The 53,759-nt window shown below is 64.8% G+C and carries 61 protein-coding genes and 1 riboswitch; of the genes, 31 read left to right on the top strand and 30 right to left on the bottom strand.

What is annotated here, in order from left to right:
* Window positions 1-135: 135 nt before the first annotated feature.
* Window positions 136-705 (bottom strand): hypothetical protein, encoded by a 570-nt coding sequence (locus XI08_RS41415; protein WP_271578853.1) that lies wholly within the window; start codon window positions 703-705, stop codon window positions 136-138.
* 181 nt (window positions 706-886) lie between these two features.
* On the opposite strand from XI08_RS41415, the gene XI08_RS41410 reads away from it, so the two are divergent.
* Entirely contained in the window at window positions 887-1,657 is a 771-nt protein-coding gene (locus tag XI08_RS41410) for a response regulator (RefSeq protein ID WP_027547933.1), read from the top strand.
* 13 nt (window positions 1,658-1,670) lie between these two features.
* Entirely contained in the window at window positions 1,671-2,996 is a 1,326-nt protein-coding gene (locus tag XI08_RS41405) for an ATP-binding protein (RefSeq protein WP_271578852.1), read from the top strand.
* Window positions 2,997-3,004: 8 nt separating this feature from the next.
* Here XI08_RS41405 and XI08_RS46495 read toward each other — a convergent pair whose 3' ends face one another.
* Window positions 3,005-3,280: a pentapeptide repeat-containing protein gene (locus tag XI08_RS46495; RefSeq protein ID WP_442869917.1), complete on the bottom strand. Its 276-nt coding sequence runs from the start codon at window positions 3,278-3,280 to the stop codon at window positions 3,005-3,007.
* Window positions 3,281-3,590: 310 nt separating this feature from the next.
* Between XI08_RS46495 and XI08_RS41395 the strand changes: the two genes are divergently transcribed.
* The 6 genes from XI08_RS41395 (at window position 3,591) to thiC (ending at window position 9,345) form a co-directional block, all read left to right on the top strand.
* Window positions 3,591-4,127 (top strand): lytic transglycosylase domain-containing protein, encoded by a 537-nt coding sequence (locus XI08_RS41395; protein WP_271578851.1) that lies wholly within the window; start codon window positions 3,591-3,593, stop codon window positions 4,125-4,127.
* 156 nt (window positions 4,128-4,283) lie between these two features.
* Window positions 4,284-4,411: riboswitch (TPP riboswitch) on the top strand.
* Window positions 4,400-5,410 carry an FAD-dependent oxidoreductase gene (locus tag XI08_RS41390; protein ID WP_271578850.1) on the top strand — a complete coding sequence of 337 codons (1,011 nt, stop codon included), beginning with the start codon at window positions 4,400-4,402 and terminating at the stop codon, window positions 5,408-5,410. It overlaps the preceding riboswitch by 12 nt.
* A complete protein-coding gene (gene thiS / locus XI08_RS41385) occupies window positions 5,401-5,598 on the top strand; it encodes a sulfur carrier protein ThiS (RefSeq protein WP_027547929.1) in 198 nt (65 codons plus the stop codon). The genes XI08_RS41390 and thiS overlap by 10 nt, the downstream gene beginning before the upstream one ends.
* 175 nt (window positions 5,599-5,773) lie before the next feature.
* On the top strand, window positions 5,774-6,556 hold the full coding sequence (locus XI08_RS41380; protein ID WP_271578849.1) for a thiazole synthase: 783 nt from the start codon (window positions 5,774-5,776) through the stop codon (window positions 6,554-6,556).
* Complete coding sequence (locus tag XI08_RS41375; protein WP_271578848.1) at window positions 6,543-7,151, top strand: thiamine phosphate synthase; 609 nt, start codon at window positions 6,543-6,545, stop codon at window positions 7,149-7,151. The genes XI08_RS41380 and XI08_RS41375 overlap by 14 nt, the downstream gene beginning before the upstream one ends.
* 295 nt (window positions 7,152-7,446) lie before the next feature.
* Window positions 7,447-9,345 carry a phosphomethylpyrimidine synthase ThiC gene (gene thiC, locus XI08_RS41370; RefSeq protein WP_271578847.1) on the top strand — a complete coding sequence of 633 codons (1,899 nt, stop codon included), beginning with the start codon at window positions 7,447-7,449 and terminating at the stop codon, window positions 9,343-9,345.
* A 200-nt stretch (window positions 9,346-9,545) separates the two neighbouring features.
* Here the strand turns inward: thiC and XI08_RS41365 are convergent, their stop codons facing one another.
* Both XI08_RS41365 and XI08_RS41360 read right to left on the bottom strand, forming a co-directional pair.
* Window positions 9,546-10,091, bottom strand: a complete 546-nt coding sequence (locus XI08_RS41365; protein WP_271578846.1) for an HD domain-containing protein — start codon at window positions 10,089-10,091, stop codon at window positions 9,546-9,548.
* A gap of 10 nt (window positions 10,092-10,101) precedes the next feature.
* On the bottom strand, window positions 10,102-10,326 hold the full coding sequence (locus tag XI08_RS41360; protein WP_271578845.1) for a DUF6429 family protein: 225 nt from the start codon (window positions 10,324-10,326) through the stop codon (window positions 10,102-10,104).
* Between the two features lie 244 nt (window positions 10,327-10,570).
* Between XI08_RS41360 and XI08_RS41355 the strand changes: the two genes are divergently transcribed.
* The gene (locus tag XI08_RS41355; RefSeq protein WP_442869914.1) at window positions 10,571-11,080 is read left to right on the top strand and encodes a mismatch-specific DNA-glycosylase; all 510 of its coding nucleotides are present in this window, start codon (window positions 10,571-10,573) and stop codon (window positions 11,078-11,080) included.
* A gap of 205 nt (window positions 11,081-11,285) precedes the next feature.
* Here the strand turns inward: XI08_RS41355 and XI08_RS41350 are convergent, their stop codons facing one another.
* Together XI08_RS41350 and XI08_RS41345 are read right to left on the bottom strand one after the other, a co-directional pair.
* Window positions 11,286-12,014: an SDR family oxidoreductase gene (locus XI08_RS41350; protein WP_271578844.1), complete on the bottom strand. Its 729-nt coding sequence runs from the start codon at window positions 12,012-12,014 to the stop codon at window positions 11,286-11,288.
* A 367-nt stretch (window positions 12,015-12,381) separates the two neighbouring features.
* Window positions 12,382-12,819, bottom strand: a complete 438-nt coding sequence (locus XI08_RS41345) for a VOC family protein (protein WP_271578843.1) — start codon at window positions 12,817-12,819, stop codon at window positions 12,382-12,384.
* Window positions 12,820-13,254: 435 nt separating this feature from the next.
* Between XI08_RS41345 and XI08_RS41340 the strand changes: the two genes are divergently transcribed.
* Both XI08_RS41340 and XI08_RS41335 read left to right on the top strand, forming a co-directional pair.
* On the top strand, window positions 13,255-13,893 hold the full coding sequence (locus tag XI08_RS41340) for a glutathione S-transferase family protein (RefSeq protein WP_271578879.1): 639 nt from the start codon (window positions 13,255-13,257) through the stop codon (window positions 13,891-13,893).
* A 208-nt stretch (window positions 13,894-14,101) separates the two neighbouring features.
* A complete protein-coding gene (locus XI08_RS41335) occupies window positions 14,102-14,797 on the top strand; it encodes a glutathione S-transferase family protein (protein WP_271578842.1) in 696 nt (231 codons plus the stop codon).
* A 94-nt stretch (window positions 14,798-14,891) separates the two neighbouring features.
* On the opposite strand, the gene XI08_RS41330 is transcribed toward XI08_RS41335, so the two are convergent.
* Window positions 14,892-15,326 carry a hypothetical protein gene (locus XI08_RS41330; protein ID WP_027547918.1) on the bottom strand — a complete coding sequence of 145 codons (435 nt, stop codon included), beginning with the start codon at window positions 15,324-15,326 and terminating at the stop codon, window positions 14,892-14,894.
* 478 nt (window positions 15,327-15,804) lie between these two features.
* Between XI08_RS41330 and XI08_RS41325 the strand changes: the two genes are divergently transcribed.
* From XI08_RS41325 to XI08_RS41310, 4 genes are all read left to right on the top strand, one after another.
* Window positions 15,805-16,188 (top strand): RidA family protein, encoded by a 384-nt coding sequence (locus XI08_RS41325; protein ID WP_271578841.1) that lies wholly within the window; start codon window positions 15,805-15,807, stop codon window positions 16,186-16,188.
* 143 nt (window positions 16,189-16,331) lie between these two features.
* Window positions 16,332-16,592 carry a hypothetical protein gene (locus tag XI08_RS41320; protein WP_027547916.1) on the top strand — a complete coding sequence of 87 codons (261 nt, stop codon included), beginning with the start codon at window positions 16,332-16,334 and terminating at the stop codon, window positions 16,590-16,592.
* Window positions 16,593-16,832: 240 nt separating this feature from the next.
* Complete coding sequence (locus XI08_RS41315) at window positions 16,833-17,084, top strand: hypothetical protein (RefSeq protein WP_271578840.1); 252 nt, start codon at window positions 16,833-16,835, stop codon at window positions 17,082-17,084.
* A gap of 106 nt (window positions 17,085-17,190) precedes the next feature.
* Window positions 17,191-17,829, top strand: a complete 639-nt coding sequence (locus tag XI08_RS41310; protein ID WP_271578839.1) for a hypothetical protein — start codon at window positions 17,191-17,193, stop codon at window positions 17,827-17,829.
* Window positions 17,830-17,835: 6 nt separating this feature from the next.
* On the opposite strand, the gene XI08_RS41305 is transcribed toward XI08_RS41310, so the two are convergent.
* Window positions 17,836-18,321: a J domain-containing protein gene (locus tag XI08_RS41305; RefSeq protein ID WP_271578838.1), complete on the bottom strand. Its 486-nt coding sequence runs from the start codon at window positions 18,319-18,321 to the stop codon at window positions 17,836-17,838.
* 111 nt (window positions 18,322-18,432) lie between these two features.
* Between XI08_RS41305 and XI08_RS41300 the strand changes: the two genes are divergently transcribed.
* Window positions 18,433-19,200 carry an SDR family NAD(P)-dependent oxidoreductase gene (locus XI08_RS41300; RefSeq protein ID WP_271578837.1) on the top strand — a complete coding sequence of 256 codons (768 nt, stop codon included), beginning with the start codon at window positions 18,433-18,435 and terminating at the stop codon, window positions 19,198-19,200.
* A 358-nt stretch (window positions 19,201-19,558) separates the two neighbouring features.
* The gene (locus XI08_RS41295; RefSeq protein WP_027547911.1) at window positions 19,559-19,804 is read left to right on the top strand and encodes a helix-turn-helix domain-containing protein; all 246 of its coding nucleotides are present in this window, start codon (window positions 19,559-19,561) and stop codon (window positions 19,802-19,804) included.
* 21 nt (window positions 19,805-19,825) lie between these two features.
* On the opposite strand, the gene XI08_RS41290 is transcribed toward XI08_RS41295, so the two are convergent.
* On the bottom strand, window positions 19,826-20,107 hold the full coding sequence (locus tag XI08_RS41290) for a hypothetical protein (protein WP_271578836.1): 282 nt from the start codon (window positions 20,105-20,107) through the stop codon (window positions 19,826-19,828).
* A 158-nt stretch (window positions 20,108-20,265) separates the two neighbouring features.
* Between XI08_RS41290 and XI08_RS41285 the strand changes: the two genes are divergently transcribed.
* Window positions 20,266-20,784, top strand: a complete 519-nt coding sequence (locus XI08_RS41285; protein WP_271578835.1) for a collagen-like protein — start codon at window positions 20,266-20,268, stop codon at window positions 20,782-20,784.
* 20 nt (window positions 20,785-20,804) lie between these two features.
* On the opposite strand, the gene XI08_RS41280 is transcribed toward XI08_RS41285, so the two are convergent.
* Together XI08_RS41280 and XI08_RS41275 are read right to left on the bottom strand one after the other, a co-directional pair.
* Window positions 20,805-21,026 (bottom strand): hypothetical protein, encoded by a 222-nt coding sequence (locus XI08_RS41280; protein ID WP_027547909.1) that lies wholly within the window; start codon window positions 21,024-21,026, stop codon window positions 20,805-20,807.
* A 96-nt stretch (window positions 21,027-21,122) separates the two neighbouring features.
* Window positions 21,123-21,389 carry a DUF2277 domain-containing protein gene (locus XI08_RS41275; protein WP_027547908.1) on the bottom strand — a complete coding sequence of 89 codons (267 nt, stop codon included), beginning with the start codon at window positions 21,387-21,389 and terminating at the stop codon, window positions 21,123-21,125.
* 125 nt (window positions 21,390-21,514) lie between these two features.
* On the opposite strand from XI08_RS41275, the gene XI08_RS41270 reads away from it, so the two are divergent.
* The 3 genes from XI08_RS41270 to XI08_RS41260 all read left to right on the top strand — a co-directional run bounded on the left by XI08_RS41270 (window position 21,515) and on the right by XI08_RS41260 (window position 23,783).
* Window positions 21,515-22,576, top strand: coding sequence for an alpha/beta fold hydrolase (locus XI08_RS41270; RefSeq protein ID WP_271578834.1), 1,062 nt, complete (start codon window positions 21,515-21,517; stop codon window positions 22,574-22,576).
* Window positions 22,577-22,749: 173 nt separating this feature from the next.
* Window positions 22,750-23,103 (top strand): hypothetical protein, encoded by a 354-nt coding sequence (locus XI08_RS41265; RefSeq protein ID WP_027547906.1) that lies wholly within the window; start codon window positions 22,750-22,752, stop codon window positions 23,101-23,103.
* Window positions 23,104-23,180: 77 nt separating this feature from the next.
* Window positions 23,181-23,783 carry a pyridoxamine 5'-phosphate oxidase family protein gene (locus XI08_RS41260; RefSeq protein ID WP_271578833.1) on the top strand — a complete coding sequence of 201 codons (603 nt, stop codon included), beginning with the start codon at window positions 23,181-23,183 and terminating at the stop codon, window positions 23,781-23,783.
* Between the two features lie 174 nt (window positions 23,784-23,957).
* Here XI08_RS41260 and bfr read toward each other — a convergent pair whose 3' ends face one another.
* The 3 genes from bfr to XI08_RS41245 all read right to left on the bottom strand — a co-directional run bounded on the left by bfr (window position 23,958) and on the right by XI08_RS41245 (window position 25,322).
* Window positions 23,958-24,446, bottom strand: a complete 489-nt coding sequence (bfr, locus tag XI08_RS41255) for a bacterioferritin (protein WP_011089420.1) — start codon at window positions 24,444-24,446, stop codon at window positions 23,958-23,960.
* Between the two features lie 133 nt (window positions 24,447-24,579).
* Complete coding sequence (locus tag XI08_RS41250) at window positions 24,580-24,852, bottom strand: (2Fe-2S)-binding protein (RefSeq protein WP_014492873.1); 273 nt, start codon at window positions 24,850-24,852, stop codon at window positions 24,580-24,582.
* 161 nt (window positions 24,853-25,013) lie between these two features.
* On the bottom strand, window positions 25,014-25,322 hold the full coding sequence (locus XI08_RS41245) for a hypothetical protein (protein WP_442869916.1): 309 nt from the start codon (window positions 25,320-25,322) through the stop codon (window positions 25,014-25,016).
* Between the two features lie 135 nt (window positions 25,323-25,457).
* On the opposite strand from XI08_RS41245, the gene XI08_RS41240 reads away from it, so the two are divergent.
* A complete protein-coding gene (locus XI08_RS41240; protein WP_271578831.1) occupies window positions 25,458-25,793 on the top strand; it encodes a hypothetical protein in 336 nt (111 codons plus the stop codon).
* Between the two features lie 208 nt (window positions 25,794-26,001).
* Entirely contained in the window at window positions 26,002-26,280 is a 279-nt protein-coding gene (locus tag XI08_RS41235) for a hypothetical protein (RefSeq protein WP_027548307.1), read from the top strand.
* Between the two features lie 80 nt (window positions 26,281-26,360).
* Here XI08_RS41235 and XI08_RS41230 read toward each other — a convergent pair whose 3' ends face one another.
* Both XI08_RS41230 and ettA read right to left on the bottom strand, forming a co-directional pair.
* Window positions 26,361-27,587, bottom strand: coding sequence for a lytic murein transglycosylase (locus XI08_RS41230; RefSeq protein ID WP_271578830.1), 1,227 nt, complete (start codon window positions 27,585-27,587; stop codon window positions 26,361-26,363).
* Between the two features lie 7 nt (window positions 27,588-27,594).
* A complete protein-coding gene (gene ettA, locus XI08_RS41225) occupies window positions 27,595-29,244 on the bottom strand; it encodes an energy-dependent translational throttle protein EttA (RefSeq protein WP_271578829.1) in 1,650 nt (549 codons plus the stop codon).
* Window positions 29,245-29,479: 235 nt separating this feature from the next.
* On the opposite strand from ettA, the gene XI08_RS41220 reads away from it, so the two are divergent.
* Together XI08_RS41220 and XI08_RS41215 are read left to right on the top strand one after the other, a co-directional pair.
* Window positions 29,480-29,695, top strand: coding sequence for a hypothetical protein (locus XI08_RS41220; RefSeq protein ID WP_027548310.1), 216 nt, complete (start codon window positions 29,480-29,482; stop codon window positions 29,693-29,695).
* Between the two features lie 134 nt (window positions 29,696-29,829).
* Window positions 29,830-30,792 (top strand): D-2-hydroxyacid dehydrogenase family protein, encoded by a 963-nt coding sequence (locus XI08_RS41215; protein ID WP_271578828.1) that lies wholly within the window; start codon window positions 29,830-29,832, stop codon window positions 30,790-30,792.
* A 59-nt stretch (window positions 30,793-30,851) separates the two neighbouring features.
* On the opposite strand, the gene XI08_RS41210 is transcribed toward XI08_RS41215, so the two are convergent.
* On the bottom strand, window positions 30,852-32,048 hold the full coding sequence (locus tag XI08_RS41210; protein ID WP_049823928.1) for a L,D-transpeptidase: 1,197 nt from the start codon (window positions 32,046-32,048) through the stop codon (window positions 30,852-30,854).
* A gap of 367 nt (window positions 32,049-32,415) precedes the next feature.
* On the opposite strand from XI08_RS41210, the gene XI08_RS41205 reads away from it, so the two are divergent.
* A complete protein-coding gene (locus XI08_RS41205) occupies window positions 32,416-33,183 on the top strand; it encodes a hypothetical protein (protein WP_271578878.1) in 768 nt (255 codons plus the stop codon).
* Window positions 33,184-33,185: 2 nt separating this feature from the next.
* On the opposite strand, the gene sseA is transcribed toward XI08_RS41205, so the two are convergent.
* The 3 genes from sseA to XI08_RS41190 form a co-directional block, all read right to left on the bottom strand.
* Entirely contained in the window at window positions 33,186-34,043 is an 858-nt protein-coding gene (sseA, locus tag XI08_RS41200; protein WP_271578827.1) for a 3-mercaptopyruvate sulfurtransferase, read from the bottom strand.
* 140 nt (window positions 34,044-34,183) lie between these two features.
* A complete protein-coding gene (locus XI08_RS41195; protein WP_271578826.1) occupies window positions 34,184-34,597 on the bottom strand; it encodes a rhodanese-like domain-containing protein in 414 nt (137 codons plus the stop codon).
* 132 nt (window positions 34,598-34,729) lie between these two features.
* Window positions 34,730-35,905: a vWA domain-containing protein gene (locus XI08_RS41190; protein WP_027548316.1), complete on the bottom strand. Its 1,176-nt coding sequence runs from the start codon at window positions 35,903-35,905 to the stop codon at window positions 34,730-34,732.
* Window positions 35,906-36,028: 123 nt separating this feature from the next.
* Between XI08_RS41190 and XI08_RS41185 the strand changes: the two genes are divergently transcribed.
* Window positions 36,029-36,274, top strand: coding sequence for a GlsB/YeaQ/YmgE family stress response membrane protein (locus tag XI08_RS41185; RefSeq protein WP_027548317.1), 246 nt, complete (start codon window positions 36,029-36,031; stop codon window positions 36,272-36,274).
* Window positions 36,275-36,367: 93 nt separating this feature from the next.
* A complete protein-coding gene (locus XI08_RS41180; protein ID WP_028152332.1) occupies window positions 36,368-37,210 on the top strand; it encodes an AAA family ATPase in 843 nt (280 codons plus the stop codon).
* Between the two features lie 1,130 nt (window positions 37,211-38,340).
* Here XI08_RS41180 and XI08_RS41175 read toward each other — a convergent pair.
* From XI08_RS41175 to XI08_RS41155, 5 genes are all read right to left on the bottom strand, one after another.
* The gene (locus XI08_RS41175) at window positions 38,341-39,111 is read right to left on the bottom strand and encodes an outer membrane protein (protein ID WP_271578825.1); all 771 of its coding nucleotides are present in this window, start codon (window positions 39,109-39,111) and stop codon (window positions 38,341-38,343) included.
* Between the two features lie 300 nt (window positions 39,112-39,411).
* A complete protein-coding gene (locus tag XI08_RS41170; RefSeq protein WP_271578824.1) occupies window positions 39,412-41,058 on the bottom strand; it encodes a GMC family oxidoreductase in 1,647 nt (548 codons plus the stop codon).
* A 14-nt stretch (window positions 41,059-41,072) separates the two neighbouring features.
* Window positions 41,073-41,666, bottom strand: coding sequence for a GNAT family N-acetyltransferase (locus XI08_RS41165; RefSeq protein ID WP_271578877.1), 594 nt, complete (start codon window positions 41,664-41,666; stop codon window positions 41,073-41,075).
* A 118-nt stretch (window positions 41,667-41,784) separates the two neighbouring features.
* On the bottom strand, window positions 41,785-42,711 hold the full coding sequence (locus XI08_RS41160; RefSeq protein WP_271578823.1) for an SMP-30/gluconolactonase/LRE family protein: 927 nt from the start codon (window positions 42,709-42,711) through the stop codon (window positions 41,785-41,787).
* A gap of 137 nt (window positions 42,712-42,848) precedes the next feature.
* Window positions 42,849-43,682, bottom strand: coding sequence for an AraC family transcriptional regulator (locus XI08_RS41155; RefSeq protein ID WP_271578822.1), 834 nt, complete (start codon window positions 43,680-43,682; stop codon window positions 42,849-42,851).
* Window positions 43,683-43,865: 183 nt separating this feature from the next.
* Between XI08_RS41155 and XI08_RS41150 the strand changes: the two genes are divergently transcribed.
* A complete protein-coding gene (locus XI08_RS41150) occupies window positions 43,866-44,969 on the top strand; it encodes a mandelate racemase/muconate lactonizing enzyme family protein (RefSeq protein ID WP_271578821.1) in 1,104 nt (367 codons plus the stop codon).
* A gap of 9 nt (window positions 44,970-44,978) precedes the next feature.
* Here XI08_RS41150 and XI08_RS41145 read toward each other — a convergent pair whose 3' ends face one another.
* The gene (locus XI08_RS41145) at window positions 44,979-45,335 is read right to left on the bottom strand and encodes a hypothetical protein (protein ID WP_271578820.1); all 357 of its coding nucleotides are present in this window, start codon (window positions 45,333-45,335) and stop codon (window positions 44,979-44,981) included.
* 184 nt (window positions 45,336-45,519) lie between these two features.
* On the opposite strand from XI08_RS41145, the gene XI08_RS41140 reads away from it, so the two are divergent.
* Entirely contained in the window at window positions 45,520-45,744 is a 225-nt protein-coding gene (locus tag XI08_RS41140; protein ID WP_027547310.1) for a hypothetical protein, read from the top strand.
* A gap of 280 nt (window positions 45,745-46,024) precedes the next feature.
* Here the strand turns inward: XI08_RS41140 and XI08_RS41135 are convergent, their stop codons facing one another.
* Window positions 46,025-46,681 carry a glutathione S-transferase family protein gene (locus tag XI08_RS41135; protein WP_271578819.1) on the bottom strand — a complete coding sequence of 219 codons (657 nt, stop codon included), beginning with the start codon at window positions 46,679-46,681 and terminating at the stop codon, window positions 46,025-46,027.
* A gap of 181 nt (window positions 46,682-46,862) precedes the next feature.
* Between XI08_RS41135 and XI08_RS41130 the strand changes: the two genes are divergently transcribed.
* Entirely contained in the window at window positions 46,863-48,086 is a 1,224-nt protein-coding gene (locus XI08_RS41130) for a polyhydroxyalkanoate depolymerase (RefSeq protein WP_271578818.1), read from the top strand.
* 31 nt (window positions 48,087-48,117) lie between these two features.
* Here the strand turns inward: XI08_RS41130 and XI08_RS41125 are convergent, their stop codons facing one another.
* From XI08_RS41125 to XI08_RS41115, 3 genes are all read right to left on the bottom strand, one after another.
* The gene (locus XI08_RS41125; protein WP_271578817.1) at window positions 48,118-50,022 is read right to left on the bottom strand and encodes a diguanylate cyclase domain-containing protein; all 1,905 of its coding nucleotides are present in this window, start codon (window positions 50,020-50,022) and stop codon (window positions 48,118-48,120) included.
* A 169-nt stretch (window positions 50,023-50,191) separates the two neighbouring features.
* Complete coding sequence (locus tag XI08_RS41120; RefSeq protein WP_271578816.1) at window positions 50,192-52,384, bottom strand: glycosyltransferase; 2,193 nt, start codon at window positions 52,382-52,384, stop codon at window positions 50,192-50,194.
* 12 nt (window positions 52,385-52,396) lie between these two features.
* Window positions 52,397-53,677: an HlyD family efflux transporter periplasmic adaptor subunit gene (locus tag XI08_RS41115; RefSeq protein WP_271578815.1), complete on the bottom strand. Its 1,281-nt coding sequence runs from the start codon at window positions 53,675-53,677 to the stop codon at window positions 52,397-52,399.
* Window positions 53,678-53,759 lie beyond the last annotated feature (82 nt).

The following is a 53,759-nucleotide window of genomic DNA, read 5'->3' as shown; positions in this document are numbered from 1 at the left end:
CCGTGGCGCTGCGTTGCAGTGAAAGTTCCTAAGTCACGCAGGAACGTTTCCGGATGCACAGTTCCCCGCCGACGATCATGCGCCCTGGGAGAAGCACGAGCGTGGCGGGGACTGCGCCGACCTGCGTCGCTCAGGTCAGCTCTTGTAATCGATCAGGAGCGCGGAGAAGTCCGAGTTGCCGGACGAGCTGCCGTTGGCACCGTACGACGACGCCGACGATTGCGACTGCTGAAGCGCCTGGAGGAACTGCTGGAGAATCTCCGCCGTCGTCGAATCGCTCGACGTGCTGCTGGTGGAATCCATGGAGGACGAATCCGAAGAGCTGTCGTCCGGCGGCGGACCGGGCGGCGGCCCGCCTGCACCACCGGCTCCGCCCGCGCCACCGGGACCGCTGGCGAAGGCGGACTGAAACACGCCCTTGAGCTGTTCGGCCTGCTCCGAGGTCAGCGTCCCGTTCGACACCTCGCTGGAGATGAGGTCGTCGATCTTCGACTGCATGTCGTCCTTGGAGGGACGCGTGCCGCTCGCATGGCCGCTCGAGCGGCTCTGCTGGAGCGCCGTGTCGATGTCGGTCAGCGCGGTCGAGAGCGCGGACTGGTCCGACGACGAGATCGTGCCGGCGGAAACTTCCGATTGCAATTCCTGCTGCAGCCGCTGTAGCGGCGACTGATGGGTACCGGCGGAGGCCGCCGAAATCGAGGTCATGTTGGCTCCGTGGATCTTGCGGGGTTTCTTGCCTGACCGCGCCACGGTATGGTTAACGGCCTTAACGAGACCTTGCCGCGCCACTGCCCGGGTGTGTCACGGTATTGCGGCGGGACCCGCAGAAACAATCTGAAACAAAAATCTTCGCCTTTTGGCCCGAATCTTGGACAAACAAACGCGCATGGCCATTTCCAATCCCAACATCCTGGTCGTCGAGGACGACCGCGAAACGCGGACGTTGATTGCGAAGTACCTGCGCAACAACGCCTGCAACGTCACCGCCGTGCGCGATGGCCGCGAGATGTCGCGCGCCATGACCGATCATCGCGTCGACCTCATCATCCTCGACGTCATGCTGCCGGGCGAGGACGGCCTCAGCCTCTGCCGCAAGGTGCGCTCGGAGGCGCAGACGCCGATCATCATGCTGACCGCGCGCGGCGAGGACGTCGATCGCATCGTCGGCCTCGAGATGGGCGCGGACGACTATCTGCCAAAGCCCTTCAACCCGCGCGAGCTGCTCGCCCGCATCAACGCGGTGTTGCGCCGCCAGGCCGCAGCCCAGGCGGCGAGCTCGATCGAAGGCGCGAGCACGCTCGCCTTCGAAGGCTGGCGCATCGACCTGCGCCTGCGCGAGCTGCGCAATCCGGAAGGCGCGCGCGTCGCGGTGACCAGCGCCGAGTTCGATCTGCTGAGGACGTTCTGCGAGCGGCCCGGCCGCGTGCTGTCGCGCGACAGCCTGCTCGACCTCACGCAGGGCCGCAACACCGGCTCGTTCGAACGCTCCATCGACGTGCTGGTCAGCCGCATCCGCCGCAAGATCGAGCCCAATCCGCAGGATCCGACCATCATCAAGACAGTGCGCTCCGGCGGCTATCTGTTCACGCCAAGAACTGAAGCGGCGAGAACTGAAGCAGCAAGCACTGAAGCGGTCGCGGCCTCCCTGGGCAACTGAGGGGGCGCCGACCATGAAGCCGCTCGGGTTCTTCCACCTCAAGGGTATCGGCGGGCAGATCGCCGCGCTGGTGCTGGCTTCCACCGTCGCGCTCCATCTCGTCGTCACCGCCGCCTTCCTGATCAGCCGGCCGGATCGCCCGGACACGCCGCCGGACGGCGCCCATCAATTGACCGATGCCGCGCTGCTGCTCGGCTCGGCCGAGGCCGGCGAGCGGCCGCGCCTCGTCGCCGACCTCGCGCGCGCCTTCCCCAAGCTCGGCATCGAGATGCACGCGCCCGGCACGGCGGCCATTGTCAAGGAGAGCGACGGCCAGCACCTGCGCGGAATGCGCCGTCATCTCGGACGCGGCTACAAGGTGGTGCAGCTCGCCGCCGACGACACCGCGCACCGCGTCGGCGTCGAATTGCCCGACGGCAGCGTGATCGCCGGCCGTGTCGATGGCGGCCCGCGGCCCTGGTTTTGGGGCGCACCGTGGCTGACGGCGCTGATGACCACCTTCATCTGCGTCACCGTGCTCGGCCTGTGGGCGGCGCGCGCGCTGGCCGCGCCGCTGTCGTCCTTCGCCGAGGCCGCCGAGAATTTCAGCCTGGACGGCGAAGCTGATCCGCTGCCCGAGCGCGGCCCGGAGGAGATCCGCTCGGTAGCGCGCGCGCTCAACCGCATGCATGAGCGGATCGCGCGGCTGATGTCGGATCGCACCAGGATGCTGGCGGCGATCAGCCACGATCTGCGCACGCCGATCACGCGGCTGCGCCTGCGCGCCGAGTTCATCGAGGACGAGGTCAACCGCAAGCGCATGCTGATGGATCTCGACCAGATGCGCTCGATGCTGGAATCCGTGCTGTCGCTATTGCGCAACGACCGCAACATCGAGGCGGTGACGCTGGTCGACATCGCCAGCACGCTCCAGCTCATTGCCGACCAGTTCGGCGACATGGGCCATGTCGTTCGCTATGACGGCCCCGCTTCGGCAACCGCGGCCGCGCGTCCCGACGATCTGCATCGCGGCGTCACCAATCTAGTCGAGAACGCCGTGCGCTACGGCGCCGAGGTCACGATCCGCCTCGACATATCGGGCACCAGGCTCGTCATCGACGTCGAGGACGACGGCCCCGGCATTTCGGATGCACGCAAGCAGGAGATGCTGGAGCCGTTCGCGCGCGGCGACGATGCGCGCACCATGGACGAGTCCACCGGCTTCGGCCTCGGCCTGTCGATCGCGCACGCGATCGCGATCGCCCATGGCGGGACGCTGTCGCTGCACGACCGCGAGCCGCACGGGCTGATCGTGCGGATGGAGTTGCCGGTCTGGCAGGAGCCGCGGCTCGCGGCGTAGATCGCAGCCTAAGCCGCGAGCGGCGGATGCTCGACAGCCGCTTCGTCGAAGATCGCCACCGCCTCGAAGTGATAGTTGCAGGCGCGGCAGGTCCAGAGATAGGAGATGCGCCCCTCGCCCGGCTCGATCCAGTCGGGCCGCGGGATCGGCGTGCCGCATTGGGCACAGGGATTCTGTCTGGGGATGTCGCCGAAATGTGCCTTGGCCGAGTCCGCGCTGACAAAGTCCGCGTTGACAAAGTCCGCGTTGACAAAGTCCGCGTTGACAAAGTCCGCGTTGGCCATGTTGGTTTTTGTCATGGCACCTCTCCCGATTTGCAGCGTTTTCATGCTCGCTTTCGCGTCTGCGCGCGAATAGACAGGCTCGCTGTCGCGAGCTGAGGTTTTCCACCTGAGCAACCCCTACGGCAGCATTGCGTCGTAACAGCGGCTCGGCGCCGCAAAATCGCCAACGGCGGCGTTTGGTCACATCATCGCCGTGTTCCGGAGTCCTAAAGCATGATCAGGAAAAGTGCACCGCGGTTTTCCGAACAGATCATGCTCAAACAATAATTGCGGCCGGGCGCAGGCCGTTCAGGGACGTCAGGAATATCTGATGAAAATCTTACGCGTCGCCGCGCTCATCGTGGCCGGACTGGTGTCGCCGCAGGCCGCATTCGCGGGCCAAGCCGAGTATGCCGAGATGGTCGCGGCCCATGCCCGCGCCAATGGCGTGCCGGAAGCGCTGGTGCATCGCGTCATCATGCGCGAAAGCCGCTATCAGCCCGGCCTCGTCGGCCGAGGCGGCACCATCGGCCTGATGCAGATCAAGCTCGCGACCGCCCGCGGGGTCGGCTACACCGGCGATGCCGCCGGCCTGCGCGATCCCAACACCAACCTCACCTACGCGGTCAAATACCTCGCCGGCGCCTATCGTGCCGCCAATGGCGACCACGCCCGAGCCGTGCGTTATTTCGCGGGCGGCTATTACTACGTTGCAAAGCGGCAGCGCCAGGAGGCCGTGCAGGTCGCCAACACGAGCGACACTTGGTTGGAGCCGAACGGCAATCCGCAGCCGATGTTCGGCACCACGCCGCACCGGAAGATCGCCCAGCGCGTCCGCAACGCGCGGGCGCAGGTTCCCAACCACTAGCCACCGTCATTCCGGGGCGATGCGAAGCATCGAACCCGGAATCTCGAGATTCCCCGGTGCGCAATTGCGCACCTGAGGTTCGGTCCTGCGGACCGCCCCGGAATGACTGCCCTGTGGCTAACGCGTTGACCACCCCGCCCCACTGGCATACATTGGCTTCGTTCCGAGGGGTGCTCCGAGGAGGAGCTGAGATACCGCTAAATGGGCAAATCCGCCCAGGACCGCGGTGACCCTTTGAACCTGATCCGGGTCATGCCGGCGAAGGGACAGGGATGTTACAGACGACCAAGCGAGCGGATTCCGCGGTATCCATCATCGGGGCAGGCATTGCGGGCGCCTGGCAGGCGCTTTTGTTCGCGCAGGCCGGCCACGCCGTGACGCTACACGAGCGCGGTGACGCGGCGATGACCGATTCCACCAGCCATTGGGCCGGCGGGATGCTGGCGCCCTGGTGCGAGGCGGAGGTCGCCGAACCCATCATCTCCAGGCTTGGCCAGCGCTCCCTCGACATCTGGCGGCGCGAGCTGCCCGACACGCCCTTCAACGGTTCCCTCGTCGTCGCCCATCCGCGCGAGCGCAACGATTTCGAGCGCTTTGCCCGGATGACCGAAGCGCATCGCCGGCTCGATGCCGCGGGCCTTGCCGAGCTCGAGCCGTCGCTGGAAGGCCGCTTCCGCGACGCGCTGTTCTTCCCGGCCGAGGGCCATGTCGAGCCGCGCCGCGTGCTGCCGAAGCTGCACGAGCGCATCCGCGCCGCCGGCGGCACCATCAAGTTCGAAAGCGACGTCAGCGCCGCCGATCTCGACGGCATCGTGATCGACTGCCGCGGCCTCTCCGCGCGCGACGAGCAGCCCGACTTGCGCGGCGTCAAGGGCGAGATGATCCTGATCGAGACCAGCGAGCTGCAGCTGGCGCGCCCGGTGCGGCTGATCCATCCGCGCTGGCCGCTCTACGTGATCCCGCGCGAGGACAATCTGTTCATGCTGGGTGCGACCTCGATCGAGGCCGAGGACACCGGCGTCAGCGTCCGCTCGGCGCTCGAGCTTCTGGGTGCGGCCTATACGGTGCACCCGGCTTTCGGCGAGGCGCGCATCGTCGAGTTCGGCTCGGGCCTTCGCCCCGCGTTCCCCGACAATCTGCCGCGCATCGGCATTCGCGGCGAAAAGATCGCCGTCAACGGGCTCTACCGCCACGGCTTCCTGATCGCGCCGGCGCTCGCCGAGCTGACGCTGCAATACGTCCAGCGCGGCCAGATCGACAATGAGGTGATGCAGTGCGCGTGATCGTGAACGGTGAGCAGCGCGAGGTGAACTCGGCCAGCGTCGACGCGCTGCTCAGCGAGCTCGACTACGAAGGCACCCATTTCGCGATCGCGCTGAACTACGACGTCGTGCCGAAAAGCCGCTGGGCCGAGACTAGCTTGAAGGCCGGCGACGAGATCGAGATCATCACGCCGCGGCAGGGAGGGTGAGGATGATGGCTCTCCGTTTGTCGCGGCGGCGCGCACCACGCACTCCACTGTCATCGCCCGGCTTGACCGGGCGATCCAGTACGCCGCGGCTTCACGGTTCCTGCCGCACCGCCGCGGCGTACTGGATCCCCACCTTCGCGGGGATGACGGCTGCATTTGAGGAGACACCTCCCACATGGTGACCTTCTACGGCAAGACCTTCGCCTCGCGCCTGCTGATCGGCAGCGCGCTCTATCCCTCGCCGGCGATCATGCAAGGAGCGATCCGCGCCGCGGGCTCGAACATCGTCACGGTGTCGCTGCGGCGCGAATCCGCCGGCGGCAAGACCGGCGATGCGTTCTGGAATCTGATCCGCGAGCTCGACGTCACCGTGCTGCCGAACACCGCCGGCTGCCGCAGCGTGCGCGAGGCGGTGACGACGGCCAAGCTCGCGCGCGAATTGTTCGGCACGAGCTGGATCAAGCTGGAGGTGATCGCCGACAACGACACGCTGCAGCCCGACGTCGTTGGCCTGGTTGAGGCAGCAAGCCTCCTGATCAAGGACGGTTTTGAAGTGTTCCCCTATTGCACCGAGGATCTCTCGGTTGCCAACCGCCTGGTCGATGCCGGCTGCAAGGTGGTGATGCCGTGGGCAGCTCCGATCGGCAGCGCCAAGGGCATCACCAACCGTGATGCGCTCAGGCTGCTGCGCGAGCGGCTGCCCGACATCACGCTGGTGGTCGACGCTGGCCTCGGCGCACCGAGCCACGCGGCGCAGGCGCTCGAGCTCGGCTACGACGCCGTGCTGCTCAACACGGCCATCGCAAAGGCCGCCGATCCCGTCGCCATGGCCAATGCCTTCCGTCTCGGCGTCGAGGCCGGCCGCACCGCCTTTGAGGCCGGGCTGATGAACGCCCGCGACTTCGCCTCCCCTTCCACCCCTGTCGTTGGGACCCCGTTCTGGCATGCCGTATCCTGATCCCTTCTATCCCGTCGTCGACAGCCTGGCCTGGGTCGAGCGCCTGACCAAGCTCGGCGTCGGCACGATTCAACTGCGCGCGAAAGATCTGAACGACGCCGAAGCGCTGCAGATCGTCACCGACGCGCTCGCTATCACCGAGGGCACGCAGGCCAAGCTCGTCGTGAACGATTACTGGCGCGCGGCGATCGTCGCCGGCGCAAAATATCTGCATCTCGGCCAAGAGGATCTCGCCGATGCCGACCTCAAGGCGATCCGCGAGGCGGGCCTTCTCCTCGGCGTCTCCACCCATGACGACGCCGAGCTTGCGACCGCGCTGGCCGCAAAGCCCAACTACGTCGCGCTGGGCCCGATCTTCTTCACCACCTTGAAGTCGATGCGCTTCGAGCCGCAGGGCATTCCGAAGATCACGGAATGGAAGAAGCGCATCGGCACCATTCCGCTGGTTGCGATCGGCGGCATCAAGTTCGAGCACGCCGCGGAGATCTTTGCGGCGGGCGCAGATTCCATCGCCGTCGTCAGCGACATCACGCAGAATACCGACCCCGACGCGCGGGTGCGGCAATGGCTCGGCCTACCTGCGGAGGCGGCGTGATGCACGCTCTCTCCACTCGTCATTGCGAGCGCAGCGAAGCAATCCCGAGTCTCTCCGCAGAGACAGTCTGGATTGCTTCGTCGCATCAGCTGCGCAATTTTGTCGCGAGCTCCTCGCAATGACGGAGCAAGTCTCTCCATCCCGTCACCCTGAGGTGGCCGCTTCTTCAGCGGCCCTCGAAGGGCGACGGCCCGGCTCGTCCATCCTTCGAGGCTTGCCCTGCGGTCACACCGCAGGGCGCGCACCTCAGGATGACGAGAGCAACACCAGACACCAGAATTAACCGGAGGATCCCATGAACATCCGCTCCAACCCGCAACAGACCGTCCCCGCCGTCACCACCGGCCCGCTGCCCTCTTCGCGCAAGATCTTTGCGTCGCCCGACGCCGCGCCCGACCTGCGCGTGCCCCTGCGCGAGATCATCCTCTCGGAAGGCGCCGACGAGCCGAACCTGCCGGTGTACGACACCTCGGGCCCCTACACCGATCCGTCCGTGACCATCGACGTCAACGCGGGTCTTGCCCGCAACCGCAAGGCCTGGGTGCTGGAGCGCGGCGGCGTCGAGGAGTATGAGGGCCGCCAGGTCAAGCCGGAGGACAACGGCAACCTCTCCACCGACAAGGCCGCGCGTGCGTTCAGCGCCTATCACAAGCCGCTGCGCGGCCTCGACGGCCACAAGATCACGCAGCTCGAATTCGCCCGCGCCGGCATCATCACCAAGGAGATGATCTACGTCGCCGCCCGCGAAAACCTCGGCCGCAAGGAGCAGCTCGAGCGCGCGGAAGCAGCCCTCGCCGACGGTGAGAGCTTCGGCGCTGCGGTCCCCGCCTTCATCACCCCGGAGTTCGTGCGCTCAGAGATCGCGCGCGGCCGTGCCATCATTCCCTGCAACATCAACCATTCAGAGTTGGAGCCGATGATCATCGGCCGCAACTTCCTCACCAAGATCAACGCCAATATCGGCAACTCGGCGGTGACCTCGTCGGTCGAGGAAGAGGTCGAGAAGATGGTGTGGGCGATCCGCTGGGGCGCCGACACGGTGATGGACCTCTCGACGGGGCGCAACATCCACACTACCCGCGAATGGATTTTGCGCAACGCGCCGGTGCCGATCGGCACCGTTCCCATTTATCAGGCGCTGGAGAAGTGCAACGGCGATCCGGTCAAGCTGACCTGGGACCTCTACAAGGACACGCTGATCGAGCAGTGCGAGCAGGGCGTCGACTATTTCACCATCCACGCCGGCGTGCGCCTGTCCTACATCCACCTCACCGCCAACCGCGTCACCGGCATCGTCTCCAGAGGCGGCTCGATCATGGCGAAGTGGTGCCTGGCGCATCACAAGGAGAGCTTCCTCTACACGCATTTCGACGAGATCTGCGACCTCATGCGCAAGTATGACGTCTCGTTCTCGCTCGGCGACGGCCTGCGCCCGGGCTCGATCGCGGACGCCAACGACCGCGCGCAGTTCGCGGAGCTGGAGACGCTCGGAGAGCTGACCAAGATCGCGTGGGACAAGGGCTGCCAGGTCATGATCGAAGGCCCCGGCCACGTGCCGATGCACAAGATCAAGATCAACATGGACAAGCAGCTCAAGGAGTGCGGCGAGGCGCCGTTCTACACCCTCGGACCGCTGACCACCGACATCGCGCCGGGCTACGACCACATCACCTCGGGCATCGGTGCCGCTATGATCGGCTGGTTCGGCTGCGCCATGCTCTGCTACGTCACCCCGAAGGAGCATCTCGGTCTGCCCGATCGCAACGACGTCAAGACCGGCGTCATCACCTACAAGATCGCGGCCCACGCCTCCGATCTCGCCAAGGGCCACCCGGCCGCCCAGCTCCGCGACGATGCGCTCTCCCGCGCCCGTTTCGACTTCCGCTGGAGCGACCAGTTCAACCTCGGTCTCGATCCTGATACAGCCAAGAACTTCCACGACGAGACCCTGCCGAAGGAAGCCCACAAGGTCGCCCATTTCTGCTCGATGTGCGGCCCAAAATTCTGCTCGATGAAGATCACGCAGGACGTGCGGGATTACGCGGCGACGCTGAACGATCCGAACTCGATCGGCATGTCGATGAGCGGCACCGCCGAGGACGGCATGGCCAAGATGAGCGCGAAGTTCAAGGAGATGGGGAGCAGCGTTTATCTGGATGCGGAGAAGGTGAAGGAGAGCAATCGGGTGCTGTGAGGAGCCCTCCGCTCGCCGTGCCCGGGCTTGACCCGGGGCAACCATTGAAAATCAAAAGCCGGGCAGACAGCCCGGCTTTTTTTGCGAACGTCGCATCAAGCAAGCGTAGCCCGGATGAGCGAAGCGACATCCGGGACTGACAACTAACCCGCATGTCGCTGTCGCTCATGCGGGCTACGGCACCGAGCACGACGTCAGCTTCAGCTCAACGACGCCAGCTCCCGCGCGAGGTTGTCGCGCGCCCGCTGATCATAGATCGCAGCAAAGCCAGCATCGGGATAGATGACCGGCCGGGCGGCGAACTGACGCAGCACCTTGGCACGGCCGGCGCGATAGTCGCTGTCGCCGACGTGGATGAATTCCTGGCGGATCGCCGCCGCATAGGCGTCGTACCGAGCGGGCGCTGCGCCGAGGATGCTGAGGTCGATCGAGATCAGGATCGCGCCTAGGCGATCATCCGGCTGGACATCGTGCGTCCTGGTCAGGCGGATCAAGCGCCCCACTTCGTGGCTGGTATTGGCGCGAACGTGTTGCTCGGCCAGTTGCGCGCTGAGCTCCTCATTGTCCGACCGGGTCGGATCATAGATGACATCATGCCACCAGATGGCCTCCGTCAGGATCTCACGCTCGGCCGCCGAGATTCCTTCCAACCGCGCGAGCGCAGCGAGACAGTCCTCGATGTACGAGAGGTTGTGATAGTGGCGGCCAGGCGCCGCATAGGCGGCGGCCAGTTCTTCGCGGTTCATCGACAAGATATCATTCCTCGAACAACTGCTTGAACAGCGTCTTCGCCCGTTCGAGCCCCTCGGGGGTGAACTCCACCGACTTTACCTTGCCAACGGGGTCATGAATCATTCCCTTGTCGTGCAGGCGGCCGAGCACGCCCCAGTCGAAGCCCTTCCATGCCCGACAGTCATCGTGCAGGGTCAGATAGAGTAAGGCCAGCGCTGCGTCGTCGATCTTGTCCCTGTTGATGGCCATCTCGAAACTCTCTAAAACGTTGTTGAGGACATCCTATTCGGCAATACGCAATCTGCAATGACGGTCTGCAATCCGCTATTTGCGGTTCGGTCGAACAGTGCATTGGTCCCGCAGCAAGCGTAGTCCGGATGAGCGACCTGTCCGCCGCAGCTCGGAGAGCGAAGGCGGAAGCGACATCTGGGATTGACAGCGGCCCCGCATGTCGCTGACGCTCATGCGAGCTACAAGTCTGCGGATAAATGATTTGCCCGCTCCCATCCTCCACCGCCTCCCCGACCAGCTCCGCGAAAACCTCCGCCTCGTCTTCGTCGGCACCGCCGCCTCTACGCGATCAGCCGAACTCGGCCACTACTACGCCCATCCCGGCAACCGCTTCTGGCGCGCGATCCATGAGGCCGGGATTACGCCGCGGCGCTATCAGCCGGGCGAGTTTGCCGCGCTGCTTGAGCTCGGGATCGGCTTCACCGATCTGTCCAAGTCGGGCGCCGGGATGGACCACCAGATCGCGACTGAGACGATCGACGTGCCGGGGTTCAGGGCCAAGATGGAAATGTACCGGCCGAGGACGATTGCGTTCACGAGCAAGAAGGCGGCGAGCCTGTTTTACGGCAGGCCGTCGAACATGATTTCGCTGGGGCGGCAATGCGATGGGCGCCTCCCGGAGATATTCGTGCTCCCCTCGCCGTCCGGTGCCGCGTCCGGGCACTGGACGCTGGAGCCGTGGCGCGAGTTGGCGGAATGGATCGCTTCGTAGGTGGATTGGCGCTGGCGCTCCAAACTCAGCCGTCGTCCCGGCGAAGGCCGGGACCCATAACCACAGGCCGCGGTTTGGCGAAGACTCGTGGTTCGGTACTTCTACCGGCCGTAACCGATGGATTCCGCGGTATGGGTCCCGGCCTTCGCCGGGACGACACCGTTGCTTTTCGATGGGTTTCGCTGCGCTCTACCCATCCTACGCCCTAAAGATCGAAATTGGTCGGCAGCATCACGACGTCACGAATTGTCATGCCGCGCGGCCGCGTCAACATGAACATCACGACCTCAGCCACTTCGCTGGCCTCCAGCAGGCTTCCCGAATCCCTCGCTTCCTTCAACTTCTCGGGCGGCCAGTCCGCAAGCAGAGCGCTGACGACCGGGCCGGGCGAGATCGAGCCGACGCGAATGCCGTGCTTGAAGACCTGGCGCCGCACCGTCTGGACAAAGCAGTTGATCGCCCATTTGGACGACGCGTAGACGGGCTCCCACGGCGTCGGAAAATGCGCCGCCAGCGAACTCGTGACGATGATGTCGCCGGTCCGGCGTTCGATCATGTGCGGCAGCACGTCGTGCACGTTTTTCATCACGACGTTGACATTCAGGTTCAGCATCCGGTCGATCGCCATGGTGTCGGCATCGACCAGGTCGCCGCCGACATACGTGCCTGCGTTTGCATGCAGGATGTCGAGTTGGCCGGCCTCCTCCAAAACGCGCGGCAGCAGCGTTGCGCAGTCTTTCGGATCCAGCAGGTCGACGACCAGCGGGATCACGGTGTCGCCGTGCTTGTCGCAGAGCGCCTTCAGCGCGGCGGCGTCGCGGTCGACCATCACCACGCGCGCGCCCGCGGCCAACATGGCCTCGGTACTCGCCAATCCGATGCCGGACGCGGCCCCGGTGACTGCAGCAACCTTGCCTTCCAATTCGTTTGCCATGGGGGCACCATCCTGCTGAGATTGGCAGTATAGCGATCCAGAGCGACCTGGCGAAGTGGATCGCTGCGTAGGTGGGTTAGCGGCAGCGCCCTCAAACTCAGCCGTCGTCCCGGCGAAGGCCGGGACCTATTACCCCAGGGAGCCGTTTGGCGAAGACTCGTCGTTCGGTACTGCGACCGCCGGCAACAGATAAATCACGCGGTATGGGTCCCGGCCCCCGTGCGCAATTGCGCACTAGGCCGGGACGACACCGGTGGATTGGAGGGCAGTTCGGAGCCCGGATGAACGAAGCGATATCCGGGGTCGGCGGTTGACCCGCATGTCGCTTCGCTCATGCGGGCTACAGGCCTGACCCACCGTACGAAGTTCACCCCGCATAAGCCCGATCCAGATCCGCAATCACGATCTTCCGCATCCCCATCATGGCCTGCATGACGCGGCTCGCCTTCGTACGGTCGGGGTCGCCGAGGTAGCGGCCGAGCGCTGATGGGATCACCTGCCAGGACAGGCCGAACTTGTCCTTGAGCCAGCCGCAGCGGGATTCCTCGCCGCCGTCGGCGGTCAGCCTGTCCCAGAAATAATCCACCTCACCTTGCGTCTCCACGCTGATGAAGAAGGACACCGCTTCGGTGAACTTGTATTGCGGCCCGCCGTTGAGCGCGTGGAAGCGCTGGCCTTCGAGCTCGAACACCGCCATGAAGTCGCTGACGGTCTCGATTTTGGCGTTGGGGAACACCGATTTGTAGAACGCGACGGCTTCCGGGACATTGTTGTCGAACCAGAGGAACGGCGTGATCGAGGGCATGGGCGGAAGTCCTTTCTGCTCGGGCGGGACCTGGGTGCTCCAAGGACGCGGCCGGGAGGGGCGTTCCGACAATTGGGCGGGATTTTTTTTGGCAAGCCGTAGGATGGGTAGAGCTAGCGGCGTGGATCGCCGCGTAAGGTAGCAAGCGACAGCGCCCCACACTCAGGTGTCGTCCCGGCCTAGTGCGCAATTGCGCACGGGGGCCGGGACCCATACTCCCAGGAAGCGGTTTGGCGAAGACTCGTCGTTCGGTACTGCAACCACCCGCAACAGATGAATCGCGCGGTATGGGTCCCGGCCTTCGCCGGGACGACACTGTGGGCTAGGCAAGATGGTGCGACTAAATTGGAAGAGGGCAAGCTGTCGGAATCCGCACCGGCCGTTCGTCCTGGAGACGAAGCGCCACCACCCCGGAGACCCAGATGCCCCCCCACCATCACCGCCTTCGAAAGCTCGCCAGACCGCGGCAGGGGACAGGCGCGCGACATGCGCGTCCGCTGGGCGCTGGAGGAATTGGGCCAGCCCTACGACGTCCGCCTCGTCTCGTTCGCGGCAATGAAGCAGCCGGCGCATCTTGCGCTGCATCCGTTCGGGCAGATCCCGACCTTCGAGGACGGCGATCTCGCCCTGTTTGAATCAGGCGCGATCGTGCTGCATCTCGCCGAGCGCCATGCCGGGCTGCTGCCGCTCGAGGCGAATGCAAGGAGCCGCGCGATTGCGTGGATGTTTGCCGCGCTGAACACGCTGGAGCCGCCGATCGTCGAGCTCGGAATGGCGATGCTGTTCGAGCGCGACAAGAGCTGGTACGAGGCGCGCCTGCCCATGTTGCAGGATCGCGTCCGTACCAGGCTCGGCGAATTGTCCCGTCGCCTCGGCGATGCCGACTGGCTCGACGGGGCGTTCAGCGCCGGCGATCTCATGATGGTGACGGTGCTGCGCCGGCTCAACACGTCCGGCCTGCTGGACGAGTACCCTGATATCGCCGCCTATGTCGCCCGCGGCGAGGCGCGGCCGGCGTTCAGGCGTGCGTTCGAGGCGCAGTTGGCGGTGTTCACCGCCGCATCGCGTTCGTAGGAGCGGCCCCCCACGCTCAGCCGTCGTCCTGGCGAAAGCCAGTAACGTAGCCCGGATGAGCGCAAGCGATATCCGGGATCAAGAGTTGACCCGCATGTCGCTGCGCTCATGCGGGCTACAAGGCTAACCCACCCTACGCACCGCCTGGCCATTGCGTCCGCCACAGCTCCCCTGCATGCTGCCTCCGCCAACACGGAGGAGCCCGCCCATGCTGACGCTCTACTCCTACCCAAAGCTGTTCGGCGTTGCCGACAACAACGGCTACGGCCTCAAGGTCTACGCTTTCCTGAAGCTCGCTTGCGTGCCGTTCGTCCATGAGCACATCTTCGATGCCTCCGCCGCGCCGCGCGGGCAGCTGCCCTACATCGTCGACGACGGCGAGACCATCGGCGACAGCGAGACGATCATCGCGCATGCGATCGCGAAATATCGCGTGGGCATCGATGCCGGGCTTTCAGCGGAGGAGCGGAGGACCAATCATTTCGTCACCCGCATGCTGGACGATCTCTACTGGGTGATGTCCTATTCGCGCTGGAAGGACGAGCGCTACTACCCGGCCTTCCGCGATGCCTTCATCGCGCAGCACCCGCAGATCAATGCGGAAGGATTCGAGAAGGCGAAGGCGTACAATGCGCAGCGCTATCATTTCCAGGGCATCGGCCGCTACACGCCGGAGCAGGCCTATGCGCGAGGGCTCGCGGACCTCCAGGTGCTGGCCGAGATCGTGCCCGCCGCCGGTTTCGTGCACGGCGAAGCGCCTGCCAGCATCGATGCCGGCATCTACGGCTTCATCGCCAACATCTACTTCTTTCCGATCCCGACGCCGCTGAAGACCTTCGTCGATGCGCACGCCAATCTCGTCGCACATTGCGAGCGAATTCATGCGGCGGTGAGCGGATCGTAGAGCGTAGCCCGGATGAGCGTCAGCGACATCCGGGGCCGGGAGTTGACCCGCATGTAGCTGTCGCTCATGCGGGCGACGAGGTGCGGCGCGCGCCCTACCGCATCGTGATCGCGAGCCCGCTCAGATCCGCATTCGCCATCAGGCCGGTCTGGTAGCCCGACAGTTCCAGCACCGCGCCCTTCTGGTTGGTGAGCACGATGGCGCGGGCGCCGCGGCCGACGGCAAGGCCGGCACCGGCGGCGCCGTAGACGCCGGCGACGTCGGAGGGACGGTTGATGTTGGAGACGCGGCCGCGCAGCACGGTCTTGGAGCCGCCGAAGACGAGGCCGTAGTCGAGGCCGCCGGTCGAGAGCCCGTAGGAGCGGCCGCGGAAGTTCAGCACGCCCGAGCCGCCGGAGCCGCCGATGATCCAGCCCGCCTTGTAGATCGTCAGCACCACGGTGCCGCCGTCGGCCAGCGCCGAGGTCGAGAGCCCGGCAAGGGCGGCGATGGCGACCAGCGCGGCGCGAAGGGTGGATGCGAGCTTCATGGGGCGTCTCCGGGGGCTATTTTTCAAGGAGGGATCGAATCAGACCGGACGAATCTATCCGATCGATCGCGGCGGCAACATGATGGAGCGGCCGTGGGGCGTGAGTGCAGCAACGCATTCAACTGTCATCGCCCGCGCAGGCGGGCGATCCAGTATTCCAGAGACGGCGGTAGCTGAACCGAGAAGCCGCGGCGTACTGGATGCCCCGGTCAAGCCGGGCCATGACGGCGGAGCTTGGGTCCGCAGGACGGGCAACTTCATGATGCCATTTTGCCCCTGTTTTGCCCGACGGAGCAACCGATTATTTTTCTTTTTCCGAACTGAAAAGACTTCAATGAATTCTGCTCGATCTCTACGGTGCATGGGGTTGTTTTCGCGTTTTTTGTTTTGCCCCCCTGCGCCGGCCCCCTGATGACGATTGCAAGTCCCCCGCATGGCGCTACGCTGATGCGCCCTGCACGACCCCCGAGGTGATCCAATGACGATCCAGCATTTCGCGCCCCCGCCGCACGTGAAGGCACCGCCGCTGTCCTTTGCGACGCGCGTAGGCGACCTCCTGTTCGTCTCCGGCATTCCCGGCTTCGACGGCAATGGCGCGCTGCCCGACGGCTTCGAGGCGCAGTTCGCCAACGTCGCCGTCAACATCAAGCGCGTGCTGGAGGAAGCCGGTGCAACCGCCCGCGATCTCGTCAAGGTCAACGTGCTCTTGACCCGCGCCTCCGACGTCGCCGCCATGAACGCGCTCTATGCCGGCGCGTTCGGTCCGCCGCCCTATCCGGCACGCACCACCTGCGTGGTGCATGCACTGCCCGATCCGAAGATGCTGATCGAGATCGAGGCGGTGGCGTCGCTTTCGAAGTGAGCAGTGTGACTTGCCGGGCACGCGGCCAAACCAAGTGCCCTGCATCGCCTGACATGTCCGTGAACGGCGGCTCCCCGGCTTGCAAAGGACCGGCTTTTACCGCACGAATTTTCGGGTCACACTTCCCCACAAGGAGATATTTCATGCGTCGCGTTCTCGCCCTCTGTGCCGTTGCCGGCATCGCTAGTTCCGTGTTCGCCATGCCCGCTTCGGCGGCAGTCGGCTATTACGTGATCCGCTGGGACAACACCGGCATCTGCCAGGTCTGGAACGAGGACCTGAAGTACAAGCCGTTCCAGTGGGGCGCTTCGACCTACAAGGTCGTCAGCAAGCCGCTGCCGACCTTCACGGCCGCCTCCGACCTCCAGATCAAGCTGCGCGCGGAGCGCCGCTGCACGCTCTGAGCCTGACGCGACAGGCCGGATTTGAAGGGCGGATCGCGCGAGCGATCCGCCCTCTTCTTTTGGGCGGGCGGCCCTCGTTTTCCGGCCAAAATCCCGCATTTCCAGCGCACGCGCTTTGAACCTGATCAGCAGGCGGAACTACTCACATTTTGTCCGGGGCGCGCTCCCCAAAAGCGTCCCGCACCACCCCTCCCGTGATTGTCGGGAGGCGCATCACATCTTTCATTTGAGGAGCTGATCATGCGTCGTATTTCCGTGCTGTGCGCTGCCGCCGGTCTTGCCGTCACTGCCTTCGTGGCCGCGAGCCCTGCCGAAGCCAGCTATCACCTGATCCGCTGGCAGGACACCGGCTTCTGCCAGATCTGGGACGAGAGCATCCCGACCGCGCCGTGGCCCTCTGACTACGCCCGCGTCAGCAGCACCGTGCCGACCTTCGTCGACGCACTGGCGCTGAAGGATCACGCGCTGAAGAGCGGCCGCTGCGCCTGGTAGGATTCGATCGGCGGACGACAAGTGTCGGGCAAGGATGCGATGCTAGCATCCTTGCCCGTTCGCGTTTCCATCCAGCGTTTCTGCTCAGTCCCCGCGGGATCAATCGATGCGCACGCTCACCACGACGGCAGCCATCTTCACCGTATCGCTCGCACTCGTCTCCGCTGGCCGCGCGCAGGCGCCGCAATCCTTCCGCGCGATCTCGCCGATCTTCGGCCAGCTCGTCAGCTTCGCGATGCCGTCGAACTTCGTCGCGGTGTTCGAGAACACCAAGGGCGGCCACTACATCCGCGACGCCGTGCCGAAGGGCGAGACGCCGGAACGCTGGACGCAGATGATCACCGTCACCGGCGAGAAGGGCATGACGCTGACGCCAGGCACCTCGCCCGAGACGTTCGCAGGCTCCATCGCCGGCGGCTTCAAATCGGCCTGCCCGGACAGCTTTGCGGCACGGCCGCTCGGCGCCACGAATTTCGGCCGCTTCGAGGGTTTCGTCGCGGTGATCGGCTGCGGCCGCGTCGACAGCGGCCCGACCCGGCACAGCGAGACCGCGCTGCTGGTCACGCTGAAGGGCACGACGGACTACTACACCATCCAATGGGCCGAGCGCGGCCCCGAGAGCGACGAGCCGCCGGTCAATGACGAACGCTGGCAAGCCCGCCTGCGCGAGCTCAGCCCGATCGAGCTGTGCCCGATCGTATCAGGAGAAGCCGCGCCCTATCCGAGCTGCGTGAACAAGAGCTGAGCGCTGTCACGCGTCCTTGTGCGCGCCGGGATGGATCAGGAGGTCGCGTGCGGCGGCGAGGTCGATGAAGGCTTCCGCGCTGCCGCCGCGGTCGGGATGCATGCCCTTGGCGGCGCGGCGATAGGCTTGGTTGATGTCCTCGCAGGTGAGCTGCACCGCAAGCGGCAGGCCGAGCACCTTGCGGGCGCGGTCCTCGCTCGAGAGTTTCTTCGGCATGGCGTTGCGGCGGCCGAAGCGCGGCGCGGTCAGACTATGCACGACATCGAGGACCACGCCGATGCGGCGCTGAGCCGCCAGCGTGACGCCGTGATCGTCATTGTCCACGGCCTGGCGCAGCACCGGAAGCGCCTGCTCGGCGGCCTGTCGCAGGGTGACATCGGGGCTCATCCGCGCGATCTCGGCCACCAGCCGGCCCGCCTCGGCCCAATCGGCCGGCTCCGCCGACCGCAGGCGCTCGAGCGCCAATTTCCAGGATTCAAGCCGTTCCATCATGCGCGCAACGTTTAGCAATGAAGATCAGTATGCCAAGGCCGCCGTTTCCGACCCCTTAATTTCGAGTTAGCCTTTCATGAAACTTAGAAACGAATCCGGGAGGAAAATGTCATGGCATTGCTTGCAAACCACATCGCCGTTGTCACGGGCGCCGGTTCCGGCATCGGCCGGGCGATCGCGGCCGGCTACGCGCGCGAAGGCGCGCAAGTGGTGCTGCTCGACGTCAACGCCGACACGGTCGCGGAAGCGGCGCAGGAGATCCGCAAGGCCGGCGGCATGGCCGAGAGCTTCGCGCTCGACGTGACCAGGCGCGAGGACTGCTTTGCGCTGGCCAAGCAAGTCGCCGACAAGGTCGGGCAGGTCTCGATCCTCGTCAACAATGCCGGCATCACCCGCCGCAACGCCTTCACCGCGGAGACGGAGACGGTGGCGAAGGACTGGAACGACATCATCTCGCTCAACCTCAACGGCGTCTTCAACATGACGCAAGCCTTCCTCGCTCCGTTGCGCGCAGCCAAGGGCCGCATCGTCAATATCGGCTCGATCCAGTCCTTCGTGCATCTGCGCACGCCGAGCTCGGTGGCCTACACCACCTCGAAACACGGCGTGCTCGGCTTCACCAAGGCGCTTGCGGCCGAGCTCGGCAAGGAAGGCGTGCGCGTCAACGCGATCGGGCCCGGCTTCATCGAGACCAACATCAACGCCAATGTGCGTGCGACCAATCCGGCGCTGGTGCAGACCTTCGTCGATCGCACCCCGCTGGCGCGCACCGGCAAGCCCGAGGACATCGTAGGCCCCGCGATCTTCCTCGCCTCGGACCTGTCGGCCTACGTCACGGGAACGATCGTGATGGTGGACGGCGGGTACCGGACGGTGTGAGGGGGGACACGACGATCTATCGACACACAAGGTGTCATGCCCTGCCGCGGAGCATCCCGTATTCCAGAGACGCCAGAGGTCCCGCGAGGTGCCGCGGCGTACTGGATCGTCCGCTCCAGTGCGCAATTGCGCACAAGGCGGACGATGACACGGAGTGCGTCGCGAGATAAGCCCGCATCCGTGCGCATCCCGCGCCAATCGCGGCGGATTCGCGGCAATCCCAAGGTCAATTGGTGCGATCGTCGGCGATTAACCTTTCATTAACCAAACCCGACCACCGTGGATTTACGGCTTGGGGGTCGTTTGTTCTCGATCCGCTTCCAATGATGGAAGCGGGCGTTGGTCGGGAGGTGTATTGATGACCACTGTTCATGTCGCCGCGCCGCAGGGCGCAGAATTCCTTGCTCCAAACCAGATCGTTCCGCTGCTGATCGGTGCGACCGTCGACGAGGTCGAGCGCGAGCTCGTGCTCCAGACGCTCGCCCGCTGCGACGGCAACCGCACACGCGCGGCGCGCGTGCTCGGCCTGTCGGTGCGCACGCTGCGCAACAAGATCAGGCTCTATGCCGCCTCCGGCATCGACGTGCCGGCCTATCAGGACTAGCGCGTGGCCGCACGAGGTCGATCAGTCGGCCTGCGACGCCCGGCGCGACGATGTGCTGCGAACGCGGCGGCGCAGCTCCTGCTGCAGGTACGCGCCGGCGAGAAACGCGAGCGCGATGATCGCGACTGCGGCCGCGATCAGCTCGATCGCGCGGAGAACGAAGGCCGTCATGACGGCCCATGACCCCTGCGGCTCTTCGGCGAAAGCGACCGGCACGATATCGGGCACGAACTCGTGGGCAAGGCCGAGCGCAATGCCAAGAGTGACTGCAGACAAGCAAAACATTTTCCACGCTTCGCGCATCGGTCGCTCCTCGTGAGGTTGTGGCCGCGCGCCCTCCAATGACACGCCGTCGCGCGCCGCCGGTTGATGTTGATCAAGCGTGGTGCGATGCGCGGACGGAATTGCTGCTGTCGTCAAACGACGCTAAGTAGCTTGCTTCCGGTCAAGGGAGCAGTGGCGTGGCAGACGAACAGAAACGGCAGGGACCTCAGGGTCCGCGCGGGCGGCAGGGCGAGCCGGGACGGCCGGGACCGCAGGGTCATCCGGGCCGGCGCGGCCCGGACGGCGCGCGGGGCAAGCCAGGACCGCAAGGCAAGCCGGGGCCGATCGGAAAGGCTGGGCCACTGGGCAAGGCCGGGCCGCAAGGCAAGCAGGGCGAGGCCGGTCCGCGTGGCGCGGCCGGAGCGCAGGGACCTGTCGGACCGCAAGGGTCGGCAGGGCCGCAAGGCCCGCGCGGCGAGGCCGGCCCATCTGGCCAACTGCCGTCGATCGAACAGGTGTTGCCCTGGCTCGAACAGCTCTTCGACGCCTGGGACGAGCGCCGCCGCCAGCGCGAGCGCGAAGCCGCCGAGCGCGAGGCGCTGGAGGCCGCCGTGCAGGAAACCGACGAGCCGATCGCCGATGACGAGAGCGACGACGGCGAAGGCGACGATCACAAGAAAAAGAAGAAAAAGAAGAAGCACGGCCACAGGGATTAGCCACGCGCTCTTGCCCCGGATCAAGAAGCCCTTGAGGAATCATCCTTGTGTGGCAGCATGCCCATGCGCTCGAACTGCCAGCGCATGGCGCGATACCAGAGATAGCCGACTGCCGCGCCGCACATCGCCAGGATGGCGGCGTTCGCGCTCGAGAACGAGCCGCTCCACCACATCATCCACGCGGTCCACAGCAGCGTGAAGATGATGGCACCTGCTTTGAGGGGAAGAAGGGGGCGGCTCATGATCGTGCTCCGGGTTGGCAAAACCCCGGCAGACATCATTGCAAGTCGCAGCGCTCCATACCGTGAGCCAGATCACGGAACGGGTCTGCGGATCCGCTAGCCAAAGCGCAACCGCGAGCGCTCCTTGGCCTTTTCCGCCTCGATCTCGCGGTCGCGCGCCGGCGCATGGGTGTGCAGCGAGGTGAGGAGCCTTCGCGCTGCCTCCGAGACCTCGGACACTGCCCGCTCGAACGCCTCCTCGTTGGCCTGCGACGGCTTGTTGAAGCCGGACAGCTTGCGCACGAACTGCAATGCCGAGGCATGGATCTCGTCCTCCGTCGCCGGCGGCTCGAAGTTGAACAGCGTCTTGATGTTGCGGCACATGCAGTCTCTCCCGATGGTTTCCTCGAGGACGATCGGCGGAACCAAAATCCTACATTGTTCCGGAGAGTTTTGCTAAGATCCCGCGCAACGCGGCCGCCGGATATGAGCCGCATGGAGAGAGAAATATGAAGGCTTCTTGCGCGGCGCTGTCGGCCATCCTGCTGTCCATCTCAGCGTCGGCCATGGCCGCCGACTATCCTGCGCCAAAACAAGGCGACTGGATCGCCAGGGATTTCAAGTTCCACACTGGCGAGGTCATGCCGGAGCTGCGGCTGCATTACACCACCGTCGGAGAGCCGAGCGGGCAACCGGTGCTGGTGCTGCATGGCACGGGCGGCTCGGGCGCAAGCATGCTGACGCCAAGCTTTGCCGGCGAGCTGTTCGGCGCGGGCCAGCCGCTCGACGCCGCCAAATACTACATCATCATTCCCGACGGCATCGGCCACGGCAAATCGTCAAAGCCGTCCGACGGCATGAAGACGGGCTTTCCGAAATACGACTACGACGACATGGTCGAGGCGCAGTACCGCCTGGTGACGGAAGGACTCGGCGTCAAGCATTTGCGGCTCGTCATCGGCAATTCGATGGGCGGCATGCACACCTGGCTGTGGGGCGAGAAATATCCGAAGGCGATGGACGCACTGATCCCGATGGCCTCGCAACCGACCGAGATGGCGTCGCGCAACTGGATGCTGCGGCGGATCATGCTCGACACCATCCGCGACGATCCCGACTACAATGGCGGCAACTACACCAGCCAGCCGCGCATGATGAAATACGCCGTCACCGCCTACGGCATCGCGAGCATCGGCGGAACGCTGGCCTATCAATCGCAGGCGCCGACAGCGGCCAAGGCCGACAAGATCGTCGACGAGCGGCTCGCGACGCCGATCACGGTCGATGCCAACGACTTCGTCTATCAGTGGGAGTCCTCGCACGACTACAATGCCGGGGAGAAGCTGGAGCAGATCGAAGCCTCGTTGCTGCTGATCAACTCCGCCGACGACGAGCGCAACCCGCCGGAGACCGGCCTCACCGACGCTGCGATGAAGAGGATCAAGAGCGGCCGCCTGTATCTGATCCCCGCCAGCACCGAGACGCGCGGTCACGGCACCACCGGCAATGCAAAATTCTACAGCGAACAGGTCAGGCAATTGCTGCAAACCGCGCCGCAGCGGACGATGTAAAACCGGCGACTGCAAATCCTCATATCGCAATGCATCATATGCGGCGCCTCTCGCGCCGCATATTATTTGAGCATGCAATGCGCTGGCAGCTCGGGCTTAATCGCGTCAACGATACGAATCGACGCGCGGGGCAATCGCGCGCCACTGGCACGACACGCGATGAGGAGGATCGCATGCGCAGGCTCGCACTGTGCGTTTGGCTGGCTGCGATGACGGCGCTGACGAGCGCGGCGTTTGCGTTCGACAACGGGCAATATGACCACGTCCCGCCCGACATCCGCGCCTGGTTCAAGAGCGTGATCGCGCCGAACGGCGTGCCCTGCTGCGACATCTCCGACGGCCATCGCACCGACTACGACGTGCGCAACGGCGCCTATTGGGTACCGATCGAAGGACAGTGGATGGCCGTGCCCGAGCGCGCCATCATCCGCGACCGCGGCAATCCGGTCGGCCAGGCCGTGGTGTGGTACGTCCACCATCGCGGCACCATCATCATCAGCTGCTTCGTGCCGGCCGATGCAGTCTAGCGGATCGTGATGAATTTCGTTGGCCGGGCGCGGCCCCATCGGGTAGTTTGCCGCCGAGCTCATACGGAGGCACACCGTTGACCGATCTTTGCGCCGAAGACCTCGCCACTATCTATGCCAGGCCGAGCCCACGCGTGATCGCGAAGGCACGTCCTGCGATCGATGCGCATGCCAAGAAATTCATCGAGATGTCGCCGTTCTGCGTGCTCGCGACCTCGGGCAGCGACGGCAGCGTCGACGCCTCGCCACGCGGTGGCGGCATCGGCTTCGTCCACGTCGCCGGCCCCAACCAGTTGCTGATGCCCGACCGCTCCGGCAACAACCGGATCGACAGTTTTCGCAACGTCGTCGAAGGCTCGGGCTTCGTGCATCTGCTGTTCTTCGTCCCCGGCATCGACGAGACGTTGCGCGTCGGCGGGCGCGGCACGCTGTCGGCCGATCCGGATCTGCTCGCCTCGATGGTGGAATTCGGCAAGCCACCGCGCGCGGTGCTGAACGTTGCGGTCAGCGAAGTCTATTTCCACTGCGGCAAGGCGCTGATGCGCTCGAAGCTGTGGTCGCCGGAGAAGGTGCAGCGCTCGGTGATGCCGAGCATCGTCGAAGTCATTCACGACCAGACGGGCCTGGGCGAACCGGAAAGTCAGGCGATCGTGGAAGAGCGCTATAAGCAGCAGCTGTAGCTGGCGCAACCAGCCGTCGTCCCGGACAAGCGAAGCGCAGATCCGGGACCCATAACCACAGGAAGTGGTTTGACGAAGACTCGGAGTTGCCGGTCGCGCGCTACGACCACTTCCTGTGGTTATGGGTCCCGGCTTTCGCCGGGACGACACGGGACCAGTGGTTGACGCCGAAGCCTAGTGCCCCTCGCCCTCGAGTCCGCCGACGTGCTTCTGGGTGTAGAGCTCGAGACCGATGCGGCCGATCAGGTCGAGCTGGGTTTCGAGGAAGTCGATGTGGTGCTCCTCGTCGCTCATCAGCTTCTCGAACAGGTCGCGCGTGACGTAGTCCTTGACGCCGTGGCAGTAGGTCGCCGCTTCCTGATAGAGCGCCCGCGCGCTCATCTCGGCGGCGAGGTCGCACTCGATGATCTCCTTGACGTTCTGGCCGATGCGCAGGGGATCGAGCACCTGCATGTTCGGGAAGCCGTCGAAGAACAGGATGCGCGCGGTGAGCTTGTCGGCGTGCTCCATCTCCTCGATGGATTCCTTGCGCCAGACCTTGGCCATGTCCAGCAGGCCCCAATTGTCGAGGAAGCGGTAGTGCAGCCAGTACTGGTTGATCGCAGTCAGTTCGTGACGCAGTGCCTTGTTGAGGTAGTCGATGACTTTTGCGTCGCCCTGCATGGTTCACTCCAGCTCTCGCAGTCCAAATCGGTCCTAAACCGAATTTAGAACGCTTCTAAATGAGTTTACGCACGGGAGCAACCGGCTACGGAGCCGCAGCCGGGGAAAAGCTCAGCCGAGGTTGCGGAAGATTTCAGCAGGCCGCGAGAGCGAACTGGGTGAGCTCGGCCGTTTCGTCATTGGCGGCCACGGTGTGGCTGTGCGGGCAGCCGGAGCAGCAGGACTTGGCGCAGGGGCCAAGCGCTTCGTCGATGATGGTCTTGATCGTCCGCGCGCAGCGGCCGCACTCGGCGCTACAGCCGAGGCAGCCATAGACCTGCTTGGCATGGCGCACGGCGTCGTCGGACTCGGCGACAGCAGCGCGGATGTCGTCATCGCTCAGCACGTTACAGGAACAAACGATCATGGAAGCGGCAGGCCCTTCGGTGATGCGCCATCATCGATATTTAAGGGGCCGGCCGGATGCAAAAGGAAAAACCGGTATTTGAAGCTATTCCAAACTGGCCCGCAAACAGCCTAGAACGGCTCTAAAATAGGGTGTTGCGCTGGATCAAGATTGCGGCGGACCTAGTCGCCGCCACCGCCTCCCCCACCGTCGCCGCCGCCTCCACAATCCCCGCCCCCGCCGCTATCGCTGCTGGAACAGCTGCCGCCATCGGTCGAGTTCCCCGAGCTGCCGCCCGAAAACCAGCTCCCCAGCGAGAAGCCGTCGCTCGTCCCCGAATAGCTGTCTCCGCCCCCACTGCCGCCATCGCTGCCGGCCCCTGCGCGGGAGCGGCGCCGGCCGCGGTTCTGGAGGTGGGTGATCCAGCCGTAGCCGATCGCAAAGACGACCCCGGCAGCAATCAATGCATTGATCAGCGCGTTGCCCATCATCGCCTCCCTGGCGGAGCTGCGGTCCATACCAATTCGTCGCACCCGGCCAAGGTGCCGTTCATTGATCATTCAAACGAAGTATGGAACTTTGTCCCCCAAACAGTTCCCGCGTGTTTGTGCGAAAGGTCAAAGCCAATGAAGAAGTCCCTCCTGGCAGTCGCTGCCCTCGCCGCTGTGGCCCTGACGGCCGGGACGCCGGCCCATGCGCAGCGTGGCGTCGCTGCCGGCGTGGCAGCCGGGATCATCGGCGGCGCCATTGTCGGTGGCGCGCTCGCCTCTCCGTATTATTACGGACCGGGGCCCGGCTACGCCTATGGTCCGGGTTATGACCCCGGTTACTACCCGCCCCGCTACTACGCGCCGAGTCCGGGTTATGTCGCCGACGACTATTACGGCGGCTGCGCCTGGCAGAGGCAGCGCTTCTGGGACGGCTACGCCTGGCGCGTCCGCCGCGTCAGGGTCTGTGGCTGAGGCGCCAACCGGTTCACTACGGACGCGCCGTTCATCTCGGGGCCCGAAAAAGACCGCTTTTTCTCGTCACAGCTCTGCGTGCGTTTACCGTGGATTGACCATTTGCGCGCTTCCTAGCTGCAAGGCCAATTCCATCAGAGTGTGCGTGAACCTTTGAACCCCGGGCGCCTCTAACAAGGGGAACCCATCTCCCAGGAGAGCCAAGAGCATGAAGAAGACTTTAGTTGCCGCCCTCACGGTTGCGACGGTCGCCGGTTCGCTGGTGACCGCCACTCCGCCCGCCAAAGCCGGTGACGGCGTCGGCGCGGGCATCGCTGCCGGCCTGATCGGCGGCGCCATCGTCGGCGGTGCGATCGCCTCGAGCCGTCCGGCCTATGGCGGCCCCGTCTACGTGGCCGAACCGCCGCCCCCGCCCTGCTACTGGCAGCGCCAGCGTTACTGGGACGGTTACGGCTGGGTCATCCGCCCGGTTCGCGTTTGCTACTGATCTGATCGCACGGCGCTCATCAGCGCTGCGATCGAAGCCCGGCCGAGACCATCGGCCGGGCTTTTTCTTTTGGTCCCGCGCTATCGCGCCGCCTGGATCGAACGCAGCACCTCTTCGCTCGGCCAGCAATCGACCTTGAGGCCCGCCGACTTCTGGTAGGCGCCGAGCGCTGCGCGCGTTTGCATGCCGGCCTTGCCGTCGATCTTGTCCTTGTAGAGCCCGACGCGCGTGAGCCCGCGCTGCATGGTCTCGACGTCCTTGGTGCGCAATTGCTTCGAGGCCGACCACGGTGTTGCGAAGGGCAGCGGGCTCGTCATGCGGTCGCTGAGATGACCGACGAACAGCACGTACAGGTCGGAGAAATTGTATTCCTTGATGACGAAGTAGTTCTTCGTGGTCAGGAATGAGGGGCCGTAGATTCCCTCCGGCTGTAGCAACGAGGCCGGCTGCGCCTGTTCCGCGGTGCTGAGCTTTTGTCCACGCACCGGCACGAAGCCTTCCCGCAGCCACTGGCTGATCGGCTTCGTCACCTCCGGCACGCCGGTGGTGCAATCGACCTTGGCCGGCGCCTGCACCTCGTAGGCCCAGCGCACGCCGCTCTGCCAACCCTTGTTGACGAGCTGCTGCGCGGCGGAGGCCAGCGCATCCGGCACCGAATGCCAGATGTCGATGCGGCCGTCGCGATCGAAGTCGACGCCGTGGTTGTAATACTCCGACGGCAGGAATTGCGTGAGCCCGGTGGCGCCGGCCCAGGACGAGCGCATGTCCTTGCGCGTCACCACGCCCTCGCCCAGGATCTTCAGCGAGAGGATGAACTCGTTGCGATAGGTGTCCTTGCGGCGTCCGACATAGGCCTGCGTCGCCAGCACGCGGACGAGATCGTAAGGCAGCGTGTAGCGGCCGTAGTCGGTCTCGCGTCCCCAGATCGCCAGCATGACGGTGGCAGGCACGCCCGAGCTCTTCTCGATCTCGGTCAGCGCGGGACGATATTTTTGCAAGAGCCGCTGCCCCTCGCCCGCAAGGCGCGCGATCGAGGCGTCCCTGACGTAGTCGGCCGGTACCTGCACGAACTCGGCCTGCGACGGCGCGCCGGTCGCGGGCCGGCCCGGCAGGATCAGGTCCGGCAGCTTGTAATCCGGCTCGAGCCCGCGCGTCTGCTCATCGAACGTCGCGCGCGACACGCCGGCGGCCTGCGCCTCCGGCCAGAGCGAGGCGATGAACTGCGTGAAGGCAGCGTCGGCGGCGCGGGCGGACGACCAGCCGCAGGTGACGACGATCACCGCGGCTATGAGCGCCCGCCGCATCATGCCGACATCACCGCGTCAGCTTCTTGTACTTCACACGGTGCGGAATGACGCTGTCCTGGCCGAGCCGGCGCATCTTGTCCTTCTCGTAGTCCTGGAAGTTGCCTTCGAACCATTCGACATGGCTGTCGCCTTCGAAGGCCAGGATGTGCGTCGCGATGCGGTCGAGGAACCAGCGGTCATGGCTGATGATGACGGCGCAGCCGGCAAAATCTTCCAGCGCTTCTTCGAGCGCGCGCAGCGTGTCGACGTCGAGATCGTTGGTCGGTTCGTCGAGCAGCAGGACGTTGGCGCCGGACTTCAGCATCTTGGCGAGATGCACACGGTTGCGCTCACCGCCCGAGAGTGCACCGACCTTCTTCTGCTGGTCGGCCCCCTTGAAGTTAAACGACGAGCAATAGCCGCGCGAGTTCACTTCCTTCTTGCCGAGCAGGATCAGCTCGTTGCCGCCGGAAATCTCCTCCCACACGTTCTTGTTGCCGTCGAGCGCGTCGCGCGACTGGTCGACGTAGCCGAGATGCACGGTCTCGCCGACCGTGATGGTGCCGTTGTCCGGCGATTCCTGCTTGGTGATCATCTTGAACAGCGTGGTCTTGCCGGCGCCGTTGGCGCCGATCACGCCGACGATGCCGCCGGGCGGCAGCTTGAAGGTAAGATCGTCGATCAAGAGGCGATCGCCATAGCCTTTGCTGAGGCCTTCGAAGTCGACGACGTTGGCACCGAGCCGCTCGGCGACGGGGATGATGATCTGCGCGGTCTGGGTCTGCTTTTCGCTCGCCTGCTTGAGCAGCTCCTCGTAGCGTTGATAGCGCGCCTTTGACTTGGCCTGGCGCGCCTTCGGCGAGGACGCGACCCATTCCTGCTCGCGGGCGATCGTCTTCTGATGCGCGGCGTCCTCGCGGCCTTCCTGCTCGAGCCGCTTCTGCTTCTGCACCAGCCAGGACGAGTAGTTGCCCTCGTAGGGAATGCCCTTGCCGCGGTCGAGTTCGAGAATCCAGCTCGTGACGTTGTCGAGGAAGTAGCGGTCGTGGGTGACGATCAGGATCGCGCCGGGATAGTTGCGCAGATGACCTTCGAGCCACGACACCGACTCGGCGTCGAGGTGGTTGGTCGGTTCGTCGAGCAGCAACAAGTCGGGCTGGTCGAGCAGCAGTTTGCACAGCGCGACGCGGCGGCGCTCACCGCCCGAGAGTTTTGTCACATCGGCATCGTCGGGCGGGCAGCGTAGCGCGTCCATCGCCTGGTCGACCTTGCTGTCGAGATCCCAGAGGCCCTGGGCCTCGATCTCGTCCTGCAGCTTGGTCATCTCGTCGGCGGTTTCTTCCGAATAGTTCATCGCCAGCTCGTTGTAGCGATCGAGGATGGCCTTCTGCTTGGCGACACCCAGCATGACGTTCTCGCGCGCCGAGAGCGTCGGGTCGAGATGCGGTTCCTGCTCGAGATAGCCGACGCGGGCGCCCTGGGCGACCCAGGCCTCGCCGTTATACTCCTTGTCGAGGCCGGCCATGATCTTGAGCAGCGTCGACTTGCCCGAGCCGTTGACGCCGAGCACACCGATCTTGGCGTCCGGGTAGAACGACAGATGAATGTTATCGAGCACCTTCCGGGTCGGGTAGCTCTTGGTCAGGCCCTGCATGAAATAGATGAACTGGCGCGCCATCGGTCCCGTGAAACCTTCATTTGAGGAAATTTGCTTGCCGCCGATGTAACGATCCCGCCCCCAAAGGGCAACGTTTTCCCTCCGTTCACCACGGATGAATACGGATTGGACACCATCCGGCCGCCGATCCGGACAATTGAAACCATTTTTTAATAAAGTGGGCCAAAGCTCGTCATGGCGCCGAAAAAGACGCCACCCGCGGCAGAAGCGGCGGGGAGAACAGCGAGGCCACATCATGGCTCTGATCGAGACCACCTCCATCGCCGTTCCGGCACGAGCCGGTAACGCTTCCGGACTCGTCACGGAGATCAAGGGCTTCTGGAAGCGCTTCTTCGCCACGGCTTTCAATCCTTACCGCCCCGAGCTGCACTACATGCGTGGTCCCGGCCCCGCCTGGCGCGCCAAGCACGGCATGGATACGCCGTTCCGCCTCAAGCCCCGCGACCTCTGAACCCCTTCTCTCCTATCGGATTTTTGAACACGTCAGCTGCTTGCGCGCGGGCGTGATTGCGCGCAACCATGGCCCGGTTCCGACGATGGCGCTCCCCGCCTGGCGCCGTCACCTCTCGCCATGGATGAACGCTGATGACGCGGCTGCGCTGTGCAATTCTCGACGACTATTTCAACCTCGCCCTCGACGTCGCCGACTGGCAGAAATTGTCCGACCGCATCGACGTCACCGTGTTCAGCCATCCCTTTGTCTCGGAGCAGGCCGCCGCGAGCGCGCTGGCCGATTTCCAGATCGTCTCCGCGATGCGCGAGCGCACGGCGTTCCCCAAGAGCCTGTTCGCGTCGCTGCCGAAGCTGAAGCTGCTTTTGACCTCCGGCATGCGCAACGCCTCGATCGATATGGAGGCTGCGAAGGCGCAAGGCGTTGCCATCGGCGGCACGCAATACTCCCGCGATCCGACCGCGCCGCTGACGATGGGCCTGATCCTCGAACTGACCCGCGGCATCGGCCGGGAAAACGCGCGCATGCATGCGGGCGAGCCCTGGCAGACCTTTGCCGGTGTCGAGATCGAGGGGCTGACGCTCGGCATCGTCGGGCTCGGCAAGCTCGGCAGCAAGATGGCGGGCATTGCGAAAGCATTCGGCATGAACGTGATCGCCTGGAGCCCGAACCTCACGCCGGAGAAGTGCAAGGAGGCCGGCGTCGGCTACGCCACCAAGGAGGAGCTGTTTGCCAAGGCCGACATCGTCACCATCCATGTGGTGCTGAGCGACCGCTCGCGCGGACTGGTCGGCGCTGCGGACCTCGCGCGAATGAAGCCGACGGCCTTCCTCGTCAACACCGCGCGCGGGCCGATCGTGGACGAGGCGGCGCTGCTGGAGGCCTTGCAGCAGAGGAAGATCGCCGGCGCCGGCTTGGATGTGTTCTCGGTCGAGCCGCTGCCGGTCGACCATCCCTTCCGCAAGCTCGACAACCTCGTGCTGACGCCGCATCTCGGCTACGCGACCGAGGACGGATTGCGTATCCACTATGACCAGATGGTCGAGGCGATCGACGCCTGGACCAAAGGCGGCGAGCTGCCGCGGAAGCTGGCCTGAAACGAAGAAGGGCGCGCCGACGGCACGCCCTTCTGCAAATCAAACTTGTCTCGAAGCGCTCAGCGCACGGTGACCGGCGCGGGCAGCGGCGGCACCACGGTCGGCTGCGTCCCCGGGACGGGACCGGCCTGGGCAGACATTGGAGCCGGCGCACCGGGCGTCGGCGCGGCCGAGGCAGTCGCCGTACCCGGCGCCGGACCGCCCGGCATCACCACCACGCGGGTGCCGACCTTGACCCGGTCGAACAGGTCGGAGACGTCCTCGTTCAGCATGCCGATGCAGCCGGAGGAGACGAACTTGCCGATCGTCGAGGGCTGGTTGGTGCCGTGGATGCGGTAGACGGTCGAGCCGAGATACATGGCGCGGGCGCCGAGCGGATTGCCCGGGCCGCCGGCCATGAAGCGCGGCAGGTAGGGCTGGCGCTCGATCATCTCGGTCGGCGGATGCCAATCCGGCCACTCGGCCTTGCGGGTGATCTTCTGCACGCCGGTCCAGGTGAAGCCGTCGCGGCCGACGCGAACGCCGTAGCGGATCGCACGGCCATTGCCGAGCACGTAATAGAGGTAGGTGTTCGGGGTATCGACGATGAGCGTTCCGGCCGGCTCCTTGGTCGCCAGCGAGACTTCCTGACGGCGCAGGTTCTGCGGCAATTGCGCCGGGGCGGCGTCGGGCTGCTCCTCGGGCGGCAGCGAAGCGATCGACATCGGCCGGCCATCGGCACCAAGGGCGGGCTGCTGCGAGACCGCTCCGGTCGCGGCCGGGCCACCGACGGCCTCCGGCGGACGCAGGCCGTCGCTGCCGGGCGCCTGCGCCGGACGGTCGGCATAGATCACCGCGGGCGGACCGGCGGGGCGGCCATAGCGAGGATCGTCGGGCGACATCACCGGACCCTGCGGCGGCGCAGCCGAGTAGACGGGGGCGCCGGCGGGACGGCCATAACGAGGATCATCCGGCGACATCACCGGTCCCTGCGGCGGGGCGGCCGAATACACCGGAGGACCAGCGGGGCGGCCATAGCGGGGATCGTTGGGCGACATCGGACCGCCCGGGCCGGGCGGCGGCAGCGATGCCTGCGGCAGCCCGTCGTCGTCATCTTCCAGCGCGTCGAAATTCGGCGTGCGGTCGCCGGGGCGATATTCGGCCGGAGCGCCATAGCTCGGCGCCTGCTGAACCGGATAGCTCTGGGCCTGTGCGAGCGAAGTTCCCGCCGCAGCGACTGTTGCGGCAGCGCATATCGTCAGAAAATGTTTGATCATCATCGCTCTTGTATAGTCCCCAAGCCCTATCGGACCGCTAACGGCCAGATGACCGAAAATAGCGGCACATTCAAGACATTGCAGGCTCATTTGCGCCGGATTTGCCGATTTGTGATCCGCAGGACTACCGTTGCTCCGTTGCATCACGGGGGCGGAAATCGCATCGCGCCGTGGATTGCCGGAGTCATCGCCCCGATTTTAAGGGAACGGCGCGGAGGCGTTGCGATATGTTCGAATCAGCCTGATTCGCCGCCGCTTCGAGCTCCGATTCCGCGTGGCGAACGCGGCAACCAGTACCGTCACCGCGTTCAGATGGCTCATTGGCCCTGGCCACCTCGCCGCCGGGGCGGAAATTCGCAATCCCTCGATGCTTCCCGGCTTTCGCTTCCTGCTTGCCGCGATCCTGCTGTCAACCTCCATCCTGGTGTTCGGCCTGGGCGCCGCCGCGCTGCTGCGCGCGAGCCACGAGCAGTATGTCAGCAACCCCTCCTGGCGGAACGGCCCGCAGGAGCAGGTGTTTGCGCAGGCGTCCGAGCCGGCCCAGCCGGTGCTCGCGGCCTTGCGCGCGGAGCCGGAGCCGGCCGAGCCCGCGGCGCCGTCGCTGCGCGACCAGGTCCCGACCATCGCCCTGCCGGCGAGCGAGCCCGAGCAGGTCGCGGCGGTGACGAGCGAGGCTGACGCTCAGCCCCAGGTCGTTGCACCGTCGGCCGATACCTCGGCCGCCGAACCGGCCAAGGCCGAGTCGACGACGGAAGCCACGGCACCAGCCCCCACCGACACGCTCACCCCGGCCGACACCACGGCATCGATCCCCGAGGCCAAGCCTGCCCCGACCGCCAGCGCGCCGGCACCGGCTGACCCCAGCTCGGCCCAGGCATCCTCGGCGCTCGATGTCGCCGCGGCCAAAGTGGCCGCGCTGAACGATCCCGCGACGACGGCCTGGAAGGATCCGCCGGCGAAGGCCAAGGCGGACGGCAGCGTCCCGGACAGCAAGGCGACCAAGCCGCGGGCGAAGGCGAAGAAGCGGCACCGCGTCGTGCGGCACCTGCCGCCTCAGCAGCTGCAGCAGTCGCTTGATCCGTTCGGGCGACCGCAGCAGACCTTCGCGACGACAACCACGCGCCCGCGCCAGTAAGTTCACGCAGGCCCGGTCGCGACCGGCGGGCCGCCGGCCTGACCCCATTCCGACCATGAGCCGTCATAGAGCGCGGTGTCGGCGATCCCCAAGCGATAGAGCGCGAGCGTCAGCACGCCGGCCGACACGCCGGAGCCGCAGCTCGTGACGATCGGCGCATCGAGCTTGACACCGGCGCCGGTGAAGGCGGCGCGCAGATCATCGAGCGGCTTCATCGTGCCGGTCGCGGCATCGAACAGCTGATTGTACGGCACGTTGCGGGCGCCTGGGATGTGGCCGGAGCGGATGCCCGCGCGAGGCTCGGGCGCGCGGCCCTCGAAACGGTCGGCGGCACGCGCGTCGATCACCTGCTCGGCACGGCTTTCCAAATTGGCGACGAGTTGCTGCATGCTGCGCACGCGCTTGGCGTCGTAGCTCGCCTTGAACGTCGCAGGCTTCGGCTTCACCTCGCCGCTCTCGACGGTGCGCCCCTCGGCGCGCCATTTCTTCAGGCCGCCATTGAGAATGCGCACATTGCCGTGGCCGAAAGCCAGGAACATCCACCATGCGCGCGGCGCCGCAACCCAGCCGCCGGCGTCGTACAGGACGACGGTGTCGGCATTGGAGATGCCGAGATTGCCGACGTCACGGCCGAACTGCTCGGCACTCGGATACATGTGCGGCAACGGATTGGAATGGTCCGACACCGCATCGACGTCGAAGAACACCGCGCCGGGCAGATGCGCAGCGAGATAGTCGTCCTTCGGCAGCGGCAGCACGCCCGGCAGCTTGAAGCTGGCGTCAAGCACCCTGACGTTGGCGTCGTTGATATGGTCGGCGAGCCATTCGGTGGAGACGAGGGGGTCGGTGGCGGTGGTCATCAGTGCATTTCCTTTTCGTCATTCCGGGGCGCGCGCAGCGCGAACCCGGAATCCATTGGGCCGCAGCGTTGGTGGATGAATGGATTCCGGGCTCGCGACTTTGTCGCGCCCCGGAATGACGGATGAGAGCGCGAAGCCCCTCACCCCTTCTTCTTCGGCTCCCACTGCTCCGTCGGGCCGCCGGCGTCGCGCCAGGCGGCGTAGCCGCCGGCGATGTGGGCGACGGGCTTGAGGCCCATGTCCTGCGCGGTCTTCGCCGCGAGCGCGGAGCGCAGGCCGCCGGCGCAGTGGAAGACGAACTTCTTGTCTTCCTGGAACACCGGCTTTGCATACGGGCTCTGCGGATCGATCCAGAATTCCAGCATGCCGCGGGTGCAGGCGAAGGCACCGGGGATGCAGCCGTCGCGCTCGATCTCGCGGGGGTCGCGGATATCGACGATGACGACATCGCCGTTCTTCGAGATTTCGATGGCGTCCTTGGCGGTGAGCGTCTCGATCTCGGCATTGGCCTCGTCGATCAGCGCCTTGATACCGCGGGTGATGGTCTGGGGCATGTGGTTCTCCCTCTTCTTCTCCGTCGTTCCGGGGCGATGCGAAGCATCGAACCCGGAACCTCGATCGTCACACTCCATCTCGAGATTCCGGATCGGCCGCTTTGCGGCCGTCCGGAATGACGGTGGATAGCGCTAGTGCGTCAATTCCTTCATCGCACCTTCGAGACCTTCGATGGTGATCGGGTACATCCGGTTGGCGAAGATGCGTTTGATGATGGTGGTGGATTCCGAATAGTCCCAGTGCTTCTGCGCGACCGGATTCAGCCACACCGAATGCGGATAGGTGCGGATGATGCGGTCGAGCCAGACCGAGCCCGGCTCCTCGTTGACGTGCTCGACCGAACCGCCCGGCACCATGATCTCGTAAGGCGACATCGAGGCGTCGCCGACGAACACGACTTTGTAGTCGTGCGGGTATTTGTGCAGCACGTCCCAGGTCGGCGTGCGGTCGGTGAAGCGGCGCTTGTTCTGCTTCCACACGCCCTCATAGAGGCAGTTGTGGAAGTAGAAATACTCCATGTGCTTGAACTCGCTCTTCGCCGCCGAGAACAGCTCCTCGACCTGCTCGATATGCGCGTCCATCGAGCCGCCGATGTCGAAGAACACCAGCAGCTTCACCGCATTGCGCCGCTCGGGCCGCATGTGCACGTCGAGATAGCCGTGATTGGCGGTCTCGCGGATGGTGGTGTCGAGATCGAGCTCGTCAGGCGCGCCGGTGCGCGCGAACTTGCGGAGGCGCCGCAGCGCCACCTTGATGTTGCGGATACCGAGCTCGACATTGCCGTCGAGATCCTTGAACTCGCGCTTGTCCCACACCTTCACGGCGCGGTTGTTGCGGTTCTTCTCCTGGCCGATGCGGACGCCTTCGGGATTGTAGCCATAGGCGCCGAACGGCGAGGTGCCGGCCGTGCCGATCCACTTCGAGCCGCCCTGGTGCCGCCCCTTCTGCTCCTCGAGGCGCTTCTTCAGGGTCTCCATGAGCTTGTCCCAGCCCATGGCCTCGATCTGCTTCTTCTCTTCCTCGGTGAGGTATTTCTCGGCGAGCTTCTTCAGCCACTCCTCGGGGATCTCGGCCTTGTCCATGGCCTCGAGCAGGCTCTCCAGGCCCTTGAACACGGTACCGAAGACGCGGTCGAACTTGTCGAGATTGCGCTCGTCCTTCACCAGCGAGGCGCGCGACAGGTAGTAGAAATTCTCGACCGTGTAGTCCGCAAGGTCGGCGTCGAGCGCCTCCATCAGCGTGAGGTATTCGCGCAGCGTCACGGGGACCTGCGCATCGCGCAGAGAAGTGAAGAATTGCAGGAACATGAGTGACAGATTGCCCGTCGGGGGACGAACGTCAAGGGGCGGAGGCCGCGGCCGGGCGCTGGACCGGGAGGCTTTTTGCTCTAGAATTGACCACCTCACGGGGTTGTTTTGGGGACGTTTGCAATGGGAATTCTCGCAGCACTCATCATCGGCGCGATCGCCGGCTGGCTTGCCGGCAAGATTGTCCACGGGGCGGGATTTGGGCTGATCGGCAACATCGTCGTCGGCATCATCGGCGCACTGGTAGCGGGCTGGGTGCTGCCTCAGCTGCACATCCAGCTCGCGACCGGCACTGTCGGCGCGATCGTGGACGCCACGATCGGCGCGGTGATTGTGCTCGTCATCCTTTCGCTGATAAAACGGGTCTGAAAGCCTGACCGAACCAGGAACGGCCGCCATGAGCGGCCGTTCCGTTTGTTGGACCAGCACCATGCCTGGGACGACGACCAACAAGGACGCGCGATGAAATTTACCGGCACCAAGGACTATGTTGCGACCGACGATCTCAAGGTCGCCGTCAATGCCTCGATCGTGCTGGAGCGCCCACTCCTCATCAAGGGCGAGCCCGGCACCGGCAAGACGGTGCTGGCCGAGGAAGTGGCGAAGGCGCTGAACGCGCCGCTTCTGACCTGGCACATCAAGTCCACCACCAAGGCGCAGCAGGGCCTCTACGAATACGACGCGGTGTCGCGCCTGCGCGACAGCCAACTCGGCGATGCGCGGGTGTCCGACATCAGGAACTACATCAAGCGCGGCAAGCTGTGGGAAGCCTTCACCGCCGAACAGCGCCCGGTGCTGCTGATCGACGAGATCGACAAGGCCGACATCGAATTCCCGAACGACCTCTTGCTCGAGCTCGACCGCATGGAATTCCATGTCTACGAGACCGGCGAGACGATCAAGGCCAAGCAGCGCCCGATCATGATGATCACCTCCAACAACGAGAAGGAGCTGCCGGACGCTTTTCTCCGCCGCTGTTTCTTCCATTACATCAAGTTCCCCGACGCCGACACCATGGGCCGGATCGTCGACGTCCACTTCCCCGGCATCAAGAAGCGCCTCGTGGAAGAAGCACTGCGCATCTTCTTCGAGGTGCGCGAGGTGCCCGGCCTGAAGAAGAAGCCGTCCACCTCGGAGCTTCTGGACTGGCTGAAGCTGCTGCTCAACGAAGACATGAGCGTCGAGCAGCTGCGCGAGCGCGACCCCCGCAAGCTGATCCCGCCGCTGCACGGCGCGCTGCTCAAGAACGAGCAGGACGTGCATCTGTTCGAGCGGCTGGCGTTCCTGAGCCGGCGGGAAGTGTAGGCGCGAGTTCGCTTGCGATAGCGCTCAGCTGCTCCCCCAACCACCGCCGTCATTCCCCGCGAAAGCGGGGAATCCAGTACGCCGCAGCTTCTCGGTTCAATCATAACCGTCTCTGGAATACTGGATCGCCCGGTCAAGCCGGGCGATGACACCGAGAGTATGGCGCACGCTTCCTCCACCATCGTCATTGCGAGCGCAGCGAAGCAATCCAGAATCCCTCTACGGAAAGACTCTGGATTGCTTCGCTGCGCTCGCAATGACGGAGAACGAGGTATGGGCTGGTTCTCCAGATGAGCTGTCATTCCCCGCGAAAGCGGGGAATCCAGTACGCCGCAGCCTCTCGGCTCCATCACAACCGCCTCTGGAATACTGGATCGCCCGGTCAAGCCGGGCGATGACAGCGAGTGTGTGGTCGCAGACACGCCTTCACATCCTCGCGGCGCATGTCGCCCGAGCTTTGCTCTCTCCATCGCCCTCTAGGGAAAGAGGGCGCAGGGAAGGCCGGGTGCCGGCTGGCACCCGCGGTCCGCCGTGCGAAAGCACACGCAGAAAACTGCACAGCGGCATACAGGTGAAGCCCAACACACGGCCTTCCCTGCGCAGTGGTTGGACGGCTTATGCCGTGCTCTCCCGGGAGCCGAACTTTCCTTCTGGCCTCCCTCGCCCCGCGAATTGACGATGCCGTCTGCCCGGTTGGGCTCGCGCGCATCTTCGCGAAGGCTTGACCGTAGCAACGACGGCCAGGACCACACGGTTTTGCCGTACGCGTTCAGCGCCGTCCGCCTACACGTGGCCGCGGACTCACAGGGACTACCCGCCCTGCCCACACCTCCCGTGCCGACGCTGCCGCGTCCACCGCAACCCGGCCCGCGTTTCGAACGACTCGCGAACCGCCCCTCTTCGTCGGGCCGGGCTGTTTCGATGTATGCCGCAATTCCGAATTTCGGTAAAGTGGAATATTTTCGTGCGAAGGGGTTGACGAGCGGCGGGATGTTTTGCCCGACGGGCCACGTAGCCCGGATGGAGCGCGGCGCAATCCGGGGAAGTCGTGCAAACCGAGCGTAACGAAACCCACCTCGCCCGCGCGACGTTGGACCAGTTCAGTTCGACGCTTCCCGTTCGAGCGAAGATCAGTACTTCGCGACGAGCGGGCCGCCCCAGCGGTAGTTCACGCGAACCAGGCCGATGTCGACGTCCTGGCCAATACGGGCGGTTCCCGCAAAAGCGCCGGCCACGAGACCAAAGATCCCGGTGAAACGGAAGTCCACGTCGCGATGATCCATGAACAGGTGATCGTATTCAACACCGACCGACCAGTTCGGAGCGAAGCCAAATTCGAGACCGGCCCCGACCGCGCCACCCCAGCGGGTTTCACTCGCAGTGTTGATCGTCAGCCCGGTCGGAATATCGAAAGCACGGTATTTGTCGCTGACGACTGCGGCGCCACCCTTCACATAGAGCAGCACGTTATTCCAGGCATAGCCGACCTGGCCCGTGAACAGGCCGAACGCATCGATCTTTGATTCATCCTGGATGCCCGCGAAGACGGAATTGGCATTGGCCCCCTTGAAATCGGCCCAGTTGCCCTGTGCCTCCACGCCGAACACCCAGCCCGCCGTCTGCCAGCGGTAGCCGATCTGACCGCCGGCCGTGCCCCCTGTCGCATCGTGGCACCCCATGGAAACGGCCGGAGCGACGACCGCGCCACCGAGATTGATCAGATCCCAGCACTTGCGGGCGGAGCCGCCGCCACCATTGATGCCGATGTAGAAGCCGCTCCAGTCGTAGAACGGAACCGTTGGAGGGGGCGCTTTGGTGTACGGCCGCGCCGCCAGATCAGCGGCCGAGGCAGGAGCGACGAGCGCGAGGAGGGCAACCGTGCCCAGCAAGATCTTCTTCATTGTGTCGACCCCGAATCGAAATCTACTGCGGAGCCCCCACATGCAACCTATCATTGCTTTCTGAAACTTATGTCACCTTAGCGCAACACTGGAGACCAAAGAGTCCATCAATCTGAAGTTGAATACCGGGAACGGCGTGCGGGCGGATGCGATCATCCCGGTCTGGATGAGAGGATAAGCAGAGCGTAGGACGGATTAGCCGAAGGCGTAATCCGCCACTGTGTGCCGGCAGAAGCGGTGGGTTACGCCAACGGCTGCGCTTTGCGCAGCCGCTGGCTAACCCACCCTACGAAGTCTACCTCACGCCACCGCCGCATCCGGCACGCGCGCGGCTTCCATCGGCTGCTTGCCGCGGATGAGGTCCGAGGCGCGATCGGCGATCATCATCGTGGAGGCGTTGAGGTTCGCCGAGATCATGCGCGGCATTGCGGAAGCATCGATCACGCGCAGGCCCTCCAATCCGTGGACGCGGAGCTGGTCGTCGACCACGGCCCAGGTCGAATCCGCCGGGCCCATGCGGCAGGTGCAGCCGGGGTGGAAGGTGGTGGTGCCGCGCTCGGTGGCGGCGGCGAGGAATTCGTCGTCGGTGTTGATGTTCGGACCGGGGAAATCCTCGTAGGCGTAATAGGGCGACAGCGGCGCGGACTTCAAGAGGCGCCGCGCGAGCTTCATGCCGCCGACGATGACGCGGCGGTCGAGCTCGGCGTCGAGATAGTTGGTCTGGATGATCGGCGGCGCGAACGGATCGGCCGAGCGGATGCGGACATAGCCGCGGCTCTCGGGGCGCTGCTGCCAGGAGGCCACGGTCATGCCGGGCTCGTCCTCGAGCTGGCCCTGCACGCCTTCCTTGTAGCTTGCGGGGGTGAAGGTGAGCTGCAGGTCGGAACTCTCGGCGCTCTCGCCGGAATGCCAGAAGCAATAGACCATGGTCGGCGACAGCGAGAGCAGGCCGCGGCGCGCGGTCGCCCATTTCAGCGCCTCGATCCACAGCGAGAGGCCGCGGCGGAGTTCGTTGATGGTCTTGATGTCTTTGACGCGCGCCACCGTGCGTGGGGCATAATGGTCTTGCAGGCCCTCGCCAACCGGCAGCGCGTGACGCACCTGGATGCCGTGAGCGCCAAGCAAATCGGGCGAGCCGATTCCGGAGAGCTGGAGCAGCTGCGGCGAGTTATACGTGCCGCCGGAAAGGATCACTTCCTTGTTGGCGCGCACTTCCACCGGCGTGCCGCCGCGGCCGCCCCTGGTGTAGCGCACGCCGACGGCGCGCTTGCCCTCGAAGATGATCTCGGTCGCGTGCGCGTGGGTGTGCACATGCACGTTCGGCCGCTTCATCGCGGGCTTCAGGAACGCGGTCGAGCCCGAGACGCGCAGGCCGTTGTTGATGGTGCGCTGGCAGTAGGAGACGCCTTCCTGCTTCGCACCGTTGTAGTCGGGGTTACGCGGGATGCCGAGCGAGACCGCGCCCTCCATGAAGGCTTCGCAGAGCGGATCGCGCCAGTCCATGGTGGTGACGATGAGGTTGCCGTCGCGTCCGCGATAGGTGTCCTCGCCCTCACCGACCCGCTTCTCCAGCCGCTTGAAGTAAGGCAGCACGTCGGCATAGCCCCAGCCGCGATTGCCCATCTGCGCCCAGGTGTCGAAATCCATGCGCTGGCCGCGATTGTAGATGTGGCCGTTGATCGAGGACGAGCCGCCGAGCGTCTTGCCGCGCGGCGCGTAGATGCTGCGCCCGCCGGTCCAGGGCCCCGGCTCCTGCTGGTAGGCCCAGTTGATGCTCTTCATGTGGAAGGTCTTGATGAAGCCCGCCGGCAGATGGATGTACGGATGCCAGTCGCTCGGGCCCGCCTCGAGCACGCAGACGCTAACGTTTGGATCTTCGCTCAGCCGGCTGGTCAGCACGCAGCCGGCCGAGCCCGCGCCGACGATCACATAATCAAATCTGTCCATGGTGCCTCGGCCGCTCAGCGCGGCTTGTCGTTGAGTTGATAATTCAAATGCGTCTGCACGGTCGGCCATTCGGCGGCGGTGATGCTGTAGACCACGGTGTCGCGCAGCGTGCCGTTCGGCGCGACCTGGTGGCTGCGCAGAATGCCGTCCTGCTTGGCGCCGAGGCGCTCGATGGCGCGGCGGCTCTGGTGGTTGAAGAAGTGCGTGCGGAATTCGACCGCGATGCAGTTCAGCGTCTCGAAGGCGTGCCGGAGCAGCAGCAGCTTGCACTGCGTGTTGAGCGGCCCGCGCTGCGCGCTCTTGCCATACCAGGTCGAGCCGATCTCGACGCGGCGATTGGCGGCATCGATGTTCATGTAGGTCGTCATGCCGACGATGTTGCCGCCGGCATCGAACACGGTGAACGGCAGCATCGAGCCTGCGGCCTGAAGCCCGAGGCGGCGGTCGATCTCCTTGCCCATGTTCTCGGGCAGGGGAATCGCGGTGTACCAGAGTTTTGAGAGCTCGCCGTCCTTCACGGCCTCGGTCAGCCCCTCGATATGCTGACGCGACAGCGGCTCGAGACGGGCGTGCTGTCCACGCAGGGTGATGGGATCAGGCCAGGGCATTGTATCGTTCCTCATGATTGTCATTCCGGGGCGGCTCGAAGAGCCGAACCCGGAATTCGAGATCGCGGGTTCTATGCTCCGCATAGCCCCGGGATGACAATCGCGTTTTACGCGATTGTCACTTATTCAGAAAATTCAACGGCAAACCGCCGCGCGGCCAGTCCATGGCGATCAGCTCGCCCTTGCCTGACAGCGTGATGTAGGCGGTCTTCAGCCCGGGGCCGCCGAAGGCGATGTTGGTGGTGACGCGGTCGCCGGTCGGAACCTGCTCGACCAGGGTGCCGTCCGGCGCGATCACCGAGATGCAGCCGGAGACGAGGGTGGCGACGCAGACATTGCCGTTCGCCTCCACCGCGAGCGAGTCGAACATCTGGTAGCCGCCGAGGCCGCAGATCGGGTTGCCCCGCTCGCCGCGGTAGATCGGCTCGCGCGGCTTGAGCGTGCCGGGGGCGGAGAGCTCATAGGCCCAGAGCCGCCCCGTCGGCGTTTCCGCGATGTAGACCGTGTTTTCGTCCGGCGACAGCCCAATGCCGTTGGCCGGCAGCACGCCGTGCACGACCTCCACGATCTCGGTCATGCCGGGCTTGAGGTAGTACATGCCGCCGACGTCCATCTCGCGCGCGCGGCGCTTGCCGAGATCGGAGAACCAGAGGCCGCCGTGCCTGTCGAACACCAGATCGTTCGGGCCGCGCAGATCGTGCTCGCCGCATTTGGTCACGACGGTCTCGACCTTGCCCGATTGCAGATCGACGCGCTGGATCGAGCCGCCGAGATAGCCGTCCGGCTGCGGGCCCGGCATGATCATCTTGCCGGTCGGGATCCAGGAGAAGCCGCCATTGTTGCAGATGTAGATCTTGCCGTCGGGGCCGAGGGCGGCGCCATTCGGCCCGCCCGGCACCTCGGCGACGATCTCCTTGCGGCCGTCGGGATGGATCCGGGTCAGGCGCTGGCCGCGGATCTCCACCAGCACCACCGAGCCGTCCGGCATCACGACCGGCCCTTCGGGAAATTCGAGGTCGGTGGCGAGAACGCGGACGTCAGCCATTTCGAGACCCTCCCGGCTGCTTGTTATGGCTTGCACGGGATGTCCGGCACGGGCCTCCACACGCAAGATTTGCCCGTGGTTATGACAAAGTCACCGGGGCTTGCCAAGCAAGCGGGACGGTATGCCAGCGTTGCGTGTTACTCCCGCACTGGTATCCAAATCTCGAAGCCGCCATTGCCGGTCGCGGGATCGAACTTCTCGTCGTAGCGCTCGAAGTTCGGCGCGTCCGCGGCCTTCAGGCCGGAGGCGGGCAGCCATTGATTCCAGATCGTGTTGATGGTGCGCCGGATCGAGGCGACGTGGTCGGTGTGGGTGAACACCGCATAGCGCTGCTCGGGGATGCGGATGCGGCCGAAGCGGCGCGGCAGGTCGGAATAATCGCCGACCTCGACACCGGCGATGTAGTCGAAATTGCCGGCATCGTCGCCGTTGCAGCAGACGCCATAGGCGACGTTGCCGACACGCGCCGGAATGTCGGCGACCTCCTGGTTGAAGCGGTGCCACATCCCCGGGATGATGGCGCCGTTGTCGCAGGAGATGCGTTCACTGATGCCGGCGACGAGGAAGGCCTTTGCGGTCTCGAAACGCGGCGGGGCGAGCGTGTCTGACAGGGTGGAGTCCATGAGGATCGGCTCCTGAAGCTTGAGATGGCCGGTGCACGTCGCGGCCCGCACCGCTTCGGGCGTGGTGCCAAACTGGTCGCGGAACGCGCGGGTGAATGCTTCGTGCGAGCCGTAATCCGCCTCCAGCGCCAGCGACAGAATGTCCGGCGCGCCGTTCGCAAGGCTGCGCGCCGCCTCGGTCAGCCGCCGCGCGCGCACGTAGCGCATCACCGGCAGGCCGATGGCTGCGGCAAACGCACGCACGATGTGGAACCGCGACACGCCCGATACCGCAGCGATCTCGTCGAGCGTCATCGGCTCGGCCAGATGGCTCTCGATATACCAGAGCGCGCGCTGGGCTGGATTCATGGTGGTTCGGGTCCTCGTTCGAAGCGCGGCCATGATGCACGGAACGCCGCGGGCTTCGCTTGATCGGCGTTGCGGTCCCGCAAGAGGATAACGCCGGAACAGCCACTGGCAACGCCCGGGCGTTCATGGCTACACTCGGGACGTCCTTGAAACCGCTCACAAGAAAGCAGGAGGAACCGCGCCATGAAGATCACCGATGTGCGGGCGCACCATATCCGCATCCCCTATGATGCCGGTATCGCGAGCTTCCGCCAGGGCGCCTCCGCCATCACCGCGCTGGACATGGTGATCGTCGAGGTCACGACCGACGCCGGGCTGACCGGCTGGGGCGATGCCTTCGCCTATGTCTGTCCTCGCACCACGCGCAGCGCCGTCGAGGAGATGATCGCACCGCAGGCCCGCGGCCTGGAGGTTCCCGATGCCGCCGGCATTCCCGCGGTGATGGAGCAGATCCAGCGCAATCTGCATCTGTTCGGCCGCTATGGCATCACCATGTTCGCGATATCAGGGCTCGACATCGCGCTGTGGGATCTCGCCGCCAAGATCGAGGGCGTGCCGCTGTACCGCCTGCTCGGCGAGACCAGGCGCCCGGCCATTCCGGCCTATGCGAGCCTGTTGCGGATCGGCTCGCCCGACAACATCGCGGCCGAATGCAGGAAGGCGCTCGCGCTCGGCTATGGCGCCATCAAGCTGCACGAGACCACGGCGCCGGCGGTCTTTGCTGCGCGCGAGGCGATCGGCCCGGGCATTCCGCTGATGGTGGACATGAACTGCCCGCTGTCAGGCGAGCAGGCGATCGCGTTCGCCGGGACATGCGCTGACGCGCAGCCGATGTTCCTGGAGGAGCCGGTCTGGCCACCGGAGGATTTTGCAGCGCTCGCCGAGGTCCGCCGCAAGGGCGGGCTCGGCGTCGCCGCCGGCGAGAACGCCTGCACGGAATATCAATTCCGCCAGATGATGAATGCGGGCGCGGTGAGCCATGCCCAGCCGTCGGTGACCAAGGTCGGCGGCATCACGGAATTTCTGAAGGTCGCGGCGCTCGCAGATGGGCTCGGCGTCAAGATCGTCCCGCATTCCCCGTATTTCGGTCCCGGCCTGCTGGCGACCCTGCATCTGTTGGCCGTGCGCGACGACGGGTTCGTCGAGATGTTTTACCTGAAGCGTGAAGCCTGCCTCTGGGGCGGCCGCGCCGATGTCGATGCCACCGGCCATGTCGCGGTGCCGACTGGAGCTGGGCTCGGCTATGAGCCCGACCGCGGCGTGATGGAGCGATATCGCGTCGCGTGAGCGCGGCGCCTATTTCGACGCGTCCTTGGCCGGCGGCGCGTCCTGCTTCTTCTTCGCGTCCTCCGCGATCTTCGTCTGCGCGGCCTGGAGATCGCCGAGCGACTTCTGCAAGCCGGCGAGGCTCGTCTTCAACGCGTCGATCTGGCGATTGGCGGCATCCAGCTTCTGCTGGTGATCGAGGTTGAGCTTGGTGATCGTCTTCTGGAGGAAATCGACGTTGCTCTGGAGACAGCTCGTGCGCCGCTCCATGGTCTTCTCGACGGTGCAGATCTCGATGCCGGGCACGTCCTGCGCGCGGAGCGGCGCGGTCGCCAGCGTGGCGAGCAGCAACATCACGACACAAACGCCGGCGCTTCGAAACGGCATGCAGGTTCCTCGTCAAATCGATCACGGCAATGTGCGCTTTTTGCGCACAGCCGCCGAAGGCTACCACACTCGTACCGCATTCTCGCGTTGAGCTTGGCTCGTTCCCTCGGGACAGGGAGCATTGAACCGCACGCGGAAGAATTGGGCGCTCTTTCCGCGGCTTTGATTAGGGGAGATTTTTGGAATGGCAACGCGCGATAGACGTCTGGCGGAGTTCGACGGCGCTGGAGAACCGCCACCTGGCTTGCCGGTCGAAGTGCTGTGCGAGGATCACAGCGGAACGTATCAACTGCCGTTCGCCTGCCGCTATGTCGAGGGACGCTGGCAGAACCACGAGGCCGGCATCGCGGTCGAAGCGACCGTGATCGGCTGGCGCCTGCCACGCCTGAAGCACTCCGGCGTCGCCTGACGGCGGCTTTTGTTCCAAAATGCAACGGGGCCGCGCTCCGTCTTAACCTTCGGAACGCGGTTCGAACGAATCGCGTCCGAATCAGCCGAATGGCCTTGTCCACGCCTGTTCACGGCTAGATGTCGATGCGGGTCTGTTCTCGCGCACAATATCTGCGAGACCTGCGGGCGGGCTCGGGCGTCGAGCCGGCGCCAAAGGTTAACGGTGGACGAGGCGTGGCTCGCACCACGGCCCCAGACGGTCCCCGCCCCCGAAACAGGCAGGGCCGAGCCGGCCCTGCCTAATATTCGACCTCGAGCTCTTCGATCTCGGCCGGCTCTTCCTTCGCCGCCGCGATCCATTCCTTCATCTCGGGCATCGCCATGATGGTATCGGCGTAGGCCTTCAGAAGCGGCTCGAGCTTGACGTCATAGGTCACGAAGCGCGTCACCACGGGCGCGTACATCGCATCCGCCATGGTGCGCCTCTCACCGAACAGGAACGGGCCGCCCGATTTCTCCAGGCAGTCGCGCCAGATGAACCAGACGCGGTCGATGTCGGCCTGCGCACGCGACCAGATCTTGAAGCCGGGGAAATGCCCCTTCAGATTGACCGGCAGCGAGGCGCGCAGCGTGGTGAAGCCGGAATGGATTTCGCCGCAGATCGAGCGGCAATGGGCGCGCTGGACTCGGTCATCCGGCAGCAAGCCGGCATCCGGCATCACCTCGTTGAGATATTCGGCGATCGCCAGCGTGTCCCAGACGGTGGCGCCATCGTGGCGCAGGCACGGCACCAGGATCGACGACGACAGCAAGAGAATTTCGGCGCGCGCGGAGGCGTCGTCGGGCGCGGTCACGATCTCCTCGAAATCGAGCCCGGAAAATTTCGTCAGCAGCCAGCCACGCAGCGACCAGGACGAGTAGTTCTTGCTGCTGATGGTCAGTGTCGCCTTCGCCATATGGCCCCTTCCCTCACGCCTGAGACGGGCACCCCGCCCGGCCCGCTGGCGTGCCCACTACCTGTGCTTCCGATGTGTACACCTCGCTTGAAGAGCAAGCGATGTGCCAGTTTTCCAGGCGATTCGACTCAGGTTTGGCTTCGATATTGCATGGCACCATGGAACAGGTGGGCGCTTCAGTATGATGTCGATGTATTATCAAGCCTTTCAGAACCAGATGGACCTGACGGCGCCGTGGCGGGCGGGCGCCTCGTCTGCGCTCAGATTCCTCAACCTGGTGCCGCAGGGCGTGTCGGTCCAGGTCGTCGGCCGGCTCTCGGCGGCGCTGGAGCTGATCTCGCGCTCCACCCTCACCTACCATCGCCCGGCCTACGGCATCGACAGCATCATGGTGGGCAATCGCGAGGTCGCCGTCACCGAGGAGATCGCCTACGCGACCCCGTTCGGCTCGCTGCTGCACTTCAAGAAGCAGGACGTTCCCGAGCAGCCGCGCATGCTGCTGGTGGCGCCGATGTCCGGCCATTTCGCGACGCTGCTGCGCGGCACCGTGAAGACGCTGCTCCAGGACCACGACGTCTACATCACCGACTGGCACAATCCGCGCGACATTCCCCGCAGCGAAGGCCGCTTCGGGCTCGACGACTACACCGATCACCTCATCGACTTCCTCGGCCAGCTCGGCCCGCGCCCGCATATGGTGGCGATCTGCCAGCCGTCGGTCTCGGCGCTCGCGGCCGCCGCCGTCATGTGCGAGGGCAACCACCCTTCCCGGCCGGCGACGCTGACGCTGATGGCAGGCCCGATCGACACGCGGATCCAGCCGACCAGGGTCAACGAGTTCGCCAAGAGCAGACCGATCGACTGGTTCGAGCAGAACCTGATCAACTACGTGCCGGTGCAGTGCCGGGGCGCGCTGCGCAAAGTGTATCCCGGCTTCGTCCAGCTCACCGCCTTCGTCTCGATGAACCTCGAGCGGCACATCAAGCAGCACATGGACCTCGCCAACCACATCGCCAAGGGCGAGAAGGAGAAGGCGGCGACCATCAAGACCTTCTACGACGAATATTTCGCGGTGATGGATCTGCCCGCGGAATTCTACATCGAGACGGTGCGCGACGTATTCCAGGAGCATCTGCTGCCGCAGGGCAAGCTGATGCATCGGGGACGGCCGGTGAACACCAAGGCCGTCAGCCGCATGGGGCTGATGACGGTCGAGGGCGAGAAGGACGACATCTGCTCGATCGGCCAGACGCTCGCCGCGCAAGACCTCTGCACCGGCGTGCGCGCCTATCGCCGCGTCCACCACATGCAGGCCGGCGTCGGCCATTACGGCGTGTTCTCCGGCAAGCGCTGGAACAACGAGATCTATCCGCTGCTGCGCGATTTCGTGCACGTCAATTCGTGAGGCGCACGCCGCGGCGCGCCAGGGCTGCTCTTCAAGCCCGTATCGAGCCGGGCCACGCGACGACTTGCCCTGACATCACAACGCGGTTGCGTCCGCTCTCCTTGGCGGCGTAGAGCGCCTTATCCGCAGCCGCAATCAACGACGCGCAATCCGCCTTGTCGCCGAACGACACATGTGTGGCGCCGCCAATACTGAGGGTGACCTGCCTGGATGGCGGGTTGAGCGCGTGCAGGATGCCGAGGTCCTGAATCGCTTGCCGGATTCGCTCGCCGACCTGCTCGCACCCCACCATGTCGGTATTTGGTAGCAGCAAGGTGAATTCCTCGCCACCATACCTGGCGGCGACGTCTGCCGGCCGTCTGGCCTGCTCCGCCAGGACCCCGGCGACCGAGCGGAGACATGCATCGCCCGCCTGATGCCCGTACTGATCGTTGAAACTCTTGAAATGATCGACGTCCATCAGCAACAGTGACAGAGGCGTTCCTTCGCGCCTGGCCCGGTCCCATTCCGCCTCTAGCCGCTCGTCGAAGTGTCTGCGGTTTGCCAAGGCCGTCAGGCCATCCGAACTGGCGAGAGCCGCCAGTCTATCCTCCAGATCCTTACGTTCGGTCATGTCGCGCGAGATCGCCACCACGCCGTTGATGTCTCCGCTCTGCACACTCCTGGCGACGCGCAGCGCGGTTTCGATCCAGACCTCGCCCTTCTCGCGATGCCGAGCGCGATAAGTGATTCTAGCCTCTTCGGCTTCGCCGTTCCCCAACGCGGAGATCGTTTGCTCGACCCGGGCCAGGTCCGCGGGATTGATGCCGGCGAAGGCCGACGTATCCACCAACTGGTTCGGAGCCCAGCCGAGAACTCGCGCGCTGGACGGCGACGCATAGAGGATCCGTCCATCGACCGCTATGCGCATGACCATGTCTCCCGACTGCTCCGCGAGGAGGCGAAAATCCGCCTCCTTGGCGACCAGGGCGGCTGCCATCTTTTGCCGCAGGTGCAACTGGCGCACCAGGAAGAGCCCCGCAACAGCGAGCCCTCCTATCAGTCCCAGCACCGCAGCCATGCGCGTCAGCGCCGCTCTGCGCCAGGGGGCCAAGACGTCGTCTTCCGATTCCGTCGCAACCACGAGAACAGGGTACCGACTGCTCAGCTGATAAAAGCTCAGACGCCGAACGCCGTCGAGAGGCGACGTGAAGTAGTAGACGTCCGCAGCCGGCCGCTCGCGGATTATTTTGAAAAGCGGAGCACTCGACAGGTCGCGGCCCGTATAGCCGTTGTCCGGGCTACGCGCGAGGATAACGCCTTTCGCGGTCGCCAGTGCAATCGAACCGTTCTGGCCAACGTCGAACCCGCGATAGAACTGTAGAAAATAGTCGACATCGATCGTCGTAAGAGCCACTCCGGCAAAACTGCCGTCAGGATGATTGAAGCGCCTTGAGGCGGTGATGATCCATTGCCCGCCCGACCTGCTCCTCACCGGAGACCCAATGAAGGTTCCACGGTCAGCCACGGCGCGATGATGCTGGAAATATTCTCGGTCGCTGTTGTTGAGACCGGCGAAATTCACAGGCTCGCTGGTTGCGAGCCAGCGGCCGGTCTCGTCATAGACGAACACGGCGCGGATCCGATTCGCGGCTTTGCGCCGGGAAAGAAAGGTCTGAATCTTGGCGATTGCCGCCGGGCTGGTTCCCTCAAGCTCGAGTTGGCCAACCAACACATTTAGAACGGTGTCCGCGAGCTCGAACGTGTCGTCCGCGTGTTGCGTCACCGACCGGGCCAGATTGGCCATGTCCGTTTCGGAGCCCTTCAGGACCGTCACTCGGGAGGACCACTCCCGCCAACCGCTGAGCACGACGATCGCCAAGCAGGCGACCGCCACGAATGCCGAGACCCAGAATGTGAGACGCCCTTGGCGAAGATCGCTGCGGTGATCGATCAACAGATGCTCCCTCCACCCTCAACCCGTAATGCCTTGGGCCAAGGGATGGTTGCTCGCTCCGGTTGAGGTTTTTGGCAGGGCACCGGAAGGAGACCGACGGCATCGATGAGCGGCCTGACCGTCGATCGATAGCCCGTGGACTGGTCGGACGTGAAGGACAACAAAGCAATCAGCTCAGCTTGACGGCCTTGAGCACTGTGCCGGCCACTCGGCCAAAGCCAGGTTCACTAAAACTCGTCGGATGCAGGCTTCGAACTCCGGCAAGATGTGCCAAGTCGTCGATCCGCGGTTGAGGCCGAATGACCAGGCTCTCTGCCGGCAGACGCTCGGTCGGCGAAAACGACGCGGGCTTCGCGCCGCGCGTAACAATGTGGGGCAACGGCGCGGCCATTGACCAGATGTTCTTAAGCATCGCCCTGTTCACCGAGCGCGCGATGACACCGTTCCCCCTCAGACGGGCGACGGTAAAGAGCTTGCGGATCAACAGGTCTCGTTCAAGCGACTGCGGCAAATGGAACTGCACCCCGACAAGCTGGCCTCTTTGTTGCACGACCGTCGCGTCGATCCAACCCACCTGCACGATGTGCACCCGTAGCGTTTCTCCAGCGCGAGGATAGTCAATGCCGGAGCCGAGCAGAACGCCGACGCCAGAGAGGGAGATGTTGCTCATACGCCCAGAAAGCCGCTCGCCGGACTCGGTTTGGATCAAGATTGATTCGTCGGTATCGAAACGCTCCTCGGTGCGTCCCATCCGCGCCTGCAGCGAGGTCATGCAGACGAAGAAAAGCACGACGATGTTCACGACCGACCAGAAGGCGACCATCGGTAGAGCCGCCGGATGATCGATGATCCGCCATTCCGGGATCGTGTTCAGGACCACACCGACGACCGTCAACGCCATCAGAACCGCCGACGGCCAGAATATCTCCGCGGCGTAGCTTGCGCGTCGCGCAGCAGCTCCCTTGGGCGTCACCTTGAACGCATGCCCCGTCGGCTTGACGAGAGTCTCGAGCACCGTCGGCAGGATCTTGAAGCTCTGGATAGTCGCCGACACCTGAGCGGCGAGCGGAAAGTGCTCGTGCGGCGCGAACCAGGAGATACCGCCGTTAAGCGCCAGGATCGCGGGGAACAAGTAATAGAAGACCGACTCAGGAGTGACGTCGACGACAGGCGCGAGGCCAGTCCACATGAACACGATCGGAACCACCACGACCGCGAGCGCCCGCAGGCCCATAGAGAGCCAATGCGCAGGAAAGAAGAGGAGCCGATGCATCAAGCCCAGTCCGGGTCCGAGCGGGCCTGCGGCGAGATACAGCGTCTGGATCGCGCCACGCGCCCAGCGTTGCCGCTGCACGAAAAAGGCGTCAAGGCTTTCCGGCGCCAGTCCAATCGCCAGCGGCTCGCGAAGATAGCGAGTGACGTATCCCTTGCGCAGCAGGACCAGCGTCAGCAGGATGTCTTCTGTGATCGACTGGGTCGGCAAGGCATCGCCCACCGCGCGGAGTGCTGCGCGACGCGTGACGGAGTTGGAACCACAACAAAAGGCACCATCCCAGCCGTCGCGCGCGGGCATGATGGAATCGAAGAAGAACCGTTGTTCGTCCGGCAGCCCCCTGTGCAAGCCGAGATTCGCCTGCATCGGGTCCTCATTGTAGAAGGTGTGCGGGATCTGAACGATTCCGATCTTTGGATCAGCGAAGAAACCCGTCGTGCGCATCAGGAAATTGCGCTGCGGCACGAAGTCCGCATCAAAGATCGCGAAGAACTCGCCGCTCGTCTTTGTCAGGGCATGATTGATATTTCCGGCCTTGGCATTCAAGTTGTCGGCGCGCGTGAGATAGCCGGCGCCCTTTTGCTTGCAGAGTTCCCTGAGCCAAGGCCTGCGACCATCATCCAAGACCCATACCTGGAAGTTTGGATAGTCTAGACACAGCGCGCCCGTAATCGTCTTTTCCAGCACCTCGATTGGCTCGTCATAGGTCGGAATAAAGACGTCGACCGAGGGCAGCTCGTCATCCGGCAGGCTGCGCAGCCGACGCTCGTGCTGATCTGCTTCGCTGCGGCGATCGGTCCTGCGAAGGAAAGTCAGATAGAGGATGAACTGATCTGTGAAGGTCAGAAGCTCGACGATCAGACAGAACCAGATCCAGCCGACCTGATACCAGGTCCCGCTTGCCGGCAGCACGGTGGCGAAAATACGCCATTCGAGATAGCGGGCGACCACAAGCCAAACCACGACAAAGACCGCGACGCGGGCCCAGAGGCGCGCGACTGGAAAGGTCGGCGCCAACAGGTACATCGCCGCAAAGATGCCCAGCATCGGCGCGAACAGCTGAGAGAGAGGCAGAGTCATGGCCTGCATGGAACATCTCGCTTACAGGGACGACTGGTCGAGCTCCAGGCGAGCGGTCAGCCATTTCAGCTTCGAGCTGACCAATCGTAGCAGGCCGTCGGCTCTGCGCTCGAAGCGCACCTCAGCCAACCGCCCGATATCGCAGGAGCCGTTGCGGTCGGCCAGCGTCTCATCGGACGGAAGCGATATCTCAACGGTAATGTTGCCCGGATCAGGCCGCGGCACCCGAGCCGCAAGCAGCCGATCATCGCCGTGCGCTGCCGATCCGCGGACCTGCCGGATCTGGCCGGTCTTCCATTCGCGGCTCCCAATCAGGCGGACGGTAGCCGCATCTCCGGCCTTGATCTTCTCGAAATCGCGCTCGGGGAGTTCAACAACGATAAACCGGCGTTCGCAATCCGCAAAATCGAAGACCGATTGCCCTTCCGTGACCATCGAGCCCGGGCTGGCCGCCACCGACCAGACTACATGAGCTGCCGGCAGGGACAGATTGTAGTGATCGAGACGATCAAGTCGAGTGCGTTCCTCTGCGATTTCCGCGGCCAGCTGCGCGGCACGTGAGCTGTTCTGCAACAGGTCTGTCTCGAGCTCCTGGCGGCGGAGGATAAGCCGCTCGCGCTGCTGCTGCGAATAGGGCACATCATTGGCATCGCCACGAAGATAGATGCCCTTCTCAGCCGCCCCCAACTCGGTCCTGAGGCGCTGCAGGCGTTCGTCGGCCATCTGGCACCGCGTTGCGGTTGCCTCTTGAGAAGCCTGGGCCTCACCGGAGCGGATCTGCGAACTGATGCCGAGCTTCACGAGCTTCTCCATCCGGCCCGCGACATCGTTCCGCTGCCGCGCCTCGGCGAGACAGCCGCCTTTTTCAACTTCCGTTTCGCCGATCTCGTGGCTCAGCCGCGCCACCATCCCCAAACGATAGTCTTCGCTGCGCTCGCGGAGCTTGCGATCGAGCTCGGCGATTTCCTCGAGTTGCCGACGTGCAAGCTCGGCGCGTTTGGTGGACATGGCAAGCTGCTGATCAAGGTCCATGAGGTGCCGGCGATCCGGCGAACGCGCCTCGACCAGCGGCACCACCCGGGTGCGCTGGAAATATTCACCCTTGCGTGGAAGATCTGACGAGAGCTGACCCGCCATTGGTGCAGTCACCCGCATGAGCTCGGCATTGACGTAGGCGGAGGGAGCGATCCGGTAGGTCACATACGGCAACAGGGCCCATCCGCTCAGAGCGATGATCCCGAGCGCCAGGGATCGGCGAACAATCCGGCTGCGAATGAAGCGTTCGACGTGCAAGCGAACCACGACTGGATCTCCAATGGGCTTTGGTCGCTGCGCCTGCCCAGCGAAGGCAAGCCAAATCCGCGCATGGCCCGGTGTTGGGATG

Origin of the sequence: Bradyrhizobium sp. CCBAU 11361, assembly GCF_028128935.1 — a bacterium.
Lineage (GTDB): Bacteria > Pseudomonadota > Alphaproteobacteria > Rhizobiales > Xanthobacteraceae > Bradyrhizobium > Bradyrhizobium niftali.
Note: the sequence above shows the minus strand (reverse complement) of the source record. Positions and strands in the feature narration are given on the sequence as shown.

Bases quoted from the DNA above. Each gene is read 5' to 3' on its own strand.
- XI08_RS41210 (WP_049823928.1), bottom strand. From the start codon at position 32,048: ATGATCAAACATTTTCTGACGATATGCGCTGCCGCAACAGTCGCTGCG.
- bfr (WP_011089420.1), bottom strand. From the start codon at position 24,446: ATGCAGGGCGACGCAAAAGTCATCGACTACCTCAACAAGGCACTGCGT.
- XI08_RS41380 (WP_271578849.1), top strand. From the start codon at position 5,774: ATGGTGACCTTCTACGGCAAGACCTTCGCCTCGCGCCTGCTGATCGGC.
- XI08_RS46495 (WP_442869917.1), bottom strand. From the start codon at position 3,280: ATGGCCAACGCGGACTTTGTCAACGCGGACTTTGTCAACGCGGACTTT.
- XI08_RS41320 (WP_027547916.1), top strand. From the start codon at position 16,332: ATGCGTCGCGTTCTCGCCCTCTGTGCCGTTGCCGGCATCGCTAGTTCC.
- XI08_RS41365 (WP_271578846.1), bottom strand. From the start codon at position 10,091: ATGAACCGCGAAGAACTGGCCGCCGCCTATGCGGCGCCTGGCCGCCAC.
- XI08_RS41290 (WP_271578836.1), bottom strand. From the start codon at position 20,107: ATGCGCGAAGCGTGGAAAATGTTTTGCTTGTCTGCAGTCACTCTTGGC.
- XI08_RS41245 (WP_442869916.1), bottom strand. From the start codon at position 25,322: ATGATGGGCAACGCGCTGATCAATGCATTGATTGCTGCCGGGGTCGTC.
- XI08_RS41375 (WP_271578848.1), top strand. From the start codon at position 6,543: ATGCCGTATCCTGATCCCTTCTATCCCGTCGTCGACAGCCTGGCCTGG.
- thiC (WP_271578847.1), top strand. From the start codon at position 7,447: ATGAACATCCGCTCCAACCCGCAACAGACCGTCCCCGCCGTCACCACC.
- XI08_RS41235 (WP_027548307.1), top strand. From the start codon at position 26,002: ATGAAGAAGACTTTAGTTGCCGCCCTCACGGTTGCGACGGTCGCCGGT.
- XI08_RS41345 (WP_271578843.1), bottom strand. From the start codon at position 12,819: ATGCCCTCGATCACGCCGTTCCTCTGGTTCGACAACAATGTCCCGGAA.
- XI08_RS41170 (WP_271578824.1), bottom strand. From the start codon at position 41,058: ATGGACAGATTTGATTATGTGATCGTCGGCGCGGGCTCGGCCGGCTGC.
- XI08_RS41265 (WP_027547906.1), top strand. From the start codon at position 22,750: ATGCGCAGGCTCGCACTGTGCGTTTGGCTGGCTGCGATGACGGCGCTG.
- XI08_RS41325 (WP_271578841.1), top strand. From the start codon at position 15,805: ATGACGATCCAGCATTTCGCGCCCCCGCCGCACGTGAAGGCACCGCCG.
- XI08_RS41275 (WP_027547908.1), bottom strand. From the start codon at position 21,389: ATGTGCCGCAACATCAAGACGCTGTTCAACTTCGAGCCGCCGGCGACG.
- XI08_RS41185 (WP_027548317.1), top strand. From the start codon at position 36,029: ATGGGAATTCTCGCAGCACTCATCATCGGCGCGATCGCCGGCTGGCTT.
- XI08_RS41300 (WP_271578837.1), top strand. From the start codon at position 18,433: ATGGCATTGCTTGCAAACCACATCGCCGTTGTCACGGGCGCCGGTTCC.
- XI08_RS41390 (WP_271578850.1), top strand. From the start codon at position 4,400: ATGTTACAGACGACCAAGCGAGCGGATTCCGCGGTATCCATCATCGGG.
- XI08_RS41395 (WP_271578851.1), top strand. From the start codon at position 3,591: ATGAAAATCTTACGCGTCGCCGCGCTCATCGTGGCCGGACTGGTGTCG.
- XI08_RS41160 (WP_271578823.1), bottom strand. From the start codon at position 42,711: ATGGCTGACGTCCGCGTTCTCGCCACCGACCTCGAATTTCCCGAAGGG.
- XI08_RS41180 (WP_028152332.1), top strand. From the start codon at position 36,368: ATGAAATTTACCGGCACCAAGGACTATGTTGCGACCGACGATCTCAAG.
- XI08_RS41270 (WP_271578834.1), top strand. From the start codon at position 21,515: ATGAAGGCTTCTTGCGCGGCGCTGTCGGCCATCCTGCTGTCCATCTCA.
- XI08_RS41415 (WP_271578853.1), bottom strand. From the start codon at position 705: ATGACCTCGATTTCGGCGGCCTCCGCCGGTACCCATCAGTCGCCGCTA.
- XI08_RS41175 (WP_271578825.1), bottom strand. From the start codon at position 39,111: ATGAAGAAGATCTTGCTGGGCACGGTTGCCCTCCTCGCGCTCGTCGCT.
- XI08_RS41330 (WP_027547918.1), bottom strand. From the start codon at position 15,326: ATGAAGCTCGCATCCACCCTTCGCGCCGCGCTGGTCGCCATCGCCGCC.
- XI08_RS41360 (WP_271578845.1), bottom strand. From the start codon at position 10,326: ATGGCCATCAACAGGGACAAGATCGACGACGCAGCGCTGGCCTTACTC.
- XI08_RS41250 (WP_014492873.1), bottom strand. From the start codon at position 24,852: ATGATCGTTTGTTCCTGTAACGTGCTGAGCGATGACGACATCCGCGCT.
- XI08_RS41295 (WP_027547911.1), top strand. From the start codon at position 19,559: ATGACCACTGTTCATGTCGCCGCGCCGCAGGGCGCAGAATTCCTTGCT.
- XI08_RS41230 (WP_271578830.1), bottom strand. From the start codon at position 27,587: ATGATGCGGCGGGCGCTCATAGCCGCGGTGATCGTCGTCACCTGCGGC.
- XI08_RS41310 (WP_271578839.1), top strand. From the start codon at position 17,191: ATGCGCACGCTCACCACGACGGCAGCCATCTTCACCGTATCGCTCGCA.
- XI08_RS41335 (WP_271578842.1), top strand. From the start codon at position 14,102: ATGCTGACGCTCTACTCCTACCCAAAGCTGTTCGGCGTTGCCGACAAC.
- XI08_RS41155 (WP_271578822.1), bottom strand. From the start codon at position 43,682: ATGAATCCAGCCCAGCGCGCGCTCTGGTATATCGAGAGCCATCTGGCC.
- XI08_RS41130 (WP_271578818.1), top strand. From the start codon at position 46,863: ATGATGTCGATGTATTATCAAGCCTTTCAGAACCAGATGGACCTGACG.
- XI08_RS41315 (WP_271578840.1), top strand. From the start codon at position 16,833: ATGCGTCGTATTTCCGTGCTGTGCGCTGCCGCCGGTCTTGCCGTCACT.
- XI08_RS41120 (WP_271578816.1), bottom strand. From the start codon at position 52,384: ATGCAGGCCATGACTCTGCCTCTCTCTCAGCTGTTCGCGCCGATGCTG.
- XI08_RS41410 (WP_027547933.1), top strand. From the start codon at position 887: ATGGCCATTTCCAATCCCAACATCCTGGTCGTCGAGGACGACCGCGAA.
- XI08_RS41280 (WP_027547909.1), bottom strand. From the start codon at position 21,026: ATGAGCCGCCCCCTTCTTCCCCTCAAAGCAGGTGCCATCATCTTCACG.
- XI08_RS41305 (WP_271578838.1), bottom strand. From the start codon at position 18,321: ATGATGGAACGGCTTGAATCCTGGAAATTGGCGCTCGAGCGCCTGCGG.
- XI08_RS41195 (WP_271578826.1), bottom strand. From the start codon at position 34,597: ATGCCCCAGACCATCACCCGCGGTATCAAGGCGCTGATCGACGAGGCC.
- XI08_RS41205 (WP_271578878.1), top strand. From the start codon at position 32,416: ATGCTTCCCGGCTTTCGCTTCCTGCTTGCCGCGATCCTGCTGTCAACC.
- XI08_RS41140 (WP_027547310.1), top strand. From the start codon at position 45,520: ATGGCAACGCGCGATAGACGTCTGGCGGAGTTCGACGGCGCTGGAGAA.
- ettA (WP_271578829.1), bottom strand. From the start codon at position 29,244: ATGGCGCGCCAGTTCATCTATTTCATGCAGGGCCTGACCAAGAGCTAC.
- XI08_RS41220 (WP_027548310.1), top strand. From the start codon at position 29,480: ATGGCTCTGATCGAGACCACCTCCATCGCCGTTCCGGCACGAGCCGGT.
- XI08_RS41165 (WP_271578877.1), bottom strand. From the start codon at position 41,666: ATGCCCTGGCCTGATCCCATCACCCTGCGTGGACAGCACGCCCGTCTC.
- XI08_RS41215 (WP_271578828.1), top strand. From the start codon at position 29,830: ATGACGCGGCTGCGCTGTGCAATTCTCGACGACTATTTCAACCTCGCC.
- XI08_RS41240 (WP_271578831.1), top strand. From the start codon at position 25,458: ATGAAGAAGTCCCTCCTGGCAGTCGCTGCCCTCGCCGCTGTGGCCCTG.
- XI08_RS41150 (WP_271578821.1), top strand. From the start codon at position 43,866: ATGAAGATCACCGATGTGCGGGCGCACCATATCCGCATCCCCTATGAT.
- XI08_RS41190 (WP_027548316.1), bottom strand. From the start codon at position 35,905: ATGTTCCTGCAATTCTTCACTTCTCTGCGCGATGCGCAGGTCCCCGTG.
- sseA (WP_271578827.1), bottom strand. From the start codon at position 34,043: ATGACCACCGCCACCGACCCCCTCGTCTCCACCGAATGGCTCGCCGAC.
- XI08_RS41145 (WP_271578820.1), bottom strand. From the start codon at position 45,335: ATGCCGTTTCGAAGCGCCGGCGTTTGTGTCGTGATGTTGCTGCTCGCC.
- XI08_RS41135 (WP_271578819.1), bottom strand. From the start codon at position 46,681: ATGGCGAAGGCGACACTGACCATCAGCAGCAAGAACTACTCGTCCTGG.
- XI08_RS41350 (WP_271578844.1), bottom strand. From the start codon at position 12,014: ATGGCAAACGAATTGGAAGGCAAGGTTGCTGCAGTCACCGGGGCCGCG.
- XI08_RS41405 (WP_271578852.1), top strand. From the start codon at position 1,671: ATGAAGCCGCTCGGGTTCTTCCACCTCAAGGGTATCGGCGGGCAGATC.